At 54.1% G+C, this 41,978-nt stretch carries 42 protein-coding genes and 1 pseudogene; 18 read left to right on the top strand and 25 right to left on the bottom strand.

The window, feature by feature from the left end:
* Positions 1-300, top strand: a 300-nt coding sequence (locus H627_RS17605; RefSeq protein WP_155827907.1) for an IS30 family transposase, incomplete at its 5' end; no start/stop codon positions are given.
* Here H627_RS17605 and H627_RS0108420 read toward each other — a convergent pair.
* Entirely contained in the window at positions 297-1,769 is a 1,473-nt protein-coding gene (locus tag H627_RS0108420; protein ID WP_027828601.1) for a DUF4874 domain-containing protein, read from the bottom strand. The genes H627_RS17605 and H627_RS0108420 overlap by 4 nt on opposite strands.
* A 190-nt stretch (positions 1,770-1,959) precedes the next feature.
* Here H627_RS0108420 and H627_RS17600 point away from each other — a divergent pair, with 190 nt between their 5' ends.
* The 6 genes from H627_RS17600 to H627_RS0108390 all read left to right on the top strand — a co-directional run bounded on the left by H627_RS17600 (position 1,960) and on the right by H627_RS0108390 (position 8,533).
* Positions 1,960-3,600 (top strand): extracellular solute-binding protein, encoded by a 1,641-nt coding sequence (locus H627_RS17600; protein WP_051225298.1) that lies wholly within the window; start codon positions 1,960-1,962, stop codon positions 3,598-3,600.
* A gap of 72 nt (positions 3,601-3,672) precedes the next feature.
* Entirely contained in the window at positions 3,673-4,611 is a 939-nt protein-coding gene (locus tag H627_RS0108410; protein WP_081674803.1) for an ABC transporter permease, read from the top strand.
* An 18-nt stretch (positions 4,612-4,629) separates the two neighbouring features.
* Positions 4,630-5,517, top strand: a complete 888-nt coding sequence (locus H627_RS0108405; protein WP_027828599.1) for a carbohydrate ABC transporter permease — start codon at positions 4,630-4,632, stop codon at positions 5,515-5,517.
* A gap of 19 nt (positions 5,518-5,536) precedes the next feature.
* Positions 5,537-6,247, top strand: coding sequence for a response regulator transcription factor (locus H627_RS0108400; RefSeq protein ID WP_027828598.1), 711 nt, complete (start codon positions 5,537-5,539; stop codon positions 6,245-6,247).
* Entirely contained in the window at positions 6,244-7,926 is a 1,683-nt protein-coding gene (locus H627_RS0108395; protein WP_027828597.1) for a sensor histidine kinase, read from the top strand. Before H627_RS0108400 ends, H627_RS0108395 begins: the two co-directional genes overlap by 4 nt.
* Positions 7,886-8,533, top strand: coding sequence for a YesL family protein (locus tag H627_RS0108390; protein ID WP_027828596.1), 648 nt, complete (start codon positions 7,886-7,888; stop codon positions 8,531-8,533). The genes H627_RS0108395 and H627_RS0108390 overlap by 41 nt, the downstream gene beginning before the upstream one ends.
* A gap of 58 nt (positions 8,534-8,591) precedes the next feature.
* Here the strand turns inward: H627_RS0108390 and H627_RS0108385 are convergent, their stop codons facing one another.
* Together H627_RS0108385 and proB are read right to left on the bottom strand one after the other, a co-directional pair.
* Positions 8,592-9,836 (bottom strand): glutamate-5-semialdehyde dehydrogenase, encoded by a 1,245-nt coding sequence (locus H627_RS0108385; protein ID WP_027828595.1) that lies wholly within the window; start codon positions 9,834-9,836, stop codon positions 8,592-8,594.
* Complete coding sequence (gene proB / locus H627_RS0108380; protein WP_027828594.1) at positions 9,833-10,657, bottom strand: glutamate 5-kinase; 825 nt, start codon at positions 10,655-10,657, stop codon at positions 9,833-9,835. Before proB ends, H627_RS0108385 begins: the two co-directional genes overlap by 4 nt.
* A gap of 336 nt (positions 10,658-10,993) precedes the next feature.
* Here proB and H627_RS0108375 point away from each other — a divergent pair, with 336 nt between their 5' ends.
* The gene (locus H627_RS0108375) at positions 10,994-12,004 is read left to right on the top strand and encodes a linear amide C-N hydrolase (protein ID WP_027828593.1); all 1,011 of its coding nucleotides are present in this window, start codon (positions 10,994-10,996) and stop codon (positions 12,002-12,004) included.
* Positions 12,005-12,055: 51 nt separating this feature from the next.
* Here H627_RS0108375 and H627_RS0108370 read toward each other — a convergent pair whose 3' ends face one another.
* Entirely contained in the window at positions 12,056-13,297 is a 1,242-nt protein-coding gene (locus tag H627_RS0108370; RefSeq protein ID WP_373880563.1) for an MFS transporter, read from the bottom strand.
* A gap of 235 nt (positions 13,298-13,532) precedes the next feature.
* Here H627_RS0108370 and H627_RS20075 point away from each other — a divergent pair, with 235 nt between their 5' ends.
* From H627_RS20075 to H627_RS20070, 5 genes are all read left to right on the top strand, one after another.
* Positions 13,533-13,655 (top strand): putative holin-like toxin, encoded by a 123-nt coding sequence (locus tag H627_RS20075; protein WP_121499996.1) that lies wholly within the window; start codon positions 13,533-13,535, stop codon positions 13,653-13,655.
* 342 nt (positions 13,656-13,997) lie between these two features.
* On the top strand, positions 13,998-14,615 hold the full coding sequence (locus H627_RS0108360; protein ID WP_027828591.1) for a class I SAM-dependent methyltransferase: 618 nt from the start codon (positions 13,998-14,000) through the stop codon (positions 14,613-14,615).
* On the top strand, positions 14,615-15,376 hold the full coding sequence (locus H627_RS0108355; protein WP_027828590.1) for a flavodoxin family protein: 762 nt from the start codon (positions 14,615-14,617) through the stop codon (positions 15,374-15,376). Before H627_RS0108360 ends, H627_RS0108355 begins: the two co-directional genes overlap by 1 nt.
* Positions 15,373-15,900, top strand: a complete 528-nt coding sequence (locus H627_RS0108350) for an AAA family ATPase (protein WP_027828589.1) — start codon at positions 15,373-15,375, stop codon at positions 15,898-15,900. The genes H627_RS0108355 and H627_RS0108350 overlap by 4 nt, the downstream gene beginning before the upstream one ends.
* A gap of 112 nt (positions 15,901-16,012) precedes the next feature.
* Positions 16,013-16,171, top strand: a complete 159-nt coding sequence (locus H627_RS20070; RefSeq protein WP_155827906.1) for a putative holin-like toxin — start codon at positions 16,013-16,015, stop codon at positions 16,169-16,171.
* 171 nt (positions 16,172-16,342) lie between these two features.
* On the opposite strand, the gene H627_RS0108340 is transcribed toward H627_RS20070, so the two are convergent.
* From H627_RS0108340 to H627_RS19240, 7 genes are all read right to left on the bottom strand, one after another.
* Positions 16,343-16,873: an ABC transporter permease gene (locus H627_RS0108340; RefSeq protein ID WP_152319521.1), complete on the bottom strand. Its 531-nt coding sequence runs from the start codon at positions 16,871-16,873 to the stop codon at positions 16,343-16,345.
* Positions 16,874-16,931: 58 nt separating this feature from the next.
* Entirely contained in the window at positions 16,932-18,053 is a 1,122-nt protein-coding gene (locus H627_RS17595; RefSeq protein ID WP_051225297.1) for a hypothetical protein, read from the bottom strand.
* Positions 18,050-18,937, bottom strand: coding sequence for an ABC transporter ATP-binding protein (locus H627_RS0108330; protein WP_027828587.1), 888 nt, complete (start codon positions 18,935-18,937; stop codon positions 18,050-18,052). Before H627_RS0108330 ends, H627_RS17595 begins: the two co-directional genes overlap by 4 nt.
* 76 nt (positions 18,938-19,013) lie before the next feature.
* Complete coding sequence (locus H627_RS0108325; RefSeq protein ID WP_027828586.1) at positions 19,014-20,105, bottom strand: HAMP domain-containing sensor histidine kinase; 1,092 nt, start codon at positions 20,103-20,105, stop codon at positions 19,014-19,016.
* A complete protein-coding gene (locus H627_RS0108320; RefSeq protein ID WP_027828585.1) occupies positions 20,099-20,773 on the bottom strand; it encodes a response regulator transcription factor in 675 nt (224 codons plus the stop codon). The genes H627_RS0108325 and H627_RS0108320 overlap by 7 nt, the downstream gene beginning before the upstream one ends.
* A 69-nt stretch (positions 20,774-20,842) precedes the next feature.
* Complete coding sequence (locus H627_RS0108315) at positions 20,843-21,394, bottom strand: chromate transporter (RefSeq protein ID WP_027828584.1); 552 nt, start codon at positions 21,392-21,394, stop codon at positions 20,843-20,845.
* On the bottom strand, positions 21,391-21,936 hold the full coding sequence (locus H627_RS19240; RefSeq protein WP_051225296.1) for a chromate transporter: 546 nt from the start codon (positions 21,934-21,936) through the stop codon (positions 21,391-21,393). Before H627_RS19240 ends, H627_RS0108315 begins: the two co-directional genes overlap by 4 nt.
* 99 nt (positions 21,937-22,035) lie before the next feature.
* Between H627_RS19240 and H627_RS0108305 the strand changes: the two genes are divergently transcribed.
* On the top strand, positions 22,036-22,917 hold the full coding sequence (locus H627_RS0108305) for a LysR family transcriptional regulator (protein ID WP_027828583.1): 882 nt from the start codon (positions 22,036-22,038) through the stop codon (positions 22,915-22,917).
* 95 nt (positions 22,918-23,012) lie between these two features.
* Here H627_RS0108305 and H627_RS0108300 read toward each other — a convergent pair whose 3' ends face one another.
* The 3 genes from H627_RS0108300 to H627_RS17580 all read right to left on the bottom strand — a co-directional run bounded on the left by H627_RS0108300 (position 23,013) and on the right by H627_RS17580 (position 25,738).
* Positions 23,013-24,029, bottom strand: a complete 1,017-nt coding sequence (locus tag H627_RS0108300; RefSeq protein WP_027828582.1) for a serine hydrolase domain-containing protein — start codon at positions 24,027-24,029, stop codon at positions 23,013-23,015.
* Positions 24,030-24,104: 75 nt separating this feature from the next.
* Positions 24,105-24,392, bottom strand: a complete 288-nt coding sequence (locus H627_RS17585; RefSeq protein ID WP_051225295.1) for a hypothetical protein — start codon at positions 24,390-24,392, stop codon at positions 24,105-24,107.
* A 23-nt stretch (positions 24,393-24,415) separates the two neighbouring features.
* Positions 24,416-25,738, bottom strand: a complete 1,323-nt coding sequence (locus tag H627_RS17580) for a PTS sugar transporter subunit IIC (RefSeq protein WP_051225294.1) — start codon at positions 25,736-25,738, stop codon at positions 24,416-24,418.
* A 182-nt stretch (positions 25,739-25,920) separates the two neighbouring features.
* On the opposite strand from H627_RS17580, the gene H627_RS17575 reads away from it, so the two are divergent.
* Positions 25,921-26,790, top strand: coding sequence for a BadF/BadG/BcrA/BcrD ATPase family protein (locus tag H627_RS17575; RefSeq protein ID WP_051225293.1), 870 nt, complete (start codon positions 25,921-25,923; stop codon positions 26,788-26,790).
* Here the strand turns inward: H627_RS17575 and H627_RS0108280 are convergent.
* The 3 genes from H627_RS0108280 to murQ all read right to left on the bottom strand — a co-directional run bounded on the left by H627_RS0108280 (position 26,775) and on the right by murQ (position 30,529).
* Positions 26,775-27,575: a tyrosine-protein phosphatase gene (locus tag H627_RS0108280; protein ID WP_027828581.1), complete on the bottom strand. Its 801-nt coding sequence runs from the start codon at positions 27,573-27,575 to the stop codon at positions 26,775-26,777. The genes H627_RS17575 and H627_RS0108280 overlap by 16 nt on opposite strands.
* A 78-nt stretch (positions 27,576-27,653) precedes the next feature.
* The gene (locus tag H627_RS17570) at positions 27,654-29,621 is read right to left on the bottom strand and encodes a glucose PTS transporter subunit IIA (protein ID WP_081674795.1); all 1,968 of its coding nucleotides are present in this window, start codon (positions 29,619-29,621) and stop codon (positions 27,654-27,656) included.
* A gap of 5 nt (positions 29,622-29,626) precedes the next feature.
* Positions 29,627-30,529 carry an N-acetylmuramic acid 6-phosphate etherase gene (gene murQ / locus H627_RS0108270; protein WP_027828580.1) on the bottom strand — a complete coding sequence of 301 codons (903 nt, stop codon included), beginning with the start codon at positions 30,527-30,529 and terminating at the stop codon, positions 29,627-29,629.
* Between the two features lie 232 nt (positions 30,530-30,761).
* Here murQ and H627_RS17565 point away from each other — a divergent pair, with 232 nt between their 5' ends.
* The gene (locus H627_RS17565; RefSeq protein WP_063515996.1) at positions 30,762-31,571 is read left to right on the top strand and encodes an aminoglycoside adenylyltransferase domain-containing protein; all 810 of its coding nucleotides are present in this window, start codon (positions 30,762-30,764) and stop codon (positions 31,569-31,571) included.
* Positions 31,568-32,293 (top strand): SDR family NAD(P)-dependent oxidoreductase, encoded by a 726-nt coding sequence (locus H627_RS0108260; protein ID WP_027828579.1) that lies wholly within the window; start codon positions 31,568-31,570, stop codon positions 32,291-32,293. Before H627_RS17565 ends, H627_RS0108260 begins: the two co-directional genes overlap by 4 nt.
* Before the next feature lie 47 nt (positions 32,294-32,340).
* On the opposite strand, the gene H627_RS0108255 is transcribed toward H627_RS0108260, so the two are convergent.
* Together H627_RS0108255 and H627_RS0108250 are read right to left on the bottom strand one after the other, a co-directional pair.
* Positions 32,341-32,820, bottom strand: coding sequence for a GNAT family N-acetyltransferase (locus H627_RS0108255; protein ID WP_226999193.1), 480 nt, complete (start codon positions 32,818-32,820; stop codon positions 32,341-32,343).
* 15 nt (positions 32,821-32,835) lie between these two features.
* On the bottom strand, positions 32,836-34,347 hold the full coding sequence (locus H627_RS0108250) for an ATP-binding cassette domain-containing protein (protein WP_027828577.1): 1,512 nt from the start codon (positions 34,345-34,347) through the stop codon (positions 32,836-32,838).
* A gap of 375 nt (positions 34,348-34,722) precedes the next feature.
* On the opposite strand from H627_RS0108250, the gene msrA reads away from it, so the two are divergent.
* Positions 34,723-35,541, top strand: coding sequence for a peptide-methionine (S)-S-oxide reductase MsrA (gene msrA, locus H627_RS0108245; RefSeq protein WP_027828576.1), 819 nt, complete (start codon positions 34,723-34,725; stop codon positions 35,539-35,541).
* On the opposite strand, the gene H627_RS0108240 is transcribed toward msrA, so the two are convergent.
* The 6 genes and pseudogenes from H627_RS0108240 to H627_RS20485 all read right to left on the bottom strand — a co-directional run.
* Entirely contained in the window at positions 35,538-37,493 is a 1,956-nt protein-coding gene (locus tag H627_RS0108240; protein ID WP_027828575.1) for a YfdI family membrane protein, read from the bottom strand. The two genes, msrA and H627_RS0108240, sit on opposite strands and share 4 nt — an antisense overlap.
* A gap of 5 nt (positions 37,494-37,498) precedes the next feature.
* Positions 37,499-38,167, bottom strand: a complete 669-nt coding sequence (locus H627_RS0108235; protein WP_027828574.1) for a phosphatase PAP2 family protein — start codon at positions 38,165-38,167, stop codon at positions 37,499-37,501.
* A gap of 73 nt (positions 38,168-38,240) precedes the next feature.
* On the bottom strand, positions 38,241-38,897 hold the full coding sequence (locus H627_RS0108230) for a hypothetical protein (RefSeq protein WP_027828573.1): 657 nt from the start codon (positions 38,895-38,897) through the stop codon (positions 38,241-38,243).
* A gap of 257 nt (positions 38,898-39,154) precedes the next feature.
* Positions 39,155-40,537, bottom strand: a complete 1,383-nt coding sequence (locus H627_RS0108225) for a sensor histidine kinase (protein ID WP_027828572.1) — start codon at positions 40,535-40,537, stop codon at positions 39,155-39,157.
* Between the two features lie 14 nt (positions 40,538-40,551).
* Positions 40,552-41,250, bottom strand: a complete 699-nt coding sequence (locus tag H627_RS0108220; protein WP_027828571.1) for a response regulator transcription factor — start codon at positions 41,248-41,250, stop codon at positions 40,552-40,554.
* A 502-nt stretch (positions 41,251-41,752) separates the two neighbouring features.
* Positions 41,753-41,978, bottom strand: a pseudogene (locus H627_RS20485) (IS4-like element ISLho3 family transposase); the annotation flags it as partial.

Raw genomic sequence — 41,978 nt, 5'->3', positions numbered from 1 at the left:
CACTCCATCACCTTCGACAACGGTTCTGAGTTCGCCCTCTTGGACCAACTCAGAGGAACAAAGATCTACTACTGCCATCCCTATACACCCAGTGAACGTGGCAGTAACGAGAATGCCAACGGCTTGATTCGAGAATTCATTCCAAAGGGTCAATCACTATGGGAAGTCTCTAAGGAGAAGATTCGTAAGATCCAAGATGTCTTAAACCACCGGTTAAGGAAGTGCCTTGGATACCGCAGCGCAATCGCGGCGCTCCAGGCCTCCCCCCTGGGCCTGGAGGAATCCCTGCCCACTACCTAAACCAATTCACATGGATGAGTCTTCACTGTTGCACTTAATTTGACAATTCGGGAATTCGTTCCATCGAACTGCTGGACAATATTTGCCAACCGGGCGCCGCGGCCATCCCGGGCAGCTAAGCGCACACCAACGCGGTGTGCTTTGGCGGTGACCGGTACCGGCACGACGGCCAGAACATCGGCCCCGGGCTGCACACTAGCTAACGGGACGGTGGCAGTCCCAATAATTTGATTATCAGCGGCCGCTGCTTCAACGACAATCTCAGCCAGCCCCAGCGGTGCAGCAAACCCATAATTGTGCAAAGTCACCTTGATCGGACCAGCAAGCAGGTCGCGGTCATAGGTGATTTTTTGGACTTGAATGCGGTAGCCCAAGTGGTCCCGAATATAGTCATAGGCGGTGCGGGACAGCGGCTGACCGTGGGCATCGCGGAACCACTCCGGTTGGTAGGGCCAATGGCGGGCGTCAAGGTCAGCGGCGGTGAGCGCCTCTTGCCGCCAGGCCAGCATACTCGTTGTGGTGGGAATCCCGGGATAGTCTTTAACCCCTTGGTTGTGCAGTTCGTTGGCCAATTCCTGGGCGGAGAACGACCCGCTTTCGATTTCCCGGTAATTATGGGCCAAACTGAGGGACGTGAAGTGATTCCGCAGCAAGCGGTCAATGAACGGCCGGCTGGCGATGGTCGGTGTCTGGAGATAGATCGGATTAGCCCAGAACCAAATCATTTCGCCGTCCTGCAAGACGTAGGCGCTGTCCGCCAGGTAGCGCTGATATGCCGGGGAGGCTGGGTCGGTGCCGCCGATATTCCATTCGTGGGGGACACCGATGAGAAAGTCGTCGTGGTATCCCAGCCGGGCTTGGTCGGCAGTACTGAGGTACGGCGCGTTCTTGGTTTTCATGTCGTCCATCCGCAGCTGCACCTGCAGTTCTGCTGGGACACTGTGCAGGATCGCCTGTAAAATCGCCGTCTCGTTAGTCCGCTGGCGGGCATCGCCATGCCATTCACCCCAAGGGCCAATGAACCCCGCCTGAACGACATGAATGGTGTCGGCGTAGTCGTGCCAAATCGTCGTCAGCTGGTCAATGTGGGTCAAGGTTTGGGCCAGGGTCGGTTCCTGCACCCGGGGATGGGCGTCGTCCCACACGTAGGCAAAGCGCAACAGAGCCTTGATATGGTGGTCCCGCAGCATTTGCAAGTAGGCCGTCATGCGGTCAAAGGCGGCCCGGTCCAGCGGCTTATCCTTGTAGTCCGTTAAATAGAAATACACTTGGGCTAAACGCGGCTGGTCGGCGGTATGAAAGGCCAGCTCTTTTTCAAACGCCGCGTGGGCATCGGTATCCTGATAGTGATACATGCCTTTCCCCGTGGCGACGTTCAAGTAGACTTCCAATCGAAAGCCGCGGTCCGGGTTGGCTAAGAGAGTCGCTGTATCGCTGCCGGGCAGGGCGGCGGGGACGATGGTGAACATGGTTTCTTCCTTCTTTCTGGAATTCTGTACCTTGACTCTAGCAGAATTGGGCGGCGGCACAATGGCGATTGGTCAACATCTGTAATTTGTCCCACAAAACTGTATTTTCTCATATATGAAGCGGTTACATTATATTCTAGACTAAAGGTGATGGAGAAGCTGTCGGAAAAATCAAAGGAGAGGAATTACCGTGGAAATCAAAAAGATTGTGTTCGGCATGGGGGCAATCGCCGTGACGGGCTTGCTCCTCGCCGCTTGCGGTGCGCAAAATAGTGCCGACACCAGCACAAAGGTGGATACTGCAGAACTGAAGCCTTACGGGAAGTACAAGGAGCCTATTACATTTACCATTGGCAAGCAGCAACGGGACCGGTCATCGTTGTTCAAAGGTGATACGATCAACAATAACCCGGCGACCCGCTACTTGAAGCAGGAAACCAATATTTCGGTGAAGATTGCCTGGGAAGCCGCCGACTTCCCGCAGAAGGTGTCGCTGGTCATGTCCACGCAGGATCTGCCGGATGTGATGGGAGTGTATCAGGACCAATTTACTCAGTTGGCGAACAATGATTTGCTGGCCGACCTGACAGAAGTGTATAAGAAGGCTGCCTCACCTACAGTCAAGAAAAACATGTCGTCCTATTCCCAGAATATGATCAAGATTGCCAGCCGCGACGGCAAACTGTTGGGCATCCCGTCGCCCTATCCATACGGCGAAGAAAACATGCTCTGGATTCGCAAGGACTGGTTGGATAAGGTAGGCCTGCCGGTTCCGGAAACATTGGATGACGTCGAAAATGCCGCGAAGACATTCATTGCTAAAGATGTCAGCGGGACAGGCAAGACCATGGGGATTACGTTGACTCCGCAAATTTCTGGCCATGATGGGGCGCAGATGGATGGCGATCTGTGGTTCAACCAGTTCAACGCCTTCCCCTCCAGTATGATCAAAAAAGACGGCAAAGTGGTTTACGGCAGTATTCAACCGGAGACCAAACAGACGTTAACAATGCTGGCCCGCTGGTATAAAGAAGGGCTGATTGACAAAGAATTTGCCACCCGCACAGATGATGAAAAGAAGGCCTTATTAGCTAAACAGATGGGGATCTATGTTGCGCCATTCTGGGGATTAGATTTCACGAACTCATACGAAGCAGACAAGAATGCCAACTGGATCGCCATCCTCCCGGTATTGAAAAAGGGCGACAAGTTTATCTCGACCCACCCGGCGCCTGTTTTCCGCTATATCGTCGTGAAGAAAGGATACAAACATCCTGAAGCGGTGATGCGGGCCATCAACAATGTTGTGGACTTCAACGAGAGCCGCGGCTCGGCCAATGCATTCCGCCGGGCAGAAGCCAAGAAGGCCGGCCAGCCGGCAGTATCCCTCAGCTGGCTGCTGGATCCCATCGACGTGCAAATTACCAATGCGCATAGTACTGATTCGGTCACGATGGATAAAGCACTGAAGAATAATGATCCGTCTGGCCTGAAGGATTCGCAGATCAACTCCTATTCCTTGATCAAAGCATATATGGATCATAAGGACCGTAAAGGACTGGAGACCTATTTAGCCTCACAAGTAGGCGCTAAAACGGCGAACAGCAAGAATGTTACGTTCATTGATAAAGCCTTCTACGGCCAGACCAAGGCTATGACCCAAATGGGCCCGAACTTGCAGAAACTGGAAAACGAAGCCTTCATCAAGATCATCATGGGCCAAGCACCAATCAGTTCCTTTGATACGTACGTTAAACAATGGAAAGCCCAGGGCGGCGATACGATCGTTAAGGAAGTTCAAGACGCTGTCGACAAGGGTCAGGTGCAATAAGCAGTCAGACACATCAAGGAGGCTGGGGAGATTGTAACCAGCCTCTTTTCATTAGAGAGGAGCAGATCAATCATGGAACTGACGATGCACCGCAAAAAGAAGCTGATCAAGGCGCGGAAACCGGCTGCCCGTAAATTTGTGATGGCCTATCATTTGATGCTGCTGCCAGGCATTATTCTCCTGATATTATTCAACTTCTTACCCATGTTTGGAATCATCATGGCGTTTCAGGATTTCGTGCCAGCGCGCGGTTTTTTGCACTCCACTTGGGTGGGATTAGCCCATTTTCAATATATGTTCAGTTTGCCGGACAGCTTTCAGATTTTCAGAAACACCATCGTGATTGCTGGCGGGAAAATCATCTTTGGCACTCTGGTGCCCATCATTTTTGCCCTGCTGCTCAATGAAATTCGAGTGAAGTGGTTCAAACAAACGGTACAAACCATCGTGTATCTGCCGAACTTTCTTTCTTGGGTCGTTTTGGGGGCTGTGTTCACCATGATTCTGGCCAATGAAGGGATGGTCAATCAATTCCTAGGAATTTTCGGTATTCAGCCGATTTCGTTTCTGGCCAGCAATACCTGGTTCCAGCCAATCATGATCATTACCGATGTTTGGAAAGGCTATGGCTACGCCACCATCATCTATCTGGCGGCCATGACCAGCATCAATCCTGACTTATATGAATCAGCGGCGCTAGATGGGGCGAACCGGTGGCAGAACATGATTCATATTACGCTGCCAGCAATCATGCCAATGGTTATCCTGGTGGCGACGTTGAGCCTGGGGAACATCCTCAGTGCCGGCTTTGACCAAATCTATAACCTGTACAACCCCATTGTGTATCCCACCGGGGATATTATCGACACCTATGTGTATCGCTTTGGCTTGCGCGGGGCGCAGTATTCCTTCGGGGCGGCGGTCGGGTTGCTCAAGTCGGTGATCAGCCTGGTGCTGATCGTGATTTCGTACAAGCTGGCGAAGAAGTTTGCCCACTATACCCTGTTTTAGGAGAAAGGAGTGCACATTATGGTTCGTTCAAAATCATTAGGATCGCGACTGGTCACTATCCTGATTTATGCGTTGATGATCCTGGCCGCCTTTCTATCATTGGCCCCATTGGTTAATACGATCGCTATTTCGTTCAGTTCGGGGACAGCAGCTGCCTCGGGCAGTGTGAATTTCATTCCGGTGCAGTTTTCTTGGCAGTCGTATGCCAAGATCATCGCCGACCATGCTTTCTGGCAAGCATTCGGGGTGTCAGTCATGCGAGTGCTGGTGGGCGGCTCGCTGAGTCTGGTGCTCACCGTGCTGATGGCCTTCCCGCTATCCCGCTCCCAGGAACAATTTCCCGCCCGCAATATTTACATGTGGGTGCTGATCTTTGCCATGCTTTTCAGCGGCGGGATGATTCCTACGTATATGGTGGTCTATAAACTGGGGCTGATTAATTCGTTCTGGTCCCTGGTCTTGCCTGGTGCGGTGAATATCTGGAATGTCATTTTAATGATGAATTTCTTCAAAGGAATTCCCAATGCCTTGGAGGAAGCGGCGGTGATCGACGGGGCGTCGCCGTTGCAAATTCTGCTGAAGATTTATTTGCCCTTGGCGATTCCGTCACTGGCCACGATTACCTTATTCACTGTGGTGGGGTACTGGAATGATTTCTTCAGCGGCTTGATTTATATCAATGATCAGACGAAGATCCCGTTGCAGACGTACCTGCAGCAATTGAGCATTCAGGCCCAGAACCTGACAATGATGAGCAAAGAAGAGATAATGGCATTGGCCCGGGTGTCATCGCTTTCACTCAATTCGGCGAAGATTCTGGTCTCCATGATTCCCATTTTGCTCATCTATCCACTGATGCAGCGATTCTTGGTGAAGGGATTGGTGCTTGGTGCCGTGAAGGAATAACGCAAGGGGGAGGATACTGATGAAACACGTCTTGTTGGTCGATGATAATCAATTTGAACGGGATAATATTCGCCAACAGATTCAAGACCAGTTCCTGGATGTCGTGATCCATGAAGCGGATAACGGGCTGACGGCCCGGCGCTTCACTGATGCTCATCCCATTGATGTATTGGTGACTGACATTAAGATGCCGTTGATGGACGGGGTGGAGCTGATCAAGCAGATTCGATTTGTGAACAAACAGGTCAAAATCCTGGTGATCAGCGGATACGATGACTTTGCCTATGCCCGCGGTGTGCTGCCCTACGACGTCAGCGACTATCTGTTGAAGCCGGTGAACGGCGTGGAGCTGCGGGATGCACTCGGCAAGTTTTTGTCGCCGAAAGACGCCCCGGCGGCGGTATCGCCGCCGGTGGCCCAAGTTCTGCAACTGATCGAAGACGAGTATGCGACCAATCTGACTTTGGAGTATGTAGCCGATCAAGTGCATCTGGTGCCCGCCTACCTGGGTTCATTGTTTAAGAAAGAAGTGGGTCACAGCTTTTCCCGCTATCTGAATCAGCTGCGTTTGCAAAAGGCAGCGGAATTACTCAGCCAGACCAACATTCGGGTCGTGAACGTGGCCGCCTTTGTCGGGATCAATGATCCGTCGTACTTTGGCAAGCTGTTCCGCCAAGAATACGGCGACACGCCGGCCAATTATCGGAAGAAACAGGGCCAAACGGTATGATTCGGCCGTGGCAGCGCTGGTCATTGTGGGTCAAGATCTTCGTGTCCATGTTGGCCGTATCGGTGCCGGTGATTCTGCTGCTGGGGACGATTTCCTTTGTCCAAGGCCACGAAATGGATAAGGAAACCACCCAGACGTACCTGAAAAACGAAGTGGACAGCAGTCTGGAGATCATGAAGGGCAAGGCAACCACGGCAGAGGGTATTATCAATGCACTGTCGTTCAACAACGCGATTGGCAACACGTTCGAGAGCCAGGCGACGCAGCGGGACATTTATGCCGCGTATCTGAACTTTCGAGATTACGTTGATCCAACTCAGAAAGTGTTGATGACTCTGAATCCGGATTTGCAGCGGATCGATTATTACACGGATTCCCAGGTCGCAGGAATGCGGGAAAATGTCCATAGTTTGCAGGATAAGACGAATCCGCCCTTTGTGGCCAAACTGGGTTATTCTGAGAATCCCCAGTGGTTCGCCGATAGCGATCATGTCTACGCGATTCGGGCTTTTCCCATTTCGATCACCCCGGAGACCCATACACTGGTGATGCTGACGTATGACCGGCCGACGTTCTTTGCGCCGTTGGTAAAGAAAAATGCCATGCTGATCTTCACGGTGACCAACGCGGCGGGGCAGACAATTTTTACCGACAAACGGTGGAACAGTCGGCAATTCACCGCTGGCGGCCCAGCGATCCGCATTGGCACCACGGGCTGGCAATTGCGGATGCAGTATGATGGGGCGCTGGATCGGGATAACCGGATCGTTTCTTGGACGATTATCGGCGTGATCATCAGTCTGGTGTTGATCATGCTGCTGACGCGGTATTTCACCAACATGATCAGTGCTAATTTTCGCCGGTTGAAGGGTAACATTCAGCAAGTGATTGCCGATCCAGCCCAGAATGTTTCTTTCACCACGAATGAACAGGATGAATTCGGTCAGTTAAGCAATTCGGTGGGCGCAATGGTGGACCAGTTGAAGGCGCTGAATGACCAGGCAATGCAGGCGGAGATTGAGAAGCAGAGCAGCAAGTATGATGCGTTGGTCAATCAAATCAACTCGCATTTCTTGTACAATACGCTCTCGATGATCGATTGGCAGGCGCGGCAATCAGGCAATCCCGTGATCAGCATGGCGGTGCGCGAATTATCGACATTCTACCGGACGACGCTGAATCACGGCCACAGCGGGAAACTGTTGAAGAATGAAATTGACAACATTAAGGCTTATATTACGCTGCAGCTGGTCCTGCACGATACATTTCAGGTTTCTTACGACATTGATCCCCGCCTGCTGCGGGCGAGGGCCATCAACCTGATGATTCAGCCCATCGTCGAAAATGCCATTGAGCACGGTCTGCATGAAGAAAAGGCAGACGCAGAGATTTTTATCTCTGTCCGCCAGGAAGCAGATCAATTGTGGGTCCAGGTGACCGATAACGGGGTCGGCATCGCGCCGGCACAGCTGCCGCTCTTGCTGAGCCGGGAGGCGGCGGGGTATGGGCTGCGCAATGTGGATCAGCGGATCAAGTTCTATTTTGGCCCGGCATATGGCCTGACCATTGATAGTCAATTGGGTGTGGGCACGAGTGTCACGATCAAACTGCCATTATTGATTGAGGAGGAAAAAACCAATGGATCTGCTGGACATGAGTCGATTGATGCGCCTCATTGAGCGCTTGGGGAATGTGGTCATCAGCAGTGGACTGCTGCTGATGACCAATCTGCCGTTGGCTTTTTCGCTGGCCTTTATTCCCATTCAACGGAATAATGTGCTGATTTTAATCGGCTTGAGCGTAACGCTGGGGCCGTCTTTGACCGCGCTGAATTATGCGTATTTCCATGGGGATACGCTGGTCCGTCATTTCTTTAAGGGGTATCGCGACAACTGGCGGCAGGCGTGGGCATTGTTCAGTGGGCTCACCGGCCTGCTCCTGCTGTTCACTTACGATAGCTTGTTTGTCTTAGCCAATCCGCAATTTCAATTTTTCCTGATCCCATTGGTGTTTGTACTGGCATTCCTCGTGCTCTTAGGGTTTTACACGGCCCTGCTGTTGGCGCGCTATACGGGGTCGATTCGAAATCAGGTGCGCAATGCAGCTATTTTGACTGGCCGCCATGGTTTTCGCAATATTGGGCTGCTGGTCTTTGTCAGCAGCGTCTTCCTTGTGACCAAGGCGACGAATATGCCGCTGCTGCAATTATTGCTTGCTGGCGTGATTGCCATTGGCAGTTTCTATTGGCTCCGGGGGACGCTGGAGCGGGTGATTAGTAAACCATAGAATGAAAAAACGACATTTTTCTCGAGTTTTCCGGTGAAAAATGTCGTTTTTTTATGTTTCATGCCCGCACTTGGCCGTCCCCGCGAATTTCGTATTTGGTCGTGGTCAGCTGGGCCAAGCCCATCGGCCCGCGGGCGTGCAATTTCTGGGTGCTGATGCCGATCTCGGCGCCAAAGCCGAATTCAAAGCCGTCGGTGAACCGGGTCGAAGCGTTCACGTAAACGCAGGCAGCGTCGATTCGTTGCAGGAAGCGTTGACTGGCGGTGTAATCATTGGTGATGATGGCTTCCGAATGCTTCGTATTGTGGGCGTTGATGTGGGCGATGGCTGCATCCAGAGAATCGACCACTTTCACCGCCATGATCAAGTCGTTGTACTCGGTATCCCAATCGGCTGCAGTGGCCGGGATCATGTCCGGCACGATCGCTCGGGCCCGCGCGTCGCCCCGGAGTTCGACCCCATGGGCGCGCAAGGCGGCGGCTAATACCGGCAGATAATCAGCGGCCACGTCCTGGTGGATCAAGAGCTTCTCGGCGGCATTGCAGACGGAAGGGCGCTGGACCTTGGCATTGACGACGATATTTTCTGCCATTTGCAAGTCGGCCCCTTGATCCACATAAATGTGGCAGTTGCCGGCACCAGTCTCGATGACCGGAACGGTCGCATTTTTGACCACCGTCTGAATTAAACCGGCGCCGCCCCGGGGAATCAGGACGTCCACGTACCCGTTTAAGCGCATCAGTGCTTGGGCGGTCGCGTGGCTGGTATCCGTGATCAGTTGAATGGCGGCCACCGGCAAGCCGTGATTGGCTAACACGTCTTGCAAGACCTTCGCCAAGGCCATGTTACTGCGCAGAGCTTCTTTGCCGCCGCGCAGGATCACGGCATTGCCGCTTTTGAACGTGAGACCGGCAGCATCCACGGTCACGTTCGGCCGGGCTTCAAAAATGATACCCACGACCCCCAGCGGGACGCGCTGCTGGACGATGTGCAGCCCCGCGTCCGTCGTCCAGCCCTTGTCCGCTTGGGCAGTGGGATCCGGCAGTCCGGCGACCTGGCGCAGGCCAGTGGCCATATCTTGGATACGAGCATCAGTGAGCCGCAGGCGATCAACGAACTTGGCCGGCAGATCCGCGGCATTGACCAGATCGTCAGCATTGGCCGTTAAAATTGCTTGGCGATGGGCCACCAGCGCATCCGCCATCGCGTTCAGGACGGTATTCTTTTTGGCCGCTGGCAAAACAGCTAATTCAGCGGCGGCATTTTGGGCGGCTTGGCCCATTTCTTCTAACGTGGTGATCATGACTGTTCAACCTCTGCTTTCTGCACAAACCAAGTGCCGACATTTTCGCCGGCGATAATATGGGAAATAATGCGCGGATCAGCGCCGCTGGCCAGAACCATTTGGGCGCCAGCCTGCATCATGCGGCCAGCCGCCTTCAGCTTCGTCACCATGCCGCCAGTCCCTAAGCGGCTGCCGCTGCCAGCGGCACCAGCTAGGATGTCTTCCGACAGGTGATGCACGGTGGTCAGTCGGCGAGCATCAGCGTGGCGGCGTGGATCCTGGTCATAGAGCCCATCAATGTCCGACAGCACGATCAGCAGGTCCGCCCCGATCTGGGTGGCCACCAACGCCGACAGCTGATCATTGTCGCCAAAGGTCGTCCGGTGGTCCAATTCATCCACAGCCACCGAGTCGTTTTCATTGATTACCGGAATGATCCGGTGGGCCAACAGGGCATCGATCGTGTCCATGACGTGGGTCCGGCTGACCGGATAATCGAAGACATCGTGGGTCAGCAGCAATTGGCCAATTTGCGCGTCATAATCATTGAACCGTTGGCTGTAGAGCCGCATCAGTTCGCACTGCCCAACCGCGGCCAGCGCCTGCTGTTCCGCAATACTGCTGGGCCGTTCCGTGAGGCGCTGCTGGGTCAGGCCGACCCCGATCGCCCCGGAAGTCACCAGCACCATGTCGCAGCCTTGATGATTCAACGCCGCCAGGGTGAAGGCCAGGCGGTCGATCGTCCGCAGTTTGATCTGGCCTGTGGCGGCGTCGATCAGACTGCTCGTGCCGATTTTGACGACGATGCGCCGGCAAGTCAGCGGTCTCTTTTCTGTCATTTCTATATTCCTCCCAAAAATAAACAAAAATCCGCTTCGTTCGAGGCACCCATTTCTGGGCGGTACCATCCTCGTTCAAAGCGGATTTCTTTGCTCTTTTGCGTTTGCTATGACCAGCGATCACTGGATGTGACACCATCGGTTCGGATTCGTGCACGCCGCCGGCGTCTCAGTGATGGTCGGCTTCCTGTAGGGCACTTCGTTTGCACCGATTGAATAACCGTAGCTTAGCCGGAACGGAGTAAAATGTCAACTTTCTATATGTTCCTGAGGATTGACTATTGGTTGCAGAAATCGCATCATAGGGGCAAATACATAACTTGGGGGTAATAGAACATGTGTACATCAATGCAGATCAGAGCCATCGAGGGTGACGTCTTTTGGGGCCGGACGATGGACTTCGCGGATACGTTTTTCCATCAGAATGATCCCAAAGGCGGCATCAACTTCCCTGGGAAAATCACCAGCTTTCCCCGCGGCGTGAAAGTGCCAAGCCAGACCCCGGATTGGACGACGCAATATGCTGCCAGTGGTGTTGGGGTTGCCGGCACGGCCGGCTTGTTTGACGGGGTTAATGAACATGGCCTGGCCGGTGACATGCAGGTGCTGGTCGAGGCCACCACGGCATCGCCGGAGTCCTTGAGCCAACGCGGCTTGAAGGGTGTCTTTGCCACAGAATATGTGGCTTACATTTTGACTACCTGTAAGACGGTGGCGGATGTCCGCGCCGCAGCGGCGAAGACGGGCATTCTGGCAGATGACGCGGCCAAGGGGATTCCGCTGCACTATGCCTTTGTGGATGAAACTGGGGCCGGCGTGGTGTTGGAACCGACTGATCATGGGGCATTCAAGGTTTACGACAACATTGGTGCGATGACCAACAGTCCAGAGTACGGCTACCATACGACCAACCTGCGCAATTACGTTTCTCTGGACGCCATCAACCGCGGTCAGGGGACTAAGCTGGGTGATTACCAGGTCCAACCCATTGAATTCGGGACGGGTTACGGCATGTTTGGTTTGCCGGGGGATTATACATCGCCTTCCCGCTTTGTCCGGGCCATGGTTGTTTCCCATAACCTCCCGCCGTTTCACCGGGCTGACGGTATTCAGCAACTCTATAACTGCTTCAAGACAGTGATGGTACCGGAAGGCTTGGGCCGCGATGCGGATAATGAAAATCGGACCGATTCCACCCAATATTGGGCAGGCTTCGACCTGGCTAAACGGACCATGACGGTGCAGGATTCCCACTACATGACGCCGACGGTCAAGACGGTGGATCCGGATATCACCGAGATCACCTACCAAGACTTGAATAAAGACTATGTGGCGCACGTTCTGTAAACCTGTTTAATATAAAGGCCCATCGCTGAAAATTTGGCGATGGGCCTTTATTCATGTATTCAACCATTGTTTGACCGTCCGTTGATGACTAAGCAGCACCGGCACGGCTAAGACCAGCGCCAGCAAACCGCAGGCAGGAAAGCCCCACAAGCCGCCGGCCACGTCCATTAACCCACCGGAATAGAGACTGCCGATGGGGGTGGACCCCTGATTCAGCAGGACATACACGCTCATGATCCGCCCGCGCAATTCATTTGGAATGGAGAATTGGAAGGCCGCGTTGGATTGGTTCAAAAAGACCATGTTGCAGAAACCAATGACCACCATAAAAATCATCGCCAGCCAGTATACACGGACGAAAATCATCAATGATTGGACCAGCGCCGTGCCCATAGCAACCATCAAATATAGGTCGCGCCGCAGGCCAAAGCGGGATAGGTAGCTCATTAAGAAGGCGGCGATGAGCGAGCCGATTCCAGTGGCTGACAGCAGGTTGGCATAACCCTGGGCACCGCGGCCCAGCACTTCTTGGGCGTAAATCGGAATAATGACGTTGTTGTTGAAGTTCAGCGTGCAGATGATCATCATCAGTTCGGCACTCAGCTTGACATTGTCGTGGTGGACAACGTAAGCCAGGCCTTCTTTGACATCAACAATAATATGCCGTGGCGTGTGGCTGGCCACAGGGTGTTCTTGATGGATCATCAAGAGACCAATGATGATCGCGATGTAGCTCAACGTGTCGATGAGAAAACACGGCGCTACGCCTAGCGCAACCATCAGAATACCGGCCAATGAGGGGCCGGCAATCTTCGCCAGGTTGAAAATGGATGAATTGAGCGAAATACCATTCATCAAGTCCTTTTTGCCGACCAACTCAATGACATAAGACTGCCGTGTGGGCGTATCGAAGCTTTGCAGAATGCCGTAGCCCAGGGCAATAAGCAAGATCTGCCAGTATTGCACGATCTTCAAGTAGGTAATGGTGGTCATGATTGCCCCCAGGACCAAAAAGCCAGCCTGGGTGATCAACAGAATACGCCGCTTCGGATACCGGTCAATTAACGTCCCCGCCACTAGAGTGAGGGCCATGATCGGGACAAACTGGGCGGCGGCCAACAGGCCCACCAAAAAGGCGGACTTGGTCATTTGGTAAACCAGCCAAGTCTGCGTCGTCCGCTGGATCCAGGTGCCCATAACGGAAATACATTGGCCAATCCAGAAGCGGCGGAAGTTTTTGGAACGAAGGGAAGAAAAAGTGTCACTGAATACGTGCCAGTTCACTGCGGTCATCGCCTTGTCTGATTGTAATAACTACCAATACTTGGCTCGTTTTGCAGAAATGTCAATACAGCGCATGAAAAAAGCACCAAGAAAAGTCCCACTTCCCTTGGCGCTCTAGTCGTTCAGCCGGCATCATGGTACAATCGTTGAAACAGAATAGTTAAAGACGGTTGGCAAATCCGGATCGTTAAGAGGGTGGGGCCTATGGGCGATTATCAAACTCTGAACGAAAGGAGGTGCCGGGTTGTCTGTCACCGATGTGCTGACGATCATGCTCGCATTTGGCAGTTTCGTACTGTTACTTGTCGACTTGATGCTGAAGCTCATCATTTTCTACGACGACAATCAAAAAAACGACCGTCACTAGACTATTGGCGTGGTCTAACGGTCGTTCTACGATTGTTATGAAGTAAAAAGCCAGCCGTCTTAAACGGTTCTGCGGGGAGTCACTTGGGCCAGTGGCTCCTTTGCTGTCTATATTATACAAGATTAGCCCGTTCATTTGCAAAGCTTTCGCCCGATTACTGCGCTTCCTATCAGTTTTGAGTTTATACAATTCCGTCAATTAGCAGAATCATCCCACGTTCAAACACGGTCTGAACGATAAACCGTGTTTGAACGTGAGATTTGTTTGAACACTCACTGAAAATCTCACCGGTATTCCGCCCACACACGCGGTATGATGGTACAAAGAAAGGCGGTCGCACACATGGAAATCACGTACCAAGGAAAAACACTCAGTTTTACCAGCAATCAGGAAGTCTTTTCTCCCCACGGTCTTGATAAGGGCACAGAGGCGATGCTGGATCAGGCGGAGGTGCATGCCGATGATAGTATTCTGGATCTCGGGTGCGGCTTTGGCTTCGTCGGAATCTATTACGCGGCAACTCTGCCCCAGGCGCAGGTGACGATGGTAGATATTGACCCCAACGCCGTGCAGCTGGCACAAGCCAATGCGCAGAAAAATCATGTGACGCCCACAATCAAGCAGAGCGATCGGCTCACTGCGATTGCAGATGCTCATTTCGACGTGATCTTGTCGAATCCGCCGTATCATGAGAACTTTTCCGTGCCTAAGCATTTCATCGAAGACGGCTATCAGCAGTTAAATCCTAATGGCCGTTTCTACATGGTCACAAAGCGCCGACCATGGTATGAAAACAAGATTCGGACCGTCTTTGGCGGAGTGAAAGTCAGCGAAGCCAATGGCTATTTCGTTTTCTATGCCCAGAAACGGGTCGGCGAAACTCGGGGGCATACTCATGAGAAGAAACACACCTTATCAAAGAAGCTGCAGCGCAAGCTTGATCGGGCAGGAAAACACTGATGCAGGTATTAGGAATTTACGGCGGTCAAGACGCCAACGGGCTGACTGCGACAGTGGTGAAAGAAATTTTGAGCGCAGTTGAAGCTCCGGCCACCACGGAGTTTATTGATCTCAATACATTTGATTTGCAGCCAGAAAGTCCGCACCGGCCCAACCCGGATCTAGATCAATTGGCAGCGAAATTGCAGGCCGCCGACGTTTGGGTATTCGGCGCACCGACCTATTACAGCACGATTCCCGGCCAACTGAAGCAATTCTTTGATGTCATGCGCCACCGCTGGACGCGGATGACGAAAGCTGGAGACAGCTTACCCAATGGAGTTTTTCAAAACAAGCATTATGTATCAGTGACCAGCTGTTTTGCGCCGACGGGGGATAATCTGTTCACCGGCCAAACTGATCTGACGCTGCGGGCAATTGATGGGGCGATGACGCTGGCCGGGGTGCACAAGATCACTGAGCTGGTTTGTCCCAACACCTGGCGGCAGCGCACGCCCACGGCAAAGAAACTGGCTCGGGCGCAGGTAATTGGGCGGCAGCTGAGTCACTATCAGCGAAAGGACGATGAAACTTTGAAACGCTATGGTTTACTCTTCTGCATGATTGCCGTGATGGCTCTAGCAACCATGGGTATTCAACAACTCTGGCCGGCACTGACCAACGGGTTTTGGCTGCGCTACGTGAGTTTTGTAGTCATTTTCTTTGTACTGTTGGCGATCATTCTGCATGTGATGACATTCATGCGGCATAAACGCGCATGAAGATCATGCTTATTGGCAATGCCGGTACCGGTAAATCCACCCTGGCCCGCTGGTTAGCGGCGCAAACGGGCTATCCGGTGATGTATCTGGATCAGTTCTGGCATACCACGGATTATTCAGCAGAAGCGAAACAATGGTTTATCCAGCAGCAGAAGAATTTCTGTGCAGCCCACGACAACTGGATCATTGACGGCAACTACAGTGGTTCGATGGCGGTCCGCTTGGCTGAAGCGGATTTGGTCATTTGGCTGCAAGTCAGTCGCGTGCGATCCATCATCCGGGTCATTCGCCGGTCTTTGCGCTACCGCCGAAATAAAAATAGCCGCCCAGATATGGCGGCGGCGTTCACGGAACATTTTGACAAGGACTATTGGGATTTTCTGCTGTATATTTGGCATTACGACGGCGATAAGTTGAGAAAAGTGCTGGCGGCGCAACAGCCCGCACCACGGCTGATCGTACTGCGCGGCACGCGGGCGAAGGAGAAATTTATGGTGGATTTCAAACAGCAAGAATTTAGTTGAAAAATCCCACTTCCGTTGCGGCTCTAGGGGTTCGGCATGAGCTATGATACAATAATCAAGCAGGATAGTTGAACCACGGTCGGCAAATCTAATCGCGAAGGGGTTGATGCCTATGGGCAATGATCAAACTCTAGCGAGAGGGGGTGCTGGGTTGTCTGATACCGATGTGCTTACCGTCATGATTGCATTCGGCAGTTTAATGCTGCTGCTTGTCGACGTGATGATTAAGCTCATCGAACTACACGACAATCACAAAAACGACCGCCAGTAAACTATTTCACGGTAGTCTGGCGGTCGCTTTGTGATGTATTAGAATTTTTACTGCTGGCCGTCTTCAACGGTTCTGCGGAGGGAGCCACCGCCCAGTGGCTCCCTTTTGCTATCTCCATTATACAGGATTCTCTGACACTTTTGCAAAGCAACCGTTTGAAACCTCAGCAGGCTAAGACCGCACAGCCCGTTTTGTGACTAAACCAAACCCGCCCACCAATAAGAGGACCGCCACCCCAAGCTGCCACCAATTATCTGTCCACGACTGCTGACGCATCAAGATAAATAGATTCAACGGTCCGAGGTGCGGATAGCCAACACACAGGGCAAAGTAGACCGTCGGGATCAGGTAAGCTGCAGCCAATGAGCGGGACGCGGCGTAGCTGAACACAGTCAGGCTGCCAACGAACAGGACCTTAGTGACGAAATCAAAGAACAAAACGCCCGCAAAGTTCGGTAGTTGATAGCCGACGATCAGCAGCAGGTTGATCATGCTAAGCAATACGGTATACCAGCCAAAACGAATCATGTATATGGAAACCAATTGCGTCCGTTTGCTATTCAAGACGTCGGTCACCCCGGCGACCTGTTCCGGCAGGAAAATCCCGCCGAAACAGAAGATGGCGGCCAGCGGCATGAACAATTCGCCGGGTAACGCGGCCTGGGTGATCGTAGTCGGGTGCATGGTGAATAGGATCGGCATGATACCGCAAAAGGCGATCGCCAGTAAACTGGGGAATAATTCATTAGCCCGAATTTCTTTAACGGCGAGCCGGCCGAAGGTGGAAGCCACGATATTTTCCTTCTCTCTGTAGATTCATCAGCACCATGGTCAACCCTAAGAAGACGATGGCCAAGAGGGTATAGCCTAACCGGTTGATGGCTAATTCTGAGTAATGGGCATAAAAGAAACTCACGTTGTGCAGTGAATTGTGCCGCGGGATCAGGAGCCAACCGTAATTTCCGATCACTTGGTGGGCACCAATCATCATGGTGATCAGCCACCAGCCGATTTGCAGAGCAAAGCCGGTGAAATTACTAAATAGGGCATCACTGAGAAAACCGACGGCCGTGCTCACCAGCAGCGTGGGCAGGACCCAAAAGCCGGCAGCCTTAAAGAATGCCCAGTAATCGAGTGCGGCCCCGGGATAAAGCAAAATCACGCGGCCAAGCAGCAGCAAGGCGGTCATGAGTACAGGGATCAATAATCCGGCCACGCTGGCGGCATACCGGGTCACCAGCCATTTGGGCGTGCCCATCGCTTTGGCCTGCATGGTCGGCCGGATCTGGGCACGCCGATCCGCGTAGCAATAGGCAATGATGACAATGGTCGGCAGAATACAAACGATGATGCTCGCAATATCCGCAAACAGCCGGGCATAGGTTCCGGTGATTCGGTCTTTGCGCATGATGAGAGTGTGGTCGCGGCGGGCTTCGGCCAGCGTCATCGGGCGGACCGCGAATCGCTGCAAATTGGCTGCTTGATAATCTGAATGTCCGCCCAATAACTGGTCAACGGGACCGAGTGCTTTTTCCAAGCCGCGGCGAGTATCCGCCTGGCGTGCCTGATTCAGGGCCTGCTCCACTTTGACTTGCGCCCCGGCAGTCAGGGTCACGTTTTTCGCAAAGCCGAAAGGGTATGTCACATACGCATCGTCAGCGTGTTCTTCTTTTAACTGATCAAGCGCGTTGGTCTTTAGGGCATGAAAATCGGTAGTCGTGATCAGATCATAGCGGGCTGTCGGATTCACGGGTGCCGTCGCCAGCCCCCGATCGATCATGGGCCAAACGTTGAGCAGGATAAACCCAACCGTGACAAGGGTATACAGGACAAAGGCCAGGCTCGTAGTAAACCGCTTGAATTCCAACCAGAATAATTTCATTGGCGGACTCCTTGGCGGGTGGGCCGCGATTGCAAATACAGGTACGCTTCTTCTAAAGTCGGCGCCACCGTGCTGGCACCGGGCATGGCTGCGGTCGCCAGAAATCGGATGTGGGCCGTATCGCCTTGCACGATTTGTTCACTAATTTCGTAGCGGGCTTTGAAGGCACTTAATTCAGCCACCGACAAGCTGCTGGCGAAAACATGGCCGGCCGCCTGGGTTTGCAATTGGGCGGTGGTGCCCGTAAACAGCAGGTGGCCTTGATCCAGCACACCAATCCGGTTTGTGGTCGCTTCAATGTCTGAAACAATGTGGGTGGACAACAGAACGATCCGTTCCTGGGCAAACTCCGCCAGCAGATTGCGAAATCGGATCCGTTCTTCGGGGTCCAGACCGGCAGTGGGTTCGTCCACGATCAGGACTTTCGGCTGATTAACCAGGGCTTGGGCAATACCCAGCCGCTGGCGCATCCCGCCGGAGAGCGCTTTGACCTTGGTCCGGGCCTGCTTGGTCAAATTCACTTGCGCCAGCAGTCTGGCAATGCGCCGCTGCTGGTCGCGGGCCGGCACGTGGGCCAGAATAGCCAAATACGTAAGCGCGTCGCTGACGGTCATGGTCGGATAGAAGCCAAAATTTTGGGGCAGATAGCCGACTTGCGCGCGAATGGCGGCGCGTTGGGTGATGGGAATGCCGCACATCTGAATACTGCCGGCAGTGGCTTGGTCCAGGGTGGTCAAGATCCGCATCAGCGTGGATTTGCCGGCGCCATTTTTTCCCAGCAGGCCGAACATGCCCGCCGAGATCGTCAGCGACACGTCATTCAAGGCCGGAGTGTCTTTGCCCCGATAGTGTTTGGTTAAATGATTGATTTGAATCGTATCCATTGAAAAAAGCCTCCCTTTTGCTTATAGGAAGACTTTAACAAGCGTTTATCAAGATTAAGACAAGAATCTTGAATTTCTACAAATAAGCGAACCGGGCCGTCGCCGTGACGCCGTGGGCTGTATTGGCCACTGAGAAACTGCCATGGTGAGCGGTACACAGCGTCTTGCAGATATACATGCCGACGCCTAAATGGTCAGCCGCTTTGCCGCTGGAGAAGAAAGGCAGCTGGGCGTTAGCCTGCTCTGCCGGGGTGAGTAACGGGCCATCGTTGCAGACGGCGATCTCGACGGTTTTCTTACCCACAGTCACCGTGATCCCGACTGTTGTGCGCGCAAACCGGAAGGCATTGGTCAATTGATTATCGAATACCTCCAGGATGGCGGCCGGGGCGACGGCCAGCGGGTGGTCAGGGGCGGTAGGCAGTTCTTCATGCCACGTGAAAGGAATCGTTCCGGCCAGCTTCTGGGCCTCGTCCTTTAACTGGTGCGTTAATTGAGACGGGCTGATTGGGGTGGGGCTGAGGGCAATATTGTGGATGGCCGTAATGTGGGTCATAGTTTGAATAAAGTGGTTGATGCGGTCCAGCTGCTGCTGCATATCCTGCATAATATCCGGATTCAGGGGCTGGCCCGCCTTTTGCAAGGTGAGTAATTCAATATTGCCCTGCAGGACAGTCAATGGCGTCCGCAAGTCATGGGCGAAGGCCGCGTTCACTTGCTTTTGATCATCCGCCAAACGCCAGGCGGTTTGCAAGGCATCCTGCAGCGCTTGGCGCATCTTTTCAAAGGCCTGGACCAAAGCGCCTAATTCATCGGGGGCAGTTGGGGTCAGGTGAAAATCCAGATCCTGGGCCTGAATGCGGGCGACACCGGTTTCGAGCTGTTGCAGCGGGTCAGCCAGTTTGACGCGATAAAAAAGACGGGCCGCGGCGGTCATGATGGCAATCAGGATGGCGAGGCTGCCGCCAATTGCGCCAGTCACAAAGAGAATGGTCACCGCAATCAGCCACGTGGGGGTGACATAGGGGGCAAGTAAGGAGATCAACGCATTCCAGAGCAGCAGATACACCACAATGCTCAGCCCGGCAATCAGGGTACCTGCCAGAATGAGCCGCAATAACGCTGTTTTAATTGGCTGATCGCGCAGCCAGCTGGTTAATTTTACCATCGGTAGCCCACTCCCCAAACTGTATCAATCGGACACTGAGCCCCGGCTTGGGCGAATGTCTGGCGAATCCGGCGAATGTGTTCGGTGATCACCCGGTCATCGCCTACCGCGTCGAATCCCCAGAGCTTTTCGTAGAGCTGTTCCCGACTGAAGACTTGACCAGGGTTCAGACTCAAGAAGGCCACTAAATCGTACTGTTTCTTTTCTAACGCCAAGGGCTGGGCGGCCACGGTGACTTGCTGGGCACTATAATTAATGATGAGATCGCCGAATGCCGCGATTTGGGCTCGTTTCTCCGGGGCACTCGCGCGGCGCAGGCGCGCTTGAATACGGGCGCCCAGATCAGCCAGGCTGAATGGTTTCGTCACGTAGTCGTCGCCCCCGGCACCCAAGCCGCGGACTTTATCCGCATCGGTCACCCGGGCGGTGAGAAAAATGATGGGGACACTGGTCACTGCTCGGATGCGGCTGGTCAGGGCAAACCCATCTGTATCCGGCAAGTTCACGTCCAGCAAAACCAAATCTGGATCGTTTTGCAGTTGGGCAATGGCGGCGCCGCCGGAATCCGCGGTGAGCAAGCCATACGTCGCCAGCATCAGATCAAAATAACGCTGCACTAATTGGATGATTCCTGGATCATCGTCCACCAGCAGTACTTTTGGCTGCATGATTAATCGCCTCGCTTCGTACTTCCTATGGTAGCTGAAGAAAGACAACTTTTAAACAATCTCTGACCATCACAGGTAGTAAACCACACCGCCGAGAAGGCCGGCCAGCAGGATCAGCCACACGGGATTAACGTGGTACTTTGAATCCAGGAAGAACACAACCCCAAGCACCAGCAAACTGGTCCAATCTAGCGACGCTTTGGCCCATTCCCCCAAACCGTTGATGCCAAAGACTGTAAGCAGCATGAGGGATAAAGCCACAGCCAAGATCAAACCGACCGAGGCCGGTTTGATACCGTCTAGAATGGCGGTCAAAACCCAGTTATCGTTGATTTTGTCTTCGTAGTGCAGAAATAACGGAACAAAAATAAACGAGGGGACACAAACGGCCAGGGTGGCGGCGACCGCGGTCCAGAAGCCGCCGTATAGCTGACCCAGGTAAGTGGCGGAATTGATGGCGATGGGTCCGGGAATCAAACCGTCCAATGCGTTCAAGTCGGCAAATTGCTGCACCGTCATGCCCAGTTTTTCTGATTCTTGGAAGATCAGCGACAGCATTGCGTAGCCGCCGCCAAAGCCGAGAAAGCCGATTTTTAGGAAGGTCAAAAATATCGTGATCATACCCGGCGCACCTGCTTCACCCGGCTCAAGATGATCCCGACGATGCCGGCAATGACAATCAAGGTCGGCGCGTTGGCGAGGTTCAGCACAGTCAACAGGAAGCAGGCCGCGGCGAGAATGATCGTCGGGGCATCTTTCAGATTGAACCGGGCCAAACTATAGGCGGCACTGAAGAGGAAGGCCGCGGAGGCGGCCCGAATAGCGGCCATGATACTCAGCACGACGCCCTCCTGGGGAATCATCTGGTAGGCAATCGTGGCCGCCAGCATCAAGACAAAGGCGGGCAAAATCGCCCCCAAGCTGGCGGCAATGATGCCGACCGTGCCACCGATTTTCTTCCCGACAAAACAGGCGTTATTCAAGGCAATCACCCCGGGAAAGGTCTGGGACAGGGTGGCGTATTCGTAGAGCTGATCCCGTTCGATGAGGTGGTATTTCCCGACGAGTTCGCGTTCAATGACCGGCAGCATGGCCATGCCGCCAGAAAAAGTGAAGGTGCCGGCGAGTAGATAGACTTTAAACAGGATCCAGTTTTTATGCACAAAAATTCCCCCTTAGCATCCAGTTTACAGGAGATTTTAGTTGACTCAAAGTACATGTTTAGTACACTGGGCATAACTGAGTGGTTAAGGGGTGGGCAAATGAATATTCGGCAGTTAGAAATCTTCACTGCGGTAGCCGAAACGGGGTCGATCACCAAAACCGCGGAGCAGCTTTATCTTTCGCAGCCCGCGATTTCGAAGACCATTCGCGAGCTGGAGACAGATATTGGCGTGCCGCTATTCGACCGGATCGATAACCGGCTGCACCTGAATCCGGCGGGGCGGGCCTTTCGCATTCGGGCGACGCGGCTGCTGACGGAGTTTCATGACCTCGCCAGTTTCGGCGAACAGACCCAAGCGCTACCGTTGCGCGTGGGCACCAGTATGACGATTGGCCAATTGTCGCTGCCAGCGGCGGTGACTGAATTCCGCAAATTGTATCCCGATACGCCGCTGAAGATTTATTCAGAAAATGTCCAACGAATCAAAGCGCGACTGCTTAACGGCGATGTGGACGTGGCGTTCCTCGAAGGGTTTGCCTCCAGCCAATCTTTTACCGCCCTGCCGATTTCGGAATATCCGCTGCTGGCCGTGGGAGCGCCGCACCTCACGGCAACAGCCCAGCTGACCAGGGCGGAGATGCTGCAGGTGCCATTCTTGTTGAGAGAATTGGGCAGTACCCTGCGGGATCATTTCGACGAAACGATGCACCACATCGGTATCGATATTGAACCGATGCTGCAAAGCACCAGCACCGCCGTTTTGATCAACGCTGCTAAGGCTGGGTTAGGCCTGACCATCTTGCCCTCCCCCTTTGCCCAGCCGTATCTGACCGCCGGAACGCTGCAGCGGTATGAGTTGCCGGGCCAAGAGATGCGGACAGTGAACTATGCCATTACACTGAAAGGCAGTGCCGTGAATGCCGTGCAGCAGGCCCTGGTGGACTGTTTTAAGAAAGCCCAGTGGCATGAGTCGCTGTAAGCCTTAAGAAATGATGCAGGGGTCAATTTTGTCAGACAAGTTCGAATATACTACTCGTTGACTTTGGGGTAGTATATTTGAACTTTTTTGGAGTTTCAATTAATTTTCTCTAACCCATTGAAAAACAACCCGACCGCCAATCGCCGCCATTTCAGCCAGCTTTGGTTGTTCCGGGTAGGATACACCCGATTCGTCAGACACACGAAGCCGGTGCGGGCGGTCAGGTCCAAGGCGATCGACGTTCCGGTGAAACTAGTGTGCCAGAGCCGGGTGCCGCCGGGCTGCCAGCATTGCCAGCCTAGTGTGCGGCCGTTGGCAGCATACTGGCGGAGCAAGTCAAAGGCTTGCGGCGGCAAGATTTGCTGACCCTGATACCGGCCGGCCTGCAGATACATGCGGACAAAGTGCGTCAGGTCGGTCAGTGGGGCAAAAAGCCCAGCATGGCCGCTCACACCATGCAGAACAGCAGCTTTCTCATCATGGACTTGGCCGCGCAGCACACCGCCGCGGGCCGGCACGTCCTCGGTGGGCACGAACCGGCGAGCATTCGCAATAGCTGGATTGAAACCTGTATCGTGCATGCCCAGCGGGGCAAAGACGTTATCCTGTAAGCTAGCTGCCAGATCACCATCGATGTGTTGGATCACCCAGCCTAATTGAATGAAGCCCAGGTCCGAATAGATTGTCTGCGTACCTGGTGCGGCAATCAGCGGCGCCTGTTTGATTTTTTCAATGAGCCCGGCAGCGGATAAATCCAGAGCATTGGGGATGTCTGCCGGCAGGCCGCTGTCGTGGCACAGAAGCTGGCCAATCGTTAATTGCGGCTGGCGCAGCCCAGTGACGTATTTCCCCACCGGATCGGTCAGCTGGATAATGTTGGCGCCAATCAGCTGTAAAATGCGCGTGGTCGTGCCCACGATTTTCGTTAGTGAAGCCAAGTCGTAAAGCATGTCCGGTGCCAATGGGATGGCGTCATTTTCCCGTCCTTGAAAGCCAAGATAGTGTAACTCGTTTTGTTCTGGACCAATCAGCGCATATGAAATACCGTACACGGATCGGCTTGCCAAGGCCGTCTGCAAGACATCGTTAATGGCCTTCGTGTTTTCAATCATTTCTGCCAGCTCCTTTCCCCCACCAGTATAGACCAAACGCGGCCGCCGACACATTGCCGGCGGCCGCGTTACAGCTTACTTTGCAGGGGTGTTGGGATGTTCTTTCTCGTAATGCAACAGTACCGTGTGGGATTCTGTCATAAAAGCGATGGCGAAAACGGCGCACAGAATGTACAGAATAGCGTCCACGGGTATTGGCACATGTTTGACCACGACATGGGGAATCATCACGACGAGAAAGGCAGCCAGGCCAAAAATCCAGCGGTTAATATGCACACCGTGTTGTTTCAACCAGGCCAGCAACCATTGGGTCAAACCCAATACCACTAGGAATGCGCCAAATACGAGCAGCCAATAGAGCATACACAATCACCTCGTTTGAATCATTACGCTTTTGCTGCGGCCGCCGGCGCAGCCGCTTCTGGCTTCTCCGCCTTAGCCTGTTCGTCGGCAACCATCTTTTTATCGTAAGCCTTCACGAATGGGTAGTAAATAATCGCGGCAACGATTAAGTTCACAACAATCAGAATAATGATCCGCCAGTCGTTCCCCGCACTCAGATAACCGCCGATCGGGGCCGGCAGCGTCCACGCCTGATAGGTCGTAAAGCCGTTCACCAAGCCCAATTTAACGGCGTAGTAAGAAATAGTCGAAAGAACGAGCGGCACTAAGTTAAACGGCAGGATCAGATATGGATTCAGAATAATGGGAGCACCGAAGATCATGGGTTCATTGATGTTGAAAATTCCGGGCACCAGGGAGAAACCGCCGACTTCGCGTAAGAACTTAGACTTGCAAATCGTCAAGAACATGACGGCGACAACGACCGTTGCCCCCGCCCCGCCAATGGTGACAGTCCACTGGTAGAATTGTTCTGGGGCAATGTAAGGCAGGTGAGTACGGCTGACGCCCTTTGTCACAGCGTCGGCATTGGCGCTCAGCATGACCAGCCACATGGGCCGGACGACTGACCCCACGATACTCATCCCGTGGATTCCGAAGGACCACAGGAAGTGGATCAGGAACATCGGTAAGAGGACCCCAAATAAATTATTCCCGAGAATGCCGGTAATTGGTTTGAACAAAGCCAGCAATGCACCATTAACGTCAAACTTGAAAATGTCCCGGACCAGCCAAGCCACGATAATAATGACCGCCCCAGGAATCAATGCTTCAAAAGAACGGGCCACGGCAGGCGGGACTTGCTCCGGCATTTTGATGGTAATCTTGTGCACATTGAAGAACCGGTAGACTTCCACGGCAAAAATCATGGACACAATACCGGTAAACATACCGGCCGAGCCCAGATTCGACATCGGTAAAACGAACCCCAGCGGCGCTTTCTTCGGCGTCAGGACATTGACGGGCATTTGCAGCATAAAGAACGTGCCTAAAGACAAAATGCCGCCGGTCGTTGAATCCAAGCTGTAAGACTTGGCCAAGTCCGCGCCCATGACGAAGGTAGCGTAAATCGCCATCAGCCCCATGGTCATCCGGAAGGGCAGGGCAATCGTGGCTGAGTATGGCGCTAAGGCGTCGGCCCACGGTTTGTAGGGTAAGTTAACAAAGATTAAAAAGAAGCTGCCGATTAAAATTAATGATAATGTAGAGATAACCCCGTTACGGATGGCTAACAAATGACGCTGCGCGCCAATTTTAGCCATTGGCGGGACAAGCTTCTTTTCGACCCAGTTCATAAAACGGTCCATACCAATTCCTCCTCAAGACATATGAATCTGAACACATGTCGAGTATACTCACGTTTGGTATGGCGTTTCAACAATCTGTGTCAATAAATGTGACAGGCAATAAAATATTTCCTGTTGAATTTTGGTATAGGCCAATTGCAGTTGACCTATACCAGGCTGAAAAAACGAAGGGGTGGCGCACCATGTATGTGATTGGAATTGACAGTGGCGGGACGCATATCGTTGCTATTGCGTTTAACGGTGAAGAACAAATCGCTCAGGCAGAAACTGCCGGGGGCGGGAATATTGCCCTGGATGCGGCGGGGACGGTGCACCGAATCGTCGGTACAGTTGAAAAAATATTTCAGCAGCTGCCCGCGGCAGCGTGCGCTGGTATCTTAGTCGGCATTGCGGGGGTCGCCACGGCCGGCGGTCAGGACCAGGTGGTTAGTGCGTTGCATGAATTGTTCGCCGGCCCGGTGGTGGTGATCAGCGACGCCGATTTGGCGATGCTGAACGGTCTGCATGGTAAAAATGGTGTTGTCGCCATTGCCGGGACCGGCTCGATCGTGCTCGCCCAAACACCCCAGGGCCGCCTGCGGGTCGGCGGTTGGGGCTGGCGGTTTGGTGACGAGGGCAGCGCTTATGATATTGCGCGCCGGGCGTTCCAAACGATTCTCAGTGCCCGGGATCATGGCCGCGTCAGTCCGCTGGAAGTACCTCTGTGTGCTGCGTTGCAGGTGCCAGACTACCGTGCGGCCGTAAGCCGCACCTACCAAATGGATCGTGGGACCTTCGCCGGGTTAGCCCGGGCGGTGGCGCAAGCCGCCACGCCGGCTAATCTGGATGCCCGCGGGGCCGTTATTGATGCGGCGAATGCCTTATCAGACCAAATCACGCTCGCATTGGTGCGTACGCGATTACCGGCGCATGCGACTATCGCCTTGACTGGCTCTGTGCCGGCGAACAATGATCTCTATTTCCAAGTCGTAACCGATCGGCTGGGCAGTCATCCCCTGCGCCGGCTGCAGGGCAGTAATGCCCCCGGAGTGCAGTATTATCGCTTTAGATAGATCTGCCGTAATTGTGCCTGCATTTGGTTGTCGACGCCCAGCTGATTTTCAATATAGTCTGGTAAGGACCCGTAGTCGTCTTCGATTTTGACCAAGGCGGCATCCAGATACTCATTTCTGACCGACGCCAGCGACCGGGTGGTGGCGATCAGGGCGCTATTGCTGTCAGCGGCCCGCAAGGCGGCTAACCGGTCCCGCCGATTCTTGTGCAGCAGGGGATTGGACAGCAGATAGTCCGCGCGGATCGTGGCCGCCGGGATGCCCAGCACGGTGAGCAGGTAGACTGTCGCCATGCCGGTGCGGTCTTTCCCCGATGTGCAGTGGTAGAGCACGGCGTCATTGTCCTGGTCGTGGGCACAGAGAATCTCGAAGAAATGATGGAACGCACGCTGTGCACTGCCCCGGCTCACCATGTCCCGGTATGTGTTGACCATGTTCATGAAGCCGGCCACCGGGTCTTTATCATAGAGTTTGCGCAGCTCGACGATGGACTTGCTGACTTGGGTTTCATCCGTTGGGAAAATTGAGTTGAGTTCGTAGCGGGCGCCAGCTGGGACCCGGTCAGGCCACTGCTGCTTTTCCTTGGGCGAGCGCAGGTCAATGATCGTGCGGACGCCGTAATCGGTGAGAAAGGCCAGATCCTGATCACTGAGTTTATTCATCCGGCCGGATCGAATCAGTTTGTGATATTTAATCGTGCGGCCATCAGTCGTTTGATAGCCGCCCAGGTCCCGAAAGTTGGGGCCTTTTTCAATTGGTAGAACGTAAGGCACGGTCACAGTCATTTTTCTCCCTTCGTGAATCAAAAAGGAACCAGGGGCACATGGCCTCTGGCTCCCACAAATAGTTTACACTACTTGCTGTTACTTGGTGGTTACGGTAATGGTTGGCGCGCCCGCTTCAATCCCTTGCGGCGTGACGGGCGTGATGTTGGCCACGGCGGCCATGTTAGTAATAATCGTCATCACTGTCGTCCCTTTGCCGGCCGCCTTGATGGCATCCAGGTCCATCAGCCCGACTTGCTGGCCAAATTGCACATGGTCGCCGTTGCGGATGCTTAAGTCAAAGGGCGCACCTTTCAATTCAACGGTATCCAGTCCCAAGTGAACAATGATTTCCAAGCCAGTATCGCTCTTCATCGTCCAGGCGTGCTTTGTATCCATGACACTGACGATCGTGCCGGACACTGGGGCAACAATGGTCCCCATGGCCGGTTCGACCGCGAAGCCGTCGCCCATCATTTTCGTCGAAAAGACATCGTCTTGAACGGCGGATAATGGTTTAAGCTGGCCTTGGACAGGGGCGACGAATTGGGTCGTGCCGGCGGTCACTGGGGCGTCGGCATCATCGGCCACCGCGACATCACCAGCGCCGGCCCCGACGAGGGTGCCGTCTTCATTCTTCGCCACCATGGCGCTCTTGGGCACCCCGAAGAAGTAAGTCGCCACGAAACCGCCAGCGTAAGCGGCCAGCAGGCCAAAGACATAGCCCAGCCACTGGTTGTGGGCAATTAACGGGATCAGCGCCATGCCGGACGGGCCGATGGTGATCGCGCCGATGTTACCGATGGCGCCAATGACGGCCCCGCCGATCCCGCCGCCGATACAGGCGGTAATGAACGGTCGGCCTAGGGGCAATGTCACCCCATAGATCAACGGTTCACCAACACCCAGAATACCAACTGGCAGCGCGCCTTTGATCATCCGGGTGAGCTGCTTATTTTTATGCGCCCGGACCCACAGCGCAATCGCTGCACCGACCTGGCCGGCACCCGCCATGGCCAGAATGGGCAGCAGGGGGGTAGATCCTAATTCTTTGATCATTTCCAAATGGATCGGGGTCAAAATTTGATGCAGACCGAACATGACCATCGGCAGGAAGAACAGACCGAGAACGAAGCCGGAGAAGGCCCCGCCTATTTTCAGGACCCAATTGATACCGCCTACGAGGGAAGAAGAAACCAGTCCGGCCAACGGCATGACCAGGAAAATGGTGAAAACTCCCATAGCGAGCAGTGTGGTCACTGGGACGATGATGATATCCAGGGAGTCAGGAATCCAGGTGTGCAGCTTCTTTTCTACCATGGACATGATCCAAACGGAAAACAGCACGCCAATGATACCGCCTTGGTTAGCGGCTAACGGCTGGCCGTTGAAAATATTGAGAATTGGGATTGGTGCCACCAGGCCCGGCAATAGAGTCAGTCCGCCAATGATGCCGCCAAGGCCAGGGGTGCCGCCGAATTCTCGGGCGGCATTGATTCCGACATAAATATTCAAGTAAAAGAATAGACCGCTGTTGATGACCTTCAGCACCGTGATGAATTCGGTCATATCCTTGCCGATCATCCCGGCAGTCTGCATGTTGCCCATGACGCCAGCAATACCGGCGATCAACCCGGCCCCAACAAAGGCTGGAATTAAGGGGATAAAGATGGATGAAATGTGCTTCAACGCGGCCCGCCACCAAGTTTGTTTCAGCTTGGCTTTCTGCGCCGCATGGGTCTCTGCCGCGACGGCTTCCACGGCACTCTTATTGGCCGCATGCCCACCAGTGGGGAATGGTTCACCCAGGCCGACGCCGACACTGTCGACCATGGCTTGGGCGACTTTATTGACGACGCCGGGGCCGAGGATCACTTGCAGGGTGTCTTCCTGCACGACCCCGAGGACGCCGGGAATTTTCTTCAACGCGGCCATTTTGACTTTACCTTCATCAATGATAGTCATCCGCACCCGGGTCATACAGTGGATCAGTTTGGCGACATTGCTCGGGCCGCCGACGTCGGCGAAAATCGCCGCGCCCATCGTTGCATATTTATCTTGCGCCATACTGGTTATTCCTCCTCGTTCTTGACCGCTTGGGCGATGAACCCATGGGCCCTTTGCAACCGTTCAGCCGCTGCCGCTTTAGGCAGTTGCGTCAAGACCATCACAATGGCCAGCTTCACGTTTTCACCCGCGGCAGCGAAAGCTTCGGCCGCCGCATCCGCGTCGGTGCCGGTGGCTTGTTGGATGATCCGCTTGCTGCGTTCGACCAGTTTCTCATTGGTCGGCCGCACATCAACCATCAAGTTGCCGTAAACTTTGCCGATGCCGACCATGGCCCCGGTGGAGAGCATGTTCAGGATCAGCTTTTGCGCCGTCCCGGACTTCAACCGGGTCGATCCGGTCAGAATTTCCGGACCCACCGGGCATTCGATGGCGATTTGCGCATGCTGGCTGATCACCGCGTTGTCGTTGCAGGCAATACTGATCGTGGTGGCGCCAATGGCATCAGCGTAATCCAGCCCGCCAACGACGTAGGGGGTGCGGCCGCTGGCCGAAATACCGACAACGGTGTCGACCGCGGCTAATTTGTGATCGATCAGGTCCTGCCGGCCCAGCGATACGGAATCTTCCGCGCCCTCCACGGCGACGGTCATCGCCTGCATGCCGCCGGCGATCAGCCCTTGCACCATTTCGGGATCAGTGCCGAAAGTCGGAACACACTCTGCCGCGTCCAAAACGCCCAAGCGGCCGCTGGTACCGGCGCCGATGTAAAATAAACGCCCGTGATGATTAAAAGTTTGAATAATGGCTGTAATGGCTTGTTCAATGGCGGGTAACGCCCGGCTGACACTGACGGGGACCGTCTGATCCTCGGCGTTCATTGCCGCGGCAAATTCATGCACGGACATCGTGTCCAAATGCATGGTTTTCTGATTGCGCGTCTCGGTCGTCAATTTGCTCAGATCCATAATGTTTTCTCCTTCCGGGGTGTTCATATTGGCCGATGCCAATTGAAACCCTTTTCTTAAGTCTTCTGTAGTGTAGCATGATGGAAATGCGGTTTCAATAGTAAATGTAAAAGAAGCTAACAAATGAAATAATATATCAGACGGCAGCAAACTCCCATCAATTCCCCTTCCTATTGTTATTTCAAAAGGAACGGCTAAAATTAGTTCTAACGGATAGGGAAGCGGGAATTGAATGACGAAAACAACGAAATTATTACGCCGCTTAGCGACCGGGAGTCAGAATTTGTTGGCGGACAACCTGGTGGGCGTTTATTTGCATGGATCCTATGTGTTGGGCGGGTATAACCCGGCGGTGAGCGATTTGGATTACATTATGGTCGTGATGCGCCGGTTGACGGTGAAAGAAAAGGCCGACTTGATGCATTTCACGACTGAAGAACTGCTGCCGCTGGCGCCGGCGAAGGGTTTGGAGTTCCACGTGTTGTTGTTGGCCCACACGCGGCATTTCCGGCATCCCATGCCCTTTGATTTTCATTTCTCCGAGTACCATCGGGCGGAGTATTTCCGTGATCCGGAGGCTTATATTGAAGGAATGCAGGGTACGGATCCAGACTTGGCGGCCCATCTCATGGTGATTCAGCAGCAGGGCCAGGTGCTCACTGGTTTGCCCATTAAAGATGTGTTTGCCCCGGTGCCGCCAGCGGCTTATTGGCAAAGCATTGTTTTCGACATTGCGGATGCCACGAAACAGATTTTGAATCAGCCGACGTATGTTACCCTGAATTTGTGCCGTGTTTTGGCCTATCGGGAAAATGGGGCAGTGCTGTCCAAGCAGGCAGGCGGCGAGTGGGGTGAGAATCATTTGCCCAAACTCTATCAGCCCTTGGCTTCCTATGCTCTGGCGTCTTATGAGGGAGACGAAGACTTGAAGACAGTGGACGGGACGATGCTGGACCATTTTGGCCCGCATCTGCTGATTCGGTTTGCCCATGAATGTGTTTCGGTGGCGGTGGATGCGAGTCAGAAAGGCGGTCAGCAATGAAGCAGACGAATACGTTAATTACTGGGGCCGATAAGGGTATCGGCTTTGAAACAGCCAAGGAACTTGGTCAACGGGGCCAGCATATCCTGCTCGGCGCCCGCAATGCCCAGCGGGGCCAAGCGGCCATTGAAAAATTGCGGGCGGCGGGCGTCGCCGCAGATCTGATTTTACTGGACGTGACCGACCAAACGACTATTGATCAGGCCGCGCAGACGATTCAAGACCGGTGGGGCTATCTGACAGTTTTGATCAACAATGCCGGAGTTGCCTTGGATCATCATGAAGCGCCGGAGAAAATGCCCATGGCGGTGATTCGGGCGGATTTTGATGTGAATTTCTTCGGCGCGGTCGCCGTCGCGCAGACGATGATTCCTTTGCTGCGCCAGGGCCAACCAGCCAAGATCATTAACGTTTCCAGTAATATGGGGTCTCTGGGTTTGGCCAGTGATCCCAAGAGCCGGTTCTACCGGGCTAATTCCTTGGGTTACCAGTCGTCCAAGGCCGCGCTGAATATGGCCACGATTTCGCTAAGCAAAGCCTTAGCTCCAGAGATTACTGTGAACGCCGTCAATCCGGGCTATACGGCCACAGAGTTTGGCGGTTCCTGGGCGGGTGAACAAACTGTTGCCGAGGGTGCAGCGAAGATCGTGGATCTGGCGCGGGATGAGGCACCCCGAGTGACGGGCCAATTTGTGGAAACTGCGGGGCAGCTACCGTGGTAAAAAAGAGCGTGTCGCAGTCATCATTCGATGATTGGACACGCCCTTGATTATTCTTGGATTTTTTTTGCTAACTGTAATTCATCTCGAATCAGCAGGCCGTTTTCCGCGACTAGCGGGATTTCGGGTTTAATCGCGCGGGCTTTTGCTACCGCATCAGGGAATACTGCCCTGATTTGATAGCCTCTTTTCTGATAGAACGCCAGCGCGTGCAGATTGTCATTCGTCGTAATGACGGCGATCCGCTGTAATTGCTGTTCTTGCACCAGCTGTTCCGCCGCATGCATCAATTGCGACCCAATGCCCTGGTTCGGCCGCAGGCTGTCCAGCGAAATTATTTCGAGTTCATCAGGTTTGATAACATAGCTCAAAACGCCGACGATTTGCTGCTCAACCACGGCAACAAAACCATCTAGGTTTCGGATATCATACTGCCCGGAAGAAACCACCATATCTGTGGCACCCCACAGGCGTTGAAACAGGGGCACGACTTGCTGGCGATAGGGGGCAAGCGGGTGAATGATCATCATCAATTTCCTTTCTGTCTAGGCCTCTGCTAACTGCCGGCGCAACGCCCGAATCTCGGCAATATCCGCCTCAGGGTCCGCCATCAGGGCATCGATTTGGTGCTGCAGCAATAACTTAGTTTCACTGGTCAGATGCACTGGCGCCGTTCGCTCTGGATCGACTAGCCGATGATCGCGGATCGTGTAGATTTGCTGGGCAACCCGCTGAGTGAAAGTCTGGTCGTGGGAGATTAAGAGCAAGGTGCCGGGATAGCTGGCTAGAAAGGTGCCCAGGGCGTCGATGGCTTTCAGATCCAAGTAATTGGTGGGTTCATCCAATAGCAGGAAGTTGTAATCACCGACCAAAATTCGGGCTAAGTTGGCTTTTACTTGCTCGCCGCCGCTGAGGGTACCGGCGTTTTGGGTCCATTGCGCTGGTGGAAAGCCCAGTCCGGCCAGCAGATTGCGGATCAGATGAACATCTTGGTAACTGTGGCCGGCGACATTCTCCCAGAGGGTTTGGTCGCGATCTAAAGTGTCCAGGTCTTGGGCAAAATAACCGATGCGGGCCAGCTGGTTCCACCAGACGGGTTGCGGCCGGGCCATGATGTCTTTGAAGAACGAGGTCTTGCCGGTCTGGTTGGGCCCGGTGATGGCGACTCGCTGGCCGGCGGGCACTTTCAGCTGAATGTTTTGAATCAGCGTCTTTTTCCCGCGGACCACTGTCCAGCCGCTGACCCGAAGCATCGTATGCCCGGCCAGTTGGGGGGCGGTTAAGTCTTTGAAATGCAGCGGCCGTTCTTTCTTCACCCGATCTGGGGGCACCATCCGATCGATCCGGTGTTCCAAGGCCATGGCGGTTTGGGCTTTCTTCCGTTCCGACTTGTCGTGACTGGTTAAGCCCGCCGCTTTTTTATCAGAATTGCTGAGCTTGCGCGTGTTGCCCTTTTTCAAACGATGGGCTTGCTGCAGACGCTTTTCGACTTGGATTTCTAATGCCTTTTTCTTTGCTAAATAATCGTGATACGCTGCCTCGGCCTTCTGTGCTTGGCGTTGTTCAGCCTGGCGGTAGGCGGCGTAGTCGCCGGTGAAGACGGTCACTGTGGGGCCGCCGAAGACGATGATCTGGTCAAAAGGCTGGGCCAGCAAGGCTTCATCGTGGCTGACCACAATCAGCGTGCCAGCGAAGCGGGCTAACTCCCGGGCCAGCCAGTGCTGATTGAGCAGGTCAAGATTGGCTGACGGTTCGTCCAGCAGCAGGATATCGGGCTGCTCGCCCAGGACGTCGAAGATTTCGCGTTTAACCTGTTCACCGCCGCTTTCGCTGCTGAAGTCTTTCAGCTGGGGCACATAACCGATTTTGCCAACGGCTTGGATACGCGGATCATCATTGGCCGCCAGCATCTTGAGCAGCGTTGACTTGCCGGTGCCGTTGGGACCGATAATGGCGACCCGCTGGCGGCGATTCACCGTCAGCTGGGGCAGGGTAAAAAGCGGTTCGGCGGCATCGGAAAATTGAAATGATAAATGATTGATTTGGATGGCTAACATATAACGCACTTCCTATTCAGTTGCGAAAAGGGAGCGGATCGCGGGTCAAAAATAGCCCCGATCCACCGCGATCAAGGCTATTTGGGTACACGCCACCAATGTCCCAAAAACCAGCCTTGATCACCAACAGTCCAGACGACTCCCTTGGCATAACGTCAAGGATTGTTCGTCTCTGCGGTGGCTGAGGTTAGTTTTTAGTTTGCACTGTGGTTGTACCTCCGTGATTAATTTAGTTCTAAGATAACATGGGCTTTTTTGAAAGTAAAGGGATGCCGTTCAGCCATTGTATTTCACGTGAAACAATTGTCCGGCAAGCAAAGCACTTGACGGCGCAGTGAAATAAGTCGACGATAACGAAAAAAGGAGGCAGCGGGTATGGCCGAACAATCGACGGATGCATTGCGCGATATTTACAACCTGATTTTGAACAAGGGCACTCGGGATTGGGAGCGCCAGAAATTACAACAGGCCAAGACAGAGATAGAAACCGGTGCGGCCATCCCTGCGACTTTGGAACGGCTGGAAGCCGTATTGCGGCCCCTGGCCAGCCGCAATAATCTCACCCCGGCAATGACCGACTTTTATGCCCGGCTCACGAATGATCCACTGGGCGACATGGCCTTCGATTTTACCCGCCATGAAGCGGCTGATCTGCCCCATGAAGATCGGGCCATCTTTGGCGGCGGCTGTTTCTGGTGTATGGTCGAGCCGTTTGAAACGATGCCTGGGATCGTGTCGGTGCTGTCGGGTTATACCGGCGGACACACCGCTGAACCGACCTACGATCAGGTGCTGACCCAGACCACCGGCCATGTGGAAGGGGTAGAAATCATCTTCGATACCCGGGTGGTCACATATGCCCAGCTGGTGGCATTGTATTGGCAATTGACCGACCCCACCGATGCGGGCGGCCAGTTTGAGGATCGGGGAAACGAATATCGGCCGGTGATTTTTGTCCGGGATGCCGTTCAGCGGAAAATTGCAGAACAGTCGAAGCAGGCCTTGATTGCGTCTGGCAAATACCGCCGGCCCATCGTGACCGCAATCGAGGCTGCTAGTACTTTTTGGCCGGCAGAGAACTTCCATCAGCAGTTCTATAAAAAACAACCCAAACGTTACCGGCAAATCGAAAAAGCCCGTCAGCAGTATCTCACTTGGCAAAATCTGCAAGGGCGGCTGCGGCGAGCACGTTAATTTGTTTTCGTTTGGTTCAGGCTGGTGTAGATCAGCGAATCAGTCGGATGAACATGGCCGTTGACCACGAGCGGCTGACTCGCTAATTGATAGTGATAGGTCCGGACGACATCGACCCGCTGGTCCTGGCTCGTCGTATTTTTAACAGCAATTTGATACGTACCCTGGGGCAGGGCCTTGGTCCACCGATATACATCACCGCTGCGGTGCAGGCGGTACACTTGATTAGTGCGGACATTGCGCAAGGTCACCTGTACTGTCGTATTGAGGTGGATCTGGACCGAAAAGTACGTGGCCGGACCATTCAAGGCAACCTTTTCCGTCAGTACCGTGCCTGGCGCTACCGTCGCGGCCTTCGCGTGGTATTGGGTGGATAATTGACTGCGCTGGGCAGCGACGACGGTGCTTTGCGGAGTAAGTGTGACGATGGTGTGCGCCCAGAGCGGCAGGGCGGTCAGCGCTGCCGCCAGGGCCACAAGAGCCAGGTCAGGCTGCGTTTGGTCGGTCTGCCGGGCCGGGACAGGCAGCGCGGCCAGCTGATAGAGCAGCAGCGGGAGAAGCACCTGACCATAGCGTTCTTCCACTTCCCAGAGCAGGGTGTGGAACGCAATATACCCCAGCGCGGTGACAATCGTCAGCAGCAGGACCGCATCGCGGGGGGCGCGGAGTTGCGGCCGCCAGCCCCACAAGCGCCAAGCAACTAAGAACAGCAGCGCGTCGGTGGCGATTTGGTAACTGAGTGCGGTCAAAGCTTCGATGAAGGCGGCGTGTTTTTGATACCACGCGGGTGCGGCCCGGAAGCCGCCGTCCCCCCAAGTAAGAATATCCCGGACGGTGAAAAAGGTCCGCAGTTTCGTCAACCATAATTGAAACAAGCCGCTGATCCCTAATTTCTTGACCCGTGCTGTAATTGTGGCGACATCATAGGTTTGCCGGGTCTTGCTGGATAATTGGATCTCATGGCTTACGTCGGTACCGCTGTACATCCCCTGCGAGCTGGTGTTAACCCCCATCAGCAGCCAGGAAGTGACCGGCAGGGCAAATTCGGTATGCGGCTGATAATTGCTGGCCTTGCGGATCATCTGGGTTGCCGGCGTACTGAGAGCAAAGCCTAGCAGAATGATGGCCAGCGGCACGCCCAGAGCGGTCGCTTTCAAGGCCTTCTGGCGAAAGACCAGCCAGCCGACGACGGCGATTGCCGGCAGCAAAACGATCAGGTTCGGCTTAGTTAGTTGGCCGAACAAAACGGCGATACCTAAGAGCGTACCATTGATGATCCGCTGGCGGCGGGTTTTGGTCGGCCAAAGCAGCAGCGTGCGGAAAATCACGAGCAGCACCAGCATGGCGGGCAAGTCAGAATAGAAGACTTGCAGAAAATACGTATAGGCAAACGGGGTGGCGGCCATGAGGGCAAAGGCGCCGATTAAAACGCTGGCCCGTTGGGTGACGCGGCGAATCGTGGCCAATACTAACAGGATGAACCCATCCAGCAGGATCAGACTCAGCAGATGGACGGCCAGGTTGGTGGACAGGCCCAGTACGTTGGTCAGCCGGAGCCAAAGCGACAGAAAAAATGTGATGGGTACATTGTTCGGATAGCGCCAGAAGTAAGTGATGTTCCAAGTCATGTGACCCGCGGCCATTTTGTCGGCTTGCGCCAAAACGCGATAGGCATCGTGGTAAACGGTCACCGGCATGAATGTCAAGACGAGGATCTGCCCAATCACCATCACGAGCAGACCGGCCCCGAGCACCTGGTTGATCCGCCGTCGGGGCAGCCCGTTCAGAATCGGCGCCAGCCAGTGCGCCGCGACCAGGACCAAGACGCTGACGGTCAGCGCGGCCGCCGTCACCAAGCGGGTGCTGGTTCGCAGCAGGCCGCTGGTCGCGCCGATAATGAGGCAAAGGGCTAGTAGGCCAGGCAGAAAAGCCGGCCGCTTGATTTTACGCATGATACTCACCTCTCTTGTTGATGATTTTGCAATCTTGCCGAGATTAACCGGTACAGTCGAGCGCTGACCCGGGCCGCGAATGGCCGGGCCAGCAGCCAGCAGCCGCTGGCGAACAGCAGGCCGCCCAAGATGTCAGAAGCAAAATGATCCCGCAGATACACCCGGGAGCCGGCGACCAACCCGATCCACACGATGCCGATTAGGGTCGCCGCCAGCGCTTGTTCCTGGTCATCGATCAGGGGAATGATCACGAGCAAGATGGAAAAGACCAGGACCGCGGTACACACTGTGTGGCCGCTGGGAAAACTGAACCCTGTATCGGCGGTCAGCTGTTGGGTGGGCCGCGGCCGCTGCACGATGAATTTGACCAGTTCGGCCCCGGCAGCAATGGTCAACTGCAAGCCGCCTAGCAAAAGACTGCGCTGACCAGCGCCCCGCCGCCAAAGATAAACACAGAGCAGAAAGGTTAAGCTCAACACGATGGCGGGACTGCCGCAGAAGGCGATGATGTTGAAAATAGCGGTATTCAACGGGCTTTCTGCTGGAATTAAGGCGGTTTGCACTTGCTGATCCAGCGCCGTGACCCAGACCGCATGGCCCATGACTGCCACCGTCAGACCGCCGAAGAGCAGTAATAAGAGGGCGCCGATCAAGCGGTTTGACTTAGCGCTCATTATTCGGCACCGCCTTTGCGGAAACGGTGCAGCACAAGTCGGATGATTGATATGAGTACAAAGATTGACATGTTTAGAACTCCTTTGATTCGTGACGGATGGCAGACCAGTAACAGACCAGCAGGAAGAGACAGTAGCCGAGGAGGGCCAGCCAGATATTGACAGTCGGCCAATGCCTGGTAAAAACAGTGCCCAGAGCGATGCCGCTGCCGGCTGCGAGGGTGACACGGGCCAGAGCAGTGAATGCGGGTTGACGGTGGTAAAGCGTAACGCCCAGCACAGTTCCGAGGACCATCCCGACCAGGCCAGCCCCGAGTATCGGTAAAGTTACCAGCCAGACGAAGAACAAACCCGTACCGACGGTGAGGCCAATCTGTTTGATCAATTGGCGGTGGTGCGCCGACCAATACCGGCCCGTGCCGCCATAGAAGAGGCCAGCAATCACGGGGCTGCCCAGCCCAATAATCAGCAGGGGAATGTTAAATAACCAAGCCGTGAATTGAATGAGCATACCAACGGTCAAACTGACCAGCAGTGCCGCGGAAGAATCAGGTCGGCCCGCTTCTTCCGGCAGGCTCAGAAATAAGAAAAAAGTGGCCAGAATGATCACTGGAAATGAAATATCTTTACCCAGAGCGGACATTGAAAATTCACCCAATGCCGCGGTGAACAGTGTCCGCAGGTCGGCAGACCACGGGTGCGGCGGCCAAGTTGCTGAATGAGCGGCCATAGCGGGCGGCCCCCTTTCTGACACTGTTCAGAATAGAACCCGATCAAATATCCGCCCACATAAGAAAAATGAACTGAATCTGAAGAATCTTCATGAATGGCGGGGCGAGCGGGCCAGACCGGCATTCGTTTCTGAATTTTTTTCAGATTGGCGTTCCCAGATCTGGAAAAATATTTTTTCAAGAGGCTGAAAATGATGGCATACAAACAGGCCGCGAACCCGAAATACGAGTTTGCGGCCTGTTTATGTCCAGTCACTTATTGATTGGGGGCGGTATTGTTAGCTGGCGGCAGGGTCAGCTGAATGATCGTGCCCTGGGGCTGATTGTCGGTGATGGTGAAATGCCCGCCGCTGACCTTGGCCAGCTGGGCGGCGATGGCCAGGCCCAGCCCGGTGCCGGGAATTGAGCCGCGGATATCGGCACTGCGGTAGAATCGATCAAAAATGTGCGGCTTATCCTCAGCACTGATGCCCCGCCCCTGATCGGCGACGGTCAAGACGCTGTTGCCGGCAGCATCTGCATGCAGCGTGACGGTGATCGTACTGTTGGCGGGGGAATACTTGGCGGCGTTGCCCACCAAATTATCGAGAATGTGATCGATCGCCGATGCTGTACCGCGCATGGTCAAATTGGGTGCGATGCGGCTGATGATTTTTTGCTTGACCGTGGGCAGCAGCGCTGTTAACTGGGCTGTCACGGTTTGCGACAAGTCCAGCAGCGGTGCTGGCCCGGCCATTTGGTCCGCCTGGGACAGGGTAATCAATTCGTTGACTAATTCCTGCATCTGCCGGGACTCCTCGGTGATGTAATGCACTGACTTGGGGATAATCTCTGGGTGATCGGTGCCATGGCGGTCAATGAGCTGGGCATGGCTGCGAATGGTCGCAATTGGCGTGCGCAGTTCATGGGCGGCGTTCATGATGAAAAACTTCTGCTGCTCCTGGCGGTCGTGAAGCTGAGCCAGCAGGGCATTGAAGTTGACGGCCAGATCGGTGACTTCGCTGGGCTTAGCCGGTACGGGCAAAGGCGTTGCCCCGGGATCCTCCGAGGCCTGGATCGTCTTAGTGCTGACGGACAGCGACCGCAGCGGATCAGTGAGCCGATGGGCCAGTCGGCGAATGTAGAACGGACTGATGAGCAGGGTCAAAACCAGAATGATTACCGTCACTTCCATCACCCGGACCAGAATATTCACTTGGCTGTTGAGACTTTGCCAGAGATCGTAGCGGATGCCCCGGGCGTGGGCCATTTGATGGTAGAGCAAAACGCCCTGGCGGGGCTGATAGTACAAATTACGAAAGAGCGGGACCGCGGTGGGCGGCACGGCCAGCAGTTTTTTTGTATTCGGTGAATAATAATGCCGTACTTTGGCGTCTTTGCGCATATTCGTCACGACGACATAGCTGGAACTGGTATCTAAGGTGCTGTTTTTGCGCCAATTTTCCCAGTCATCATCGCCGTCGATGGTTCGTTTCTTAACGCTCTCCACGAGGCCAACAGACGCCACTGCGGTTTCGCGCAGCAGCTGATGGCCCACCGCAATGGTGATCGCCACCCCCAAAGACAGGGTGATGACCGCCACCATGGCGACTAAATTGCGCAGCATAATGGCTGCGCTGGTTTGCTTGTGCTTCCCCATAGTGTTCGCCCCCATCACCCCGCGGCAACATTGTCAGAAATCATATAGCCCGTCCCGCGGACTGTATGGATCAGTTTCTTTTCGTCTGGCGTATCGATCTTGGCGCGCAATTCGCGGACGTAAACGTCGACAATGTTGGGCTGACCTTGGAAGTCCACGCCCCACACACTATTCAGCAGGTCGTCCCGGGTGCAGGCCTGGTCCTGATTGGTCAGCAGCGCCAGCAAGAGTTCATATTCCCGCGGCGTCAGCAGCACGATCTGGTTGTGCCGCTCGACTCGTTTAGTTTCAGTATTCACTGTTAAATCATCCAAATGGTAGACGGCGGCCGTTTGCGGTCCAGCATGACTGTGGCGCAGGGCTACAGCCACCCGGGCCAGCAGTTCTTCCATTTCAAACGGCTTGGTCAAATAATCATCCGCTCCGCCGGTCAGACCGGCCACTTTGTCGCCGATGTAATCCCGGGCTGTCAGCATAATAATCGGCACTTGGCTGGTCCGGCGGATGCGGCGCAGCACACTGAACCCGTCTAGCCGCGGCAGCATCCAGTCCAGGATGATCAGATCGATCTGGTCGGCGTGCGCTTTGAATTGGGCCAGCGCGTCCAAGCCGTCTTTAGCCCACAGTACCGTCATGTTTTCAATTTCAAATTCCGTTTGTAAAGAATCAGCGAGACCTTCCTCGTCTTCCACGAGTAATAGCGTTGTTTTCAAATGCCCAGCCTCCATTTTTAATCCTCAAGGATACTGTCTTTCGTCACGCATAATATAGCACAGACCGGCCAGCAGAACGAAAATGAGGAAAGCTTGGCAGGAACTTAGTGAATGATAGTTCATTGCTGTAAGAGGGCGGACTGGATAAAAGCCTTCCGCCTGATGGAAGAACTCAAAATCCTACGCCAAACCATAAGAAAATAGTTAAGCATACCATAAGATTTCCCACCAGGGTACGTGCTACACTGATTTTAGGAGGTGAAATAGATAACGAAAAGGACGTAATGGGGAAGATCCGCTTCCTAAAAGATGGCGCATGGAATGCGAGCAAAGCAGGCGATGATTAGTCTTTCAACTGGTAAAGCATGTGAGTTGTCGCCGCTTGACCGACTTTCAGCACACGTTTTGGGGGACTTTTTATGAAGAACTGAAACTTGAAAGCCCGAAAGTGCACTGATGCCTTGGTAATTGTGAGATGGCGGCGGGAATGATCTTGTTTTTGTCAGATTCCTAATAGGTCGACAAGATTCTTCGGAAGAAAACTGACAAAATGGTCAACGATGTTATTTATTACTTCCTCTGCCGTGCCCACTAAAGTGGCTCCCAGTGTGGATAGTGCCTTCAGAAGCCATGCCAGTGCTTGCGTTACTGCAATGTCTGGCATGACTTCATTCATCTCGTAAAACAGATCGCCAAGTGTGCGTTCATCCTCGTTTAACCGCTGTTGC

The sequence above is a fragment of the Schleiferilactobacillus harbinensis DSM 16991 genome, from assembly GCF_000425885.1.
Lineage (GTDB): Bacteria > Bacillota > Bacilli > Lactobacillales > Lactobacillaceae > Schleiferilactobacillus > Schleiferilactobacillus harbinensis.
The sequence above is the reverse complement of the archived record's forward strand: the minus strand, read 5'-3'. Positions and strand labels throughout refer to the sequence as shown.

Coding starts and splice junctions, on each gene's coding strand:
- H627_RS0108420 (WP_027828601.1), bottom strand. CDS start 1,769: ATGTTCACCATCGTCCCCGCCGCCCTGCCCGGCAGCGATACAGCGACT.
- H627_RS0108410 (WP_081674803.1), top strand. CDS start 3,673: ATGGAACTGACGATGCACCGCAAAAAGAAGCTGATCAAGGCGCGGAAA.
- H627_RS0108405 (WP_027828599.1), top strand. CDS start 4,630: ATGGTTCGTTCAAAATCATTAGGATCGCGACTGGTCACTATCCTGATT.
- H627_RS0108400 (WP_027828598.1), top strand. CDS start 5,537: ATGAAACACGTCTTGTTGGTCGATGATAATCAATTTGAACGGGATAAT.
- H627_RS0108395 (WP_027828597.1), top strand. CDS start 6,244: ATGATTCGGCCGTGGCAGCGCTGGTCATTGTGGGTCAAGATCTTCGTG.
- H627_RS0108390 (WP_027828596.1), top strand. CDS start 7,886: ATGGATCTGCTGGACATGAGTCGATTGATGCGCCTCATTGAGCGCTTG.
- H627_RS0108385 (WP_027828595.1), bottom strand. CDS start 9,836: ATGATCACCACGTTAGAAGAAATGGGCCAAGCCGCCCAAAATGCCGCC.
- proB (WP_027828594.1), bottom strand. CDS start 10,657: ATGACAGAAAAGAGACCGCTGACTTGCCGGCGCATCGTCGTCAAAATC.
- H627_RS0108375 (WP_027828593.1), top strand. CDS start 10,994: ATGTGTACATCAATGCAGATCAGAGCCATCGAGGGTGACGTCTTTTGG.
- H627_RS0108370 (WP_373880563.1), bottom strand. CDS start 13,297: ATGACCGCAGTGAACTGGCACGTATTCAGTGACACTTTTTCTTCCCTT.
- H627_RS0108360 (WP_027828591.1), top strand. CDS start 13,998: ATGGAAATCACGTACCAAGGAAAAACACTCAGTTTTACCAGCAATCAG.
- H627_RS0108355 (WP_027828590.1), top strand. CDS start 14,615: ATGCAGGTATTAGGAATTTACGGCGGTCAAGACGCCAACGGGCTGACT.
- H627_RS0108350 (WP_027828589.1), top strand. CDS start 15,373: ATGAAGATCATGCTTATTGGCAATGCCGGTACCGGTAAATCCACCCTG.
- H627_RS20070 (WP_155827906.1), top strand. CDS start 16,013: ATGGGCAATGATCAAACTCTAGCGAGAGGGGGTGCTGGGTTGTCTGAT.
- H627_RS0108340 (WP_152319521.1), bottom strand. CDS start 16,873: ATGCCGATCCTATTCACCATGCACCCGACTACGATCACCCAGGCCGCG.
- H627_RS17595 (WP_051225297.1), bottom strand. CDS start 18,053: ATGAAATTATTCTGGTTGGAATTCAAGCGGTTTACTACGAGCCTGGCC.
- H627_RS0108330 (WP_027828587.1), bottom strand. CDS start 18,937: ATGGATACGATTCAAATCAATCATTTAACCAAACACTATCGGGGCAAA.
- H627_RS0108325 (WP_027828586.1), bottom strand. CDS start 20,105: ATGGTAAAATTAACCAGCTGGCTGCGCGATCAGCCAATTAAAACAGCG.
- H627_RS0108320 (WP_027828585.1), bottom strand. CDS start 20,773: ATGCAGCCAAAAGTACTGCTGGTGGACGATGATCCAGGAATCATCCAA.
- H627_RS0108315 (WP_027828584.1), bottom strand. CDS start 21,394: ATGATCACGATATTTTTGACCTTCCTAAAAATCGGCTTTCTCGGCTTT.
- H627_RS0108305 (WP_027828583.1), top strand. CDS start 22,036: ATGAATATTCGGCAGTTAGAAATCTTCACTGCGGTAGCCGAAACGGGG.
- H627_RS0108300 (WP_027828582.1), bottom strand. CDS start 24,029: ATGATTGAAAACACGAAGGCCATTAACGATGTCTTGCAGACGGCCTTG.
- H627_RS17585 (WP_051225295.1), bottom strand. CDS start 24,392: ATGCTCTATTGGCTGCTCGTATTTGGCGCATTCCTAGTGGTATTGGGT.
- H627_RS17580 (WP_051225294.1), bottom strand. CDS start 25,738: ATGGACCGTTTTATGAACTGGGTCGAAAAGAAGCTTGTCCCGCCAATG.
- H627_RS17575 (WP_051225293.1), top strand. CDS start 25,921: ATGTATGTGATTGGAATTGACAGTGGCGGGACGCATATCGTTGCTATT.
- H627_RS0108280 (WP_027828581.1), bottom strand. CDS start 27,575: ATGACTGTGACCGTGCCTTACGTTCTACCAATTGAAAAAGGCCCCAAC.
- H627_RS17570 (WP_081674795.1), bottom strand. CDS start 29,621: ATGGCGCAAGATAAATATGCAACGATGGGCGCGGCGATTTTCGCCGAC.
- murQ (WP_027828580.1), bottom strand. CDS start 30,529: ATGGATCTGAGCAAATTGACGACCGAGACGCGCAATCAGAAAACCATG.
- H627_RS17565 (WP_063515996.1), top strand. CDS start 30,762: ATGACGAAAACAACGAAATTATTACGCCGCTTAGCGACCGGGAGTCAG.
- H627_RS0108260 (WP_027828579.1), top strand. CDS start 31,568: ATGAAGCAGACGAATACGTTAATTACTGGGGCCGATAAGGGTATCGGC.
- H627_RS0108255 (WP_226999193.1), bottom strand. CDS start 32,820: ATGATGATCATTCACCCGCTTGCCCCCTATCGCCAGCAAGTCGTGCCC.
- H627_RS0108250 (WP_027828577.1), bottom strand. CDS start 34,347: ATGTTAGCCATCCAAATCAATCATTTATCATTTCAATTTTCCGATGCC.
- msrA (WP_027828576.1), top strand. CDS start 34,723: ATGGCCGAACAATCGACGGATGCATTGCGCGATATTTACAACCTGATT.
- H627_RS0108240 (WP_027828575.1), bottom strand. CDS start 37,493: ATGCGTAAAATCAAGCGGCCGGCTTTTCTGCCTGGCCTACTAGCCCTT.
- H627_RS0108235 (WP_027828574.1), bottom strand. CDS start 38,167: ATGAGCGCTAAGTCAAACCGCTTGATCGGCGCCCTCTTATTACTGCTC.
- H627_RS0108230 (WP_027828573.1), bottom strand. CDS start 38,897: ATGGCCGCTCATTCAGCAACTTGGCCGCCGCACCCGTGGTCTGCCGAC.
- H627_RS0108225 (WP_027828572.1), bottom strand. CDS start 40,537: ATGGGGAAGCACAAGCAAACCAGCGCAGCCATTATGCTGCGCAATTTA.